The sequence below is a fragment of the Vibrio sp. MMH1-50 genome, from assembly GCF_022347645.1.
GTDB lineage: Bacteria > Pseudomonadota > Gammaproteobacteria > Enterobacterales > Vibrionaceae > Vibrio > Vibrio harveyi.
Genome location: NZ_JAKRGG010000004.1, coordinates 172,190 through 220,296, shown reverse-complemented (window position 1 = coordinate 220,296; position 48,107 = coordinate 172,190). Strand labels below are relative to the sequence as shown.

36 protein-coding genes (1 of these 36 cut by a window edge) are annotated in these 48,107 nt (G+C 45.7%); 17 read left to right on the top strand and 19 right to left on the bottom strand.

Annotated elements, in window-relative coordinates:
* On the bottom strand, positions 1-9,607 hold a 9,607-nt coding region (locus tag MHO32_RS05515; protein ID WP_239210827.1), incomplete at its 3' end, for a tandem-95 repeat protein.
* Between the two features lie 200 nt (positions 9,608-9,807).
* Between MHO32_RS05515 and MHO32_RS05510 the strand changes: the two genes are divergently transcribed.
* The 7 genes from MHO32_RS05510 (at position 9,808) to MHO32_RS05480 (ending at position 19,345) form a co-directional block, all read left to right on the top strand.
* Complete coding sequence (locus MHO32_RS05510) at positions 9,808-10,161, top strand: hypothetical protein (RefSeq protein WP_045479346.1); 354 nt, start codon at positions 9,808-9,810, stop codon at positions 10,159-10,161.
* Positions 10,162-10,173: 12 nt separating this feature from the next.
* Positions 10,174-11,523 carry an HlyD family type I secretion periplasmic adaptor subunit gene (locus tag MHO32_RS05505; RefSeq protein ID WP_199481212.1) on the top strand — a complete coding sequence of 450 codons (1,350 nt, stop codon included), beginning with the start codon at positions 10,174-10,176 and terminating at the stop codon, positions 11,521-11,523.
* 3 nt (positions 11,524-11,526) lie between these two features.
* On the top strand, positions 11,527-13,758 hold the full coding sequence (locus tag MHO32_RS05500; protein ID WP_239210824.1) for an ATP-binding response regulator: 2,232 nt from the start codon (positions 11,527-11,529) through the stop codon (positions 13,756-13,758).
* Positions 13,733-15,157 carry a TolC family protein gene (locus MHO32_RS05495; RefSeq protein ID WP_017821589.1) on the top strand — a complete coding sequence of 475 codons (1,425 nt, stop codon included), beginning with the start codon at positions 13,733-13,735 and terminating at the stop codon, positions 15,155-15,157. The genes MHO32_RS05500 and MHO32_RS05495 overlap by 26 nt, the downstream gene beginning before the upstream one ends.
* Entirely contained in the window at positions 15,147-16,733 is a 1,587-nt protein-coding gene (locus MHO32_RS05490; RefSeq protein ID WP_005442631.1) for an ATP-binding cassette domain-containing protein, read from the top strand. Before MHO32_RS05495 ends, MHO32_RS05490 begins: the two co-directional genes overlap by 11 nt.
* Positions 16,730-18,868, top strand: coding sequence for an ATP-binding cassette domain-containing protein (locus MHO32_RS05485; protein WP_239210822.1), 2,139 nt, complete (start codon positions 16,730-16,732; stop codon positions 18,866-18,868). Before MHO32_RS05490 ends, MHO32_RS05485 begins: the two co-directional genes overlap by 4 nt.
* Before the next feature lie 108 nt (positions 18,869-18,976).
* Entirely contained in the window at positions 18,977-19,345 is a 369-nt protein-coding gene (locus MHO32_RS05480) for a hypothetical protein (RefSeq protein ID WP_005453700.1), read from the top strand.
* 62 nt (positions 19,346-19,407) lie between these two features.
* On the opposite strand, the gene MHO32_RS05475 is transcribed toward MHO32_RS05480, so the two are convergent.
* The 7 genes from MHO32_RS05475 to MHO32_RS05445 form a co-directional block, all read right to left on the bottom strand.
* Positions 19,408-20,298 (bottom strand): sigma-70 family RNA polymerase sigma factor, encoded by an 891-nt coding sequence (locus MHO32_RS05475; protein ID WP_239210820.1) that lies wholly within the window; start codon positions 20,296-20,298, stop codon positions 19,408-19,410.
* A 290-nt stretch (positions 20,299-20,588) separates the two neighbouring features.
* Positions 20,589-21,848, bottom strand: coding sequence for a hypothetical protein (locus MHO32_RS05470; RefSeq protein ID WP_239210818.1), 1,260 nt, complete (start codon positions 21,846-21,848; stop codon positions 20,589-20,591).
* Positions 21,841-22,554 carry an ABC transporter ATP-binding protein gene (locus MHO32_RS05465; protein ID WP_009704729.1) on the bottom strand — a complete coding sequence of 238 codons (714 nt, stop codon included), beginning with the start codon at positions 22,552-22,554 and terminating at the stop codon, positions 21,841-21,843. Before MHO32_RS05465 ends, MHO32_RS05470 begins: the two co-directional genes overlap by 8 nt.
* Positions 22,554-23,789, bottom strand: a complete 1,236-nt coding sequence (locus MHO32_RS05460; RefSeq protein WP_239210816.1) for an ABC transporter permease — start codon at positions 23,787-23,789, stop codon at positions 22,554-22,556. The genes MHO32_RS05465 and MHO32_RS05460 overlap by 1 nt, the downstream gene beginning before the upstream one ends.
* Positions 23,779-25,008, bottom strand: coding sequence for an ABC transporter permease (locus MHO32_RS05455; protein WP_239210814.1), 1,230 nt, complete (start codon positions 25,006-25,008; stop codon positions 23,779-23,781). The genes MHO32_RS05460 and MHO32_RS05455 overlap by 11 nt, the downstream gene beginning before the upstream one ends.
* Positions 25,009-25,074: 66 nt before the next feature.
* A complete protein-coding gene (locus tag MHO32_RS05450; protein WP_239210812.1) occupies positions 25,075-25,821 on the bottom strand; it encodes an outer membrane lipoprotein-sorting protein in 747 nt (248 codons plus the stop codon).
* Positions 25,822-25,938: 117 nt separating this feature from the next.
* Positions 25,939-27,381, bottom strand: coding sequence for a transporter substrate-binding domain-containing diguanylate cyclase (locus MHO32_RS05445; protein ID WP_239210810.1), 1,443 nt, complete (start codon positions 27,379-27,381; stop codon positions 25,939-25,941).
* 363 nt (positions 27,382-27,744) lie between these two features.
* Between MHO32_RS05445 and MHO32_RS05440 the strand changes: the two genes are divergently transcribed.
* Entirely contained in the window at positions 27,745-28,908 is a 1,164-nt protein-coding gene (locus MHO32_RS05440; RefSeq protein WP_005453681.1) for a threonine/serine exporter family protein, read from the top strand.
* Here the strand turns inward: MHO32_RS05440 and MHO32_RS05435 are convergent.
* Positions 28,905-29,171 carry an alternative ribosome-rescue factor A gene (locus MHO32_RS05435; RefSeq protein WP_239210809.1) on the bottom strand — a complete coding sequence of 89 codons (267 nt, stop codon included), beginning with the start codon at positions 29,169-29,171 and terminating at the stop codon, positions 28,905-28,907. The two genes, MHO32_RS05440 and MHO32_RS05435, sit on opposite strands and share 4 nt — an antisense overlap.
* 368 nt (positions 29,172-29,539) lie before the next feature.
* Between MHO32_RS05435 and MHO32_RS05430 the strand changes: the two genes are divergently transcribed.
* The 4 genes from MHO32_RS05430 (at position 29,540) to MHO32_RS05415 (ending at position 31,397) form a co-directional block, all read left to right on the top strand.
* Positions 29,540-29,749, top strand: a complete 210-nt coding sequence (locus MHO32_RS05430; protein ID WP_005433440.1) for a cold-shock protein — start codon at positions 29,540-29,542, stop codon at positions 29,747-29,749.
* A gap of 73 nt (positions 29,750-29,822) precedes the next feature.
* Positions 29,823-30,368 carry a YaeQ family protein gene (locus MHO32_RS05425; RefSeq protein WP_005453677.1) on the top strand — a complete coding sequence of 182 codons (546 nt, stop codon included), beginning with the start codon at positions 29,823-29,825 and terminating at the stop codon, positions 30,366-30,368.
* The gene (locus MHO32_RS05420; RefSeq protein WP_029790218.1) at positions 30,355-30,897 is read left to right on the top strand and encodes a hypothetical protein; all 543 of its coding nucleotides are present in this window, start codon (positions 30,355-30,357) and stop codon (positions 30,895-30,897) included. The genes MHO32_RS05425 and MHO32_RS05420 overlap by 14 nt, the downstream gene beginning before the upstream one ends.
* Positions 30,898-31,037: 140 nt before the next feature.
* Positions 31,038-31,397 carry a glutaredoxin family protein gene (locus MHO32_RS05415; protein WP_009696209.1) on the top strand — a complete coding sequence of 120 codons (360 nt, stop codon included), beginning with the start codon at positions 31,038-31,040 and terminating at the stop codon, positions 31,395-31,397.
* Between the two features lie 83 nt (positions 31,398-31,480).
* Here MHO32_RS05415 and MHO32_RS05410 read toward each other — a convergent pair whose 3' ends face one another.
* Positions 31,481-32,104: an OmpA family protein gene (locus tag MHO32_RS05410; RefSeq protein WP_017188748.1), complete on the bottom strand. Its 624-nt coding sequence runs from the start codon at positions 32,102-32,104 to the stop codon at positions 31,481-31,483.
* Between the two features lie 373 nt (positions 32,105-32,477).
* Between MHO32_RS05410 and MHO32_RS05405 the strand changes: the two genes are divergently transcribed.
* Positions 32,478-33,110 (top strand): thiol:disulfide interchange protein DsbA/DsbL, encoded by a 633-nt coding sequence (locus MHO32_RS05405; protein WP_239210808.1) that lies wholly within the window; start codon positions 32,478-32,480, stop codon positions 33,108-33,110.
* Positions 33,111-33,124: 14 nt separating this feature from the next.
* A complete protein-coding gene (locus MHO32_RS05400) occupies positions 33,125-33,598 on the top strand; it encodes an FKBP-type peptidyl-prolyl cis-trans isomerase (RefSeq protein ID WP_005453668.1) in 474 nt (157 codons plus the stop codon).
* A gap of 67 nt (positions 33,599-33,665) precedes the next feature.
* Here MHO32_RS05400 and MHO32_RS05395 read toward each other — a convergent pair whose 3' ends face one another.
* The 6 genes from MHO32_RS05395 to MHO32_RS05370 all read right to left on the bottom strand — a co-directional run bounded on the left by MHO32_RS05395 (position 33,666) and on the right by MHO32_RS05370 (position 39,883).
* On the bottom strand, positions 33,666-34,556 hold the full coding sequence (locus MHO32_RS05395) for a hypothetical protein (protein ID WP_239210807.1): 891 nt from the start codon (positions 34,554-34,556) through the stop codon (positions 33,666-33,668).
* 38 nt (positions 34,557-34,594) lie between these two features.
* Complete coding sequence (locus MHO32_RS05390; protein WP_239210806.1) at positions 34,595-36,994, bottom strand: fimbria/pilus outer membrane usher protein; 2,400 nt, start codon at positions 36,992-36,994, stop codon at positions 34,595-34,597.
* Between the two features lie 46 nt (positions 36,995-37,040).
* Positions 37,041-37,703 (bottom strand): fimbrial biogenesis chaperone, encoded by a 663-nt coding sequence (locus MHO32_RS05385; protein ID WP_020480898.1) that lies wholly within the window; start codon positions 37,701-37,703, stop codon positions 37,041-37,043.
* Between the two features lie 50 nt (positions 37,704-37,753).
* Entirely contained in the window at positions 37,754-38,266 is a 513-nt protein-coding gene (locus MHO32_RS05380) for a hypothetical protein (protein WP_005453662.1), read from the bottom strand.
* Between the two features lie 170 nt (positions 38,267-38,436).
* Positions 38,437-39,072, bottom strand: a complete 636-nt coding sequence (locus MHO32_RS05375) for a helix-turn-helix transcriptional regulator (protein ID WP_005453657.1) — start codon at positions 39,070-39,072, stop codon at positions 38,437-38,439.
* 208 nt (positions 39,073-39,280) lie between these two features.
* On the bottom strand, positions 39,281-39,883 hold the full coding sequence (locus MHO32_RS05370; RefSeq protein ID WP_005453655.1) for a beta-phosphoglucomutase family hydrolase: 603 nt from the start codon (positions 39,881-39,883) through the stop codon (positions 39,281-39,283).
* 76 nt (positions 39,884-39,959) lie between these two features.
* Between MHO32_RS05370 and arfB the strand changes: the two genes are divergently transcribed.
* Both arfB and MHO32_RS05360 read left to right on the top strand, forming a co-directional pair.
* Positions 39,960-40,373: an alternative ribosome rescue aminoacyl-tRNA hydrolase ArfB gene (gene arfB, locus MHO32_RS05365; protein WP_005453654.1), complete on the top strand. Its 414-nt coding sequence runs from the start codon at positions 39,960-39,962 to the stop codon at positions 40,371-40,373.
* 71 nt (positions 40,374-40,444) lie between these two features.
* The gene (locus MHO32_RS05360) at positions 40,445-42,214 is read left to right on the top strand and encodes a methyl-accepting chemotaxis protein (RefSeq protein WP_239210803.1); all 1,770 of its coding nucleotides are present in this window, start codon (positions 40,445-40,447) and stop codon (positions 42,212-42,214) included.
* A 92-nt stretch (positions 42,215-42,306) separates the two neighbouring features.
* Here the strand turns inward: MHO32_RS05360 and vmeZ are convergent, their stop codons facing one another.
* Both vmeZ and vmeY read right to left on the bottom strand, forming a co-directional pair.
* Entirely contained in the window at positions 42,307-45,459 is a 3,153-nt protein-coding gene (gene vmeZ / locus MHO32_RS05355; RefSeq protein WP_085319262.1) for a multidrug efflux RND transporter permease subunit VmeZ, read from the bottom strand.
* A gap of 8 nt (positions 45,460-45,467) precedes the next feature.
* The gene (gene vmeY / locus MHO32_RS05350; protein ID WP_005453651.1) at positions 45,468-46,595 is read right to left on the bottom strand and encodes a multidrug efflux RND transporter periplasmic adaptor subunit VmeY; all 1,128 of its coding nucleotides are present in this window, start codon (positions 46,593-46,595) and stop codon (positions 45,468-45,470) included.
* A 350-nt stretch (positions 46,596-46,945) separates the two neighbouring features.
* Between vmeY and MHO32_RS05345 the strand changes: the two genes are divergently transcribed.
* Positions 46,946-47,404 (top strand): dCMP deaminase family protein, encoded by a 459-nt coding sequence (locus MHO32_RS05345; protein ID WP_005453645.1) that lies wholly within the window; start codon positions 46,946-46,948, stop codon positions 47,402-47,404.
* A gap of 120 nt (positions 47,405-47,524) precedes the next feature.
* Here MHO32_RS05345 and pepT read toward each other — a convergent pair whose 3' ends face one another.
* Positions 47,525-48,107: the end of a peptidase T gene (gene pepT / locus MHO32_RS05340; RefSeq protein ID WP_005453643.1), read on the bottom strand. 647 nt of this gene lie beyond the right edge of the window; 583 of the gene's 1,230 nt are visible here — the last part of the coding sequence; its start codon lies beyond the right edge, outside the window — the gene reads right to left on this strand; its stop codon occupies positions 47,525-47,527.

The following is a 48,107-nucleotide window of genomic DNA, read 5'->3' as shown; positions in this document are numbered from 1 at the left end:
TTTGGTTTGGTGCAAAGCTGAACGTACCATCACCATTGTCGGTAAAGATACCTTCACTGCCACTGTAGCTCACGCTATCTAGTGCTACCTCACCTTCAACATCAGAAGCGTTCGCCAACAGCTGTTCAGAGCTGATGATGATGACTTCGTCTTCGTTCACTGAGTAGCTAGTCGCGCCTGCAATTGGTGGATCGTTCACCTCAAGTACTGTAATACCTGCGGTAGTTGAATCCGTAGCACCGTCTTCATCGACTACGACAACATCTAGGCTCACTTCGCCATTGAAGTTCTCGTTTGGCGAGAAGGTGTACGTACCGTCACCATTGTCTTGGAACACACCATCTGTTCCGCTGTAGCTAACGCTATCAACCGCGACATCTCCTTCGACGTCTGATGAATTCGCCAGTAACTGCTCGTCACTAATGGTAATCGAATTGTCTTCATGAACGGTGTAAGACGTGCTGCCTGCCACCGGTGGATCGTTCTCAGGCGTGACTGTCACATCGATATTCGCCGTCACGGTATCCGTGCCATCAGAAACATCGAAGGTAAAGTTCACCTCTCCATTGAAGTTTTCGTTTGGAGCGAAGCTGTATGTGCCATCACCATTGTCAGTTAGGACACCGTCCGCGCCTGTGTAAGTGACGCCCTCAACAGATAGGTCATCCCCTTCAATGTCGGTAGCGCCTGTTAGCAGATCCGCATCAGTAAAGGTCAGCACACCATCTTCACCAACGGTGAACGCTTGATCTTGTGGTTCAGGCGCATCATTAACTGGTGACACCAATAACTCAAGGTTGGTAGAGACAACATCATCTCCGTCAGACACATCGAACGTAAAGGTGATATCACCATTAAAGTCCGCATCTGGCGTTAAGGTGTAAGTACCGTCACCATTGTCTATGATGGTGATGTTTTCATCATCCGTTGCCAGATTCAGTGCTGTCAGTTGGTCACCATCCAAGTCACGCGCATTAGCGAGTAAATCTTCTTGCGTAATTAGGATTGAACCATCTTCTTCAACCATCGCTGAAACAGGCAATGCTTCAGGCGCATGTTCAATGTGGGCACCTGTTGCATTGACGTAGATGGTTTGGGACACGGTTTCAGAATCGTCATTCGATAATTCTGTTGCGGTGGCTGTCACGTGAATCTCAAGCTGCTCAGAGAAGTCTTCAGGCAGTTGAATTTCAATTTCTTTATCAATCGCCGTGGTTGGTATTGCAACTGAACCATCGGGACCAACGGTCACTTCACCACTGTAGATTTGACTGTTTACTTCACCGACATCAATAGTGAAGTTAAAGTCGGTGTAATCGGCATCGCCGCCACCGTAGAGATCTTCAAAGCCGTAAACCAGTTCACCGTCTTCGTTCACGGTAGTTCGGGTATGTTCAATACCATCTTGGTTGAGCTCTGAGCTTGAACCACCATGGAAGACTGCATCACCGAATTGGCTTTGAATCACGGTTTCAGAACCATCAGCGCCAACAAACACGAGTTGTGGGTCAACTGTATCCATGTTCGCGGGAGAGCCATCTGCTGCACGGAACTCGTACTGACCATCTTGCATAGATGCAAAGTCATTGAAGTTGTGACCGTTAGGAATCAAGAATAGGTTGAAACTTTCCCCTTCCGAGATTTGGAAGCTGAACTGATCTTGTCCCGGAATGAGATCACCGCCTCCGCCAACTTGAGAGGCATTTTCGTACACCACTTCAACGCCCGTGATGTTGCCATCTTCATCGACTTTGTAGTAACCCGCTGTGTTTTGGTAACCCGCGGTTTCACCTTCAAACGTAACCGTAATTTCAGTATCGCTGTAACTGGTGATACCGTTATCTTGGTCGTTCAGTACACCTTCGTTGTCGTAAGTAACAACGGAGCCTTCTGGAACACCATCCACAGTCACCGTCAGCGTTTCTGACAAGTCTTGGTCAACCAAAGCGGCAGCAATATTCAACTCGACAACACCACCCGGATCAACGATGATCGCTTGGTCATCCACGATGGCACCATCACCATCTCGAATGACCAAATCAGGCGCATCTGCCACGGCTTCAATATGAACATTAATGTCTTGCTCAACTTCATCAGTGCCGTCAGAAACCGTAAAGCTGAATTGCAAGTCACCACTGAAGTGCTCTTCTGGTACGAAGCTAAACGTACCGTCACCGTTGTCTGTTACAGTACCTTCATCACCCGAGTAGTTGATGCTAGTAACAGATAAGTCATCGCCTTCAACATCAACTGCGCCACTCAGTAAGTCCGCCTCTGTAAACAAGATACTGCCATCTTCTTCGATGCTATACATGGCTGGTGCGACAATTGGGATATCGTTGACGGGATTAACCGTCAGTGTCATATCAGTTGAAGTGCTTAGCTCGCCGTCGTTCACTTCATAGGTAAACGCAATTTCACCATTAAAGTTCTCAGATGGCGTCACAGTGTAGGTACCGTCACCGTTGTCTACAATCGTTGCGTTAGGATCATTGGTTTCTAGTGCCGTTGCGTATAGGTCATCACCATCTTGGTCGCTGGCATTTTCAAGCAGCATTTCTTGTGTCACGAGGATAGAGCCATCCTCGTCCACGTCTGCCACGATTGGCACTGCTTCTGGTGCGTCGTTGACGAACTCAACTTTCAAGTCGATGTTTGCCGCCACCACATCGGTGCCATCACTCACATCAAACGTGAGGTCAACATTGCCAAAGAAGCCCTGCTCTGGCGTTAACGTGTAAGTGCCATCGCCATTGTCTGTTACTTGAACCGTATCGCTTAAGCTCGTCACGTTCACAACAGATAAGTCATCGCCTTCGATGTCCGTCGCTTGAGCCAGCAGCTCTGCTTCAGTAATCGTGATAGCTTCGCCGTCTTCTGTGGTGAAGGACAAATCAGGCACATCTGGCAGGTCGTTCACTGGGTTAACGGTGAGGTTCAGATCCGCAGCAACAGTTTCAATCGCGTCAGTTACGTCATAAGTAAATTCGATTTCACCAAAGAAGTTTTCGCTCGGTGTAATCGTGAAACTACCATCAGCGTTCTCAACGATGGTTGCATTAGGATCGTTGGTCGACAGGTTCACCGCTTCAAGATTGTCACCATCCACGTCCGTCGCGTTCGTTAACAAGTCTTCTTGAGTGATGGTAATTGAGCCATCTTCATCAACGACCGCATCAACTGGACCGCTGACTTCCGGTGCTTCATTGACGATCTCGACATCAATTGAGGCGGTACTTGGTGCACTTGCTTGACCATCGCTGATGTCGAAGGTCAGGTTCACTTCACCGTAGAAGTTCGAAGTTGGCTCGAAGGTAAAGGTGTTGTCGCCGTTGTCTGTCAACGTACCTTGTGACTGGTCAACAAGCAGTAGATTCTCGATATGCAGAATGTCGCCATCCACATCGGTCGCACCTGATAACAGGTCTTTTGCTTCGATGATGATGGTGCCATTTTCTAGCATTTGAGTATGCAGTGGTGCACCAGGAACTGGCACATCGTTGACCGGAATAACGGTCAGATCTAGATGGGTATCGACTTCATCGGTGCCATCGAAGACTTTGTAATCGATGTCGACTTCACCATTGAAGTTTTCATTCGGCATAAAGGTGTAAGTGCCGTCGCCATTGTCGACAAGCTCACCGTTATCACCGCTGTAAGAAATATCAGAGATAGACAGCGCATCGCCTTCCACATCACTTGCATTGGCAAGCAGATCGTCCGCGCTAAACGTAATGCCCACATCCTCATCTGTCGACAACACAATCGGACCAGAAACGATTGGCGCATCGTTTACTGCTTCGAAGTTGATGTTGACGATGTTGTCGTCAGTGAGTTCACCATCTGTAACTTGGTAGCCAAGCTCAATCTCACCGTAGAAGTTCTCATCTGGTGTGACTGTCCATGTACCATCGCCGTTGTCGGTTAACGTAGCGTGCTCCGCGTTATCCCCCACCAGCTCTAGGTTTTGAATATCAAGAACATCGCTATCGATATCACTCGCTTGTGCGAGAAGCTGCTCTTCAGTGATAACAACAGAGGCAAACTGCGTAGAACCTTCGGTATCGATAGTCACATTTGGCAGATCAGCCGTCAGTTCAATTTCACTGTCACCTTCACGGATATTAAGCTCTACCGTTTCAGTGATTTCCGTGCCGTCCACGCCAATAGATGTGAACACCGCTTCATCATGACAAGTTTGCGATACCGTCATGTTTTGAACCACGTAAGTACCGTTACCTTGAATCGTTCCTAACTCAAAGTAAGACACAGGCTCGTTCACCGTTAGGGTGTAATCCGTCTCATAGCTACCACGATCTTCTTTGTGGTAAGTCATTGAGTCGATCAAGTCACCATCGGAATTGAATGCGCGAATTTCGACTTCTGTAAAGTGGCGAGACTCCTCCATAAACCAGCCACCTAGACCGTCTAGGTGGAAGCTGATTTCATTGATGTCTTGACCTTCAACGGTCACAGTAAGTTTTTCATCACCACTCAAGCCTTGGCGGTCAGTATCGCCAATACCATGCCCAATGTGTGTGTTACCATTCCACGCACCAAGCGGATCATCATTACTCTGCACCGTTACGGTCAAATCACCATCAGTGAACTGGCGAGTATATGGGTCAATTTCATCACCCCAATCATCAACACTCGCATTGTCATCAAACGTACCGATTTGAGTGGTATGCGTACCGTTCGCCAACGCATCATCATTTGGAATGAAGCGCACTTCCGTATCCGCAGGAACCTCCTGCCCGACTTCTAGCTGTACCCATTCGTCATTTAGATTCGCTTCAATGATGCCGTTTTCAGGGGCTTGGTCGAGACGCAACGCAGGCTCTTCACGCAGAGAAACACCCACGGTTTGATCTTCTTCCGCTTGAATAAAGATTTCGTCGCCTGCTTCTGGCGCATCGTTGACAGGGTTAACGGTCAGATCCAGCGTGGTCAGAACATCATTTTCGCCATCGCTGATGTTGTAAGTGAAGTCCAACTCACCGTTAAAGTTTTCGGTGTGCGTAATGGTGAAAGAACCATCGTCGTTGGCTACGATCGTCGCATCTGGGTCATTGGTTTGTAGATTGCTGGCAACAAGGTCATCACCTTCAATGTCTGTCGCATTCGCAAGCAATTGTTCTTGCGTGATGGTGATGGCGTTATCTTCATCCACTTCAGCTTGAATGCCTGACGTTTCAGGTGCGTCATTCACCGCGATAACATCGATGCCTGCGGTTGTTGTATCCGTTGCACCATCTTGGTCAATAACTGTAACGTCGAGCGAAATGTTACCGTCAAAGTTCTCATTTGGCGTGAAGGTATATGTGCCGTCGCCATTGTCCACGAAGCTACCGTCGTTACCAGAGTAGCTAACATTCGCCAAGGCTACGTCACCTTCCACATCAGAAGAGTTGGCTAACAACTGCTCGTCACTAATGGTGATTTGACCGTCTTCTTGAACCGTGTAAGACGTAGAACCTGCCACCGGTGGATCGTTCACTGGTGTCACGCTGACATCAATGAATGCTGGTGTTGAGCCTGTGCCGTCAGACACATCGAATGTGAACTGAACATCACCGTTGAAGTTCTCATTCGGCGCAAAGCTGTAAGTGCCATCACCATTATCGGTAAGCACGCCGTCCGCACCTGTGTAGAGAACGTTTTCGATAGACAGATCATCGCCGTCAATATCCGATGCGCCTTCCAATAGGTCTGCATCCGTGAACAGCAAGGTGCCATCTTCTTCTACCGTGAACTGTTGATCTTGCGCTTGTGGCAAGTCATTCACAGGATTAACCGTAATATCCAGACCAACTTGTACCGAGCCGCCATCGTTATCAATGATATCGAAGGTCAGATCTAGGTCGCCGTTGTAGTTTTCATCCGGTGTGATGGTGTAACTGCCATCATCGTTGTATTGAATTGTCGCGTAGTCATCTGTCGATAGATTGATGGCTTCAAGGTTCTCGCTATCAATATCGCCCGCTTTGGCAAGCAGCTGCTCTTGGCTTAGCGTGATTGAGCTGTCTTCGTTGATGGTGTAAGCCAAATCACCCGATACTGGTGGATCGTTGATTGGCAATACATCGACATTGATGTGCGTATCAACGGTTGCCCCATTCTCATCTTGAATGGTCACATCCAACTGAACTTGACCATTGAAGTTCTCGTTTGGTGCAAAGCTACAAGTACCATCGCCATTGACGGTAAAGATACCATCCGAGCCTTCATAGCTGATGCCAACAAGCTCTACATCGCCCTCGATATCAGATGCGTTGGCAAGAATTTGTGACTCACTGAATGTCAGTACTGAATCTTCATCAACCGTGTAAGACGTTGGACCGGCAACTGGAGGGTCATTCACTTCAATGACCGTAATGCCTGCGGTCGTTTCGTCAATCGCACCTTGCTCATCCGCCACAATCACATCAAGGCTGATATCACCGCTGAAGTTCTCATTCGGCATGAAGGTGTAAGTGCCGTCACCGTTGTCTTGGAATACGCCATCGGTGCCTGAATAGGTCACGCTATCGATGGACACTGCGCCTTCCACATCCGAAGAGTTAGCCAGAAGCTGCTCGTCGGAAATCGTAATCGCATTATCTTCATCAACCGTGTAAGACGTAGAACCCGCAACCGGAGGATCGTTCACTGGAGTGACGCTCACGTCCACATTTGCAGGTACGGTCTCAGTGCCGTCAGAAACACCAAAGCTAAAGCTGACATCACCGTTGAAGTTTTCGTTTGGTGCAAAGGTGTAAGTACCATCACCGTGGTCAGTCAGCACACCATCGCTGCCTGTGTAGCTAATGCCGTCAACCGTTAAGTTATCGCCATCGATATCGGTCGCGCCAGCAAGCAAGTCTGCATCGGTAAACTGAAGCGTGCCGTCTTCTTCAACACTAAACTGCTGGTCTTGAGGAACAGGAAGATCGTTAACCGGATTAACCGTTAGATCCGCCGTTGCTTGGATAGTGTCTGTGCCGTCCGTAATGTTGAATTGGATATCAATGTCACCATTAAAGTCTGCATCTGGTGTAATCGTGAAGCTGCCATCGTCGTTCGCTGTAACGGTTGCGTTTCCATCGACAGTCAAATCGCTAGCAGTCAGGTCATCGCCCTCAATATCAGACGCTTGAGAAAGAAGCTGATCTTGGCTGAGTGTAATCGCACCGTCTTCATCAACACTGTAAGCCAAATCACCCGATACTGGCGCATCATTGATTGGCAATACATTCACATTGATGACGGTATCAACTTCTGCTCCATCTTCATCTCGAATGGTCACATCAAGTTGAACTTGTCCGTTAAAGTTCTCGTTTGGCGCGAAGCTGCACGTGCCATCATCGTTAACGGTGAAAATGCCATCCGGACCATCGTAGCTAATGCCTACTAGCTCAACATCCCCTTCCACATCAGAGGCATTCAGCAGCACTTGCGACTCACTGAAGGTCAGAACTGAATCTTCATCAATGGTGTAAGAAGTTGGTCCTGCGACTGGTGGATCGTTCACTTCCAGTACTGTAATGCCAGCAGTGGTGACATCCGTTGCGCCTTCTTCATCAGCGACGACAACATCAAGCGTCACTTCACCATTAAAGTTTTCATTTGGAGAGAAGGTGTACGTACCGTCACCATTGACTTGCAACACACCATCGCTGCCAGAGTAACTCACGCTATCTATCGAGACATCCCCTTCTAAGTCTGAAGAATTTGCCAACAGTTGCGCGTCAGAAATGGTAATAGAGTTGTCTTCGTGAACCGTGTAAGACGTTGAACCAGCCACCGGAGGATCATTCACCGGCGTGACACTCACATCTACATTCGCTGAAACCGTATCCGTGCCATCAGATACGTCGAAGCTGAAGTTCACATCACCGTTGAAGTTCTCATTTGGCGCAAAGCTATATGTGCCATCACCATTGTCAGTTAGAACGCCGTCGGTGCCTTCATAGCTGATTCCCGTTACAGAAAGGTCATCGCCTTCAATGTCGGTCGCACCAGCAAGCAGATCCGCATCAGTAAATTGCAGCGTGCCGTCCTCTTCCACACTGAATTGTTGGTCTTGAGGAACAGGCAGATCGTTGATTGGGTTAACGGTTAGGTCAGCGGTTGCTTGAACGGTATTCGTGCCATCTGAGATATCGAAGCTGATGTCGATATCACCATTAAAATCTGCGTCCGGCGTAATGGTGAAGCTACCATCGTCATTTTGAGTCACCGTCGCGTTGCCATCTACCGAAAGGTTAGACGCCGTCAGTGCATCGCCTTCCACATCGGAAGCTTGCGACAACAACTGTTCTTGGCTCAAACGAATCGAGCCATCTTCGTCCACCAAGTAAGCAAGATTGCCTGATACTGGCGCATCATCGACAGGCGTAACGCTTACATCAATGTTGGCAGAAACCGTATCTGTGCCGTCGGACACATCAAAGCTGAAGTTCACATCACCATTGAAATTTTCATTTGGCGCAAAAGTGTAAGTCCCATTGCCGTTGTCGGTCAGGATGCCGTCGCCACCATCGTAACTCACACCTTCAACTGTTAGGTTATCGCCTTCAATATCCGTTGCGCCAGTAAGCAGGTCTGCATCGGTGAAGATGAGAGTCCCGTCCTCTTCCACCTCAAAGGTTTTATCTTCAGGCACTGGTGCGTCATTGATTGGACGAACGGTTAAATCGATAGAACTTGAAACGGTTTCTTGACCATCACTGATATCAAACGTTAAGTCGAGTTCACCATTGAAATCAGCGTCCGGAACCACGGTGAACGTGCCGTCACCATTGTCTTGAACCGATGCATTCGCACCTACTTGGACGTTAGACGCAACAAGGTCGTCGCCATCAACATCACTCGCGTATTCAAGTAATTGTTCTTGCGTGAAGGTAATGGTGCCGTCTTCATCCATGATGTAAGCCAGATCTTGTTCTACCTCTGGCGCATCGTTTTCACCTTCGACTTTAATTTGGAACGTTTCGCTCGTGGTTTCTGAGTCGAAATCGTCTTCTACTTGCGTCGTGGTCTCTTCGCTAGAGTCTTGAACGTCCACCGCAAAGGTTTCTTCTGTGGTTTCGGAATCAAGGTTATCACCACCTTGTGAACCTTCAGAATCGGATGAAGAGGCACTTGGCGCAGCCGAAGTTTGTACAGCTTGTCCTTGTGCTTCATTGCCTTCTGCGTCCGAACCACCTTCAGAGCCAGAGGCATCACCGCCACCAACAGCTTGTGCACCCGCACCTGAAGCCGCACCGCCGCTGCCAGACGCTTCTTCACCTGAGCCACCGTCTGATGCCACGCTGTCTACCACGTTCGATTGAGCGGCATCCGAACCACCGCTACTCTCTGGCGTGTCTTCTTGTACCGCACCACCGGACGCCGAGGCTTCTTCTTCCGATCCGGCACCACTTGGGTTGTCTTCCATCGCCTGATTGGCTTCGTCTGCTGCATCGGTATTTTCAGCACCCGTCGCTACGGTCGAAGCAATCGTATTCTGTTGATTTTGCTGATTCTGCTGCTGGGAGGGCGTACCCGCGTCATTGGTTTCCGTTTGTTCTACCGCGTCATTTAGGTCTTTGTTTTGGTTATTTTGGTTGTTGTCACCTGCCATTACAGCCTCCGTTGCCATTAGCTAACTGATCGTGTTTAGAGGCAGTAAAGGACACCATTCTGGAAAACCAACTTTTTTATCCAACTTTTTTCATACTCACGTTGTTTAACCAGAAAGAGGTAAAAAAAATTTGAAAACGCAATTTAAAGATCCTTAGTTATTGTCATTAAAGCAATTAGGGCGGTGGAACAATGATAAACATGACGAATCTGTTGCGCTCAGTCGACAACAGCCACAAAGGGCTGCAATTGCTATTGGGAGATTTTTATAAGGATTTCAGCAGCGCGGCGATCAACATCGAAATGCTGCATAAACAAAACCGTTTTGAAGAGCTGAGCGGCTACTCAAAAAAGCTGAAGACTATTCTCGTATTGCTTTGTGATGATGATTTACCACCCAAGATGGCAAAGCTGGAGCATTTGAGTAAGCACCACTTCCCCGCTCCTGAGGACTTGCTTGAGGACATTAAAACTGAGCTCAACAACGTGAACAAGCAAATTAGCCAGCTGTTAGATATCGAGAACTCTATCAATGACAGCGCAGATGATGAATAACCGAGGTGGATCATGAGTAACAAGCAGATCGAGCACCACCTCAGAAAAGCACTCGTTTCCAATAACGAGTCTTCGAAGGTGACCGCAGACGATACGATCGTGCTAGCCAGTGCGATGACCAGCGTACACAAAACATTGCTGGTTATCTTTTTGCTTTCAATGGTGGCGATCGCCGTGGCGTCTCAAGCTCGTATCGATATTGTGGTGTCGGTGCGCGGCGAGCTATTGCTGGAATCTGACGTAGAAAAAGTGCAACACCTTGAAGGCGGTATTCTCGAAGAAATGTTAGTGCGCAAAGGCGAAGTGGTTTACGAAGGTCAACCCATTGCGCGCATCCGCTCTTTGGATAGAAACACTCAACTCGATACGGTAAACACAGAAATCATTCAGCTCGAGTTAGACAAACTCCGTTATGAAAGCCTGCGCGATATGGTAGAGCCCGATTTCTCTGCCTACATCAAAAGATATCCAGAATTGGTTCAGGTAAATATGAATACCTGGCAGCAAGAGTTTTCCAAAAACCGCTCTAATGAAGAGTTGATCACCCACGACATCAATCATAAGAACTCGTTGATTGATTCTATGCTTAAGCGCCGCAAAAGTTCCGAGAACCAGCTTTCGTTGATTCGCAAGCAACTCAATATCAAGAACACCCTCTATAAAGAAGAAATGGCATCTTATGTCGATGTTCTGAATATGCAGGTTCAAGAATCAAACATGGTGCGTGAGATTGAAAATCTCGATGAGTCGGTCATGAATGAGCGCTTCCAACTCGACAAACTAGAAAAACAGTACCGTGACTTGGTGGAAAATCGCAACTCCGAATACCAAGCGCAAATCATTCAAGCGAAGAAAGATCTCAAGCTGAAACGCATTCTTCGTCCTCAACACTCAGACAAAGTGGATCGTCTTGTGGTCTACGCCCCTATTGATGGTGTGGTGGATAAAGTGCACTTCAACTTCCGCTCTGCCGTGATACCGCCGGGGGAAAGTATCGCGGACATTGCGCCGATTAATAACTCCCTTCATGGCGAAGCGAAGATTCCACGTAAAGACATGGGCTTTGTTGAAATCGGACAGGCAGTCAAAGTGAAGATGGACACCTACAACTTTGCCAAGTACGGATTTTTGGAAGGTCGAATCGCGTCGATCAGCCGTTCGTCTTATGAAGAAGAGGACGCAGAATTCTACCTCGCTGAAATCCAAATCAGCCAAAACTATCTAGAGCGCGGAGGCACACAATACAAGCTGTCCCCTTATATGGAGTTTACCGCCGACGTGAAAACAGGGTCACGTCGGGTTATCGAATACGCTGCGAAGCCGGTTATGTCGGCTATCGAAGACGCGTTCGATGAGAGGTAATGGATGAGTAACAAACCTTCCTACAATATTTCCGTTCCTGTTATGCGCCTAAGCATTGCTTTCAGCTTGGTGCTGGCTGCCCTCGCCTTTTATTTGTATGTCTCTTGGGAAAAAGTGGATTCAGTGGAACAAGTGCAAAACGCGCCTCTGTTAGTTCAAGCTCAACAACTCAACCAAACCATCGAACTTGATATCCAAACGCTTCAGCGCTGTTTAACTGCGCGTTATTGCAGTACAACAGAGCTCGATTTTGAGGTTCTGAAAAACGAAATTGATCAGTTTAAGTCTCTCGCGTCACTCAACAAAACCGAGTTTAGCTTGGTAGGCGCGACCGAATATACGCAGCTTGAACTGGCGATCAATCGCTTCTCGGACAGTTCAAAAACACGTGACGATGTGTTGGCACTGTATCTCTCGCTCACCAATAACTACCTACAAATGGACGACAACTATCGCACCATGTTTAACAACCACGCGAGCGACCTAATGATGGAGAAAAACGAGTTCTTCATTTGGTTGTTTATGGTCGTTGTTGTGTTGGTTGGTATCGCCGTTCTATCGAATTTAGTGGCAATCCTCAAACTGAGAAAATCCAGTTCGAATGAGCGCGACATTGATCAAGAATTTGACGGGCTTTATCAAGAGCTCAAACAACTGGATTTACAAAGGTTGGAAGAGTTGCTCAATGAAGTGAGCATCAATCCGAAGCAGCGCCAGATCTACTCTCACCTAAAACTGATTTTCAGCAAACTCGAAGAGCAAAAACGCAATAACGATCTCTACAAGCAACTCTATGCTCTGATTGGTTACGAGATTCGTGGCATCACCAACACCATTAACGGCGGTGTGCAATATCTCGTACAAGAGACCGATGAGAGCGGCGTGTTGATGGCGCAAGATATAACCTCGGCTGCCAATACCCTGTCTGAATTGGCAGAGAACTACAACCGACTCATTTCACAAGGGACCGAGAGCAAATCGAAAGAGTTTTCACTGCTAAATGTACTGTCTGAATTGATGATTCACATCAGTTCAAAAGTGCAGCGAAATGAAGGTGAGTTAGACTGCTTTATCTCGGATAACTTACCAAATCGTGTTGAAGGGCAATCCACCAGCTTATTCTGGGTGTTGTTCCTGCAGCTATCGAATGCCATCCAACTCAAAGCCGACAAAAAACTGTTTGTCACCATTGAATCGGGCGCAGCGTCAGACATTGAAAACACTCGCTTGACCATCAATCTAAACTTCTTAACCACACTGGATGTGCCGTTTGCCAAGCTCAATACTCTACACTGGAGCGACCATAAACAGCACACTGCAACCAAAGACGATTTGGCAAAAAGCGTACTGAAAGATTACGGCTATTACGAGAGCCATTGGTATCAATCGGGCAATCAGGAACGTTTTCAAATTCAGCTCGATTTGAAAGCCAAAAGCTTCCACACCGAGAAAACTCGCTTCGACAATAAGCGCCTATTACTGTGTGCCAACTCTCAGCTGCGCATTGATGTGATGAACAAAATGTTAGTCAACTTGGGATTAGAGATCACACCAATTCGCACGCCGAACGAGCTCTTCTCTGCGGCAAAAACCTTTGGCGAATACGACGCCATCATGCTGACTGACACGTTCGAGCCAAACAAACTGCCCTCACTGAGCAAAACAGTGAAATCGCAACTGCGCAATTACCCAAATACTAAATTGCTGCTTTCAGTTACTAGCACTCAGCAAGCACAAGAGAGCCATACCTTTGTCGACAAGATTCTGAACTCTCCTGCGATTCCGTATGAGTTCATCCCTAACCTATTGGCAATCATGGAAGCGGAAGCCTCTGAGGATCAGATGGAGAACAGCTCATTCCTGATTGTTGAGGATGACCGTGTTCAACAAATTCTACTCAAACGTATTTTGAGCAAGCAAGAATACGAAGCCGATACCGTTGGCGATGGCGCAGACGCCGTTCAGCACTTCATGAATCAGCGCTCGGACATCATTTTTATGGACTGCATCATGCCGGGCATGGGCGGTATTGAAGCAACCAAACGCATTCGACAATACGAACAAGAGAGCGGACAAAACCCCTGCACCATCATAGGTGCGACAGCATTGACCAGCAGTAATGAACACCAAGCTTGTATCGAAGCTGGAATGGATTACGTGATCAGCAAACCTTATAAAAACGACGAAATCATCAAGGTGATCAACAAATATGTGGCGGTACAGAAACTTAACTAGCTGCGTATTGGCAGCACTAACATTGAGCAATGCTCCTTCGGCAATGGCGACCACCTTGCTTGAGGCGGTCAAACTCGGCTTGGAAAACAATTTATCTCTACGCGCTAGTGACAAAGGCGTGGAGGAAAACGAATACAACATCGACATTAGCCGTTCTAAGTTTCTACCCTCTTTAAACGGTGCCGCTGATACTACATGGAATGAAAACGAGACCATATTAACGGGAACACCGGATACACGTTCTAGCTACAACTCAAACAGCTACAGCGTGTCTTTATCTCAATCAGTGTTTAACCTTGGCGACATATTCAAATACGGCACCGCAAAGCTTGATTTCAACATTGAAGAAATCAAACACGAGAACAAAATCCAGAGCACCATTTCTGAAATCGCGACGCAATATTTCGAGTACCTGAAAAACAACGCGCAAATCAAAGCCACCAAAGTCGAGCTTAAATCTTCTGAAACGCGTGAACGCCAAATGCGTCGCAACGTGGAGCTTGGCAACACTGCGGCGAGCGAGTTGTATGAGGTGATTGCTCAGAAAGAAGGCATTGCCAATCGCTTAAGAACCTTAGAGAAAGACCGACGTGTGATTTTGAACGGTTTAGAGATTCAAGTTCAATACCCGGTCACCCCATCGCAGGACATCTACGAAAGCGTGCCCTTGGCAGAAATCAGCGAGTCCGAACAACGTGCGATTCTTGAACAAGCTTTGAAGCTCAATAACGATTTATTGGTTGCGAAGAAGACCGTAGAACGCAGCCGAAGAGGCTTGAAAGAAAGCGGTTCAAACTTTGTGCCGACCGTCTCGCTCTCTGCCAGTTACCGTTACGACGATGCGAACAACTATGACCGAACCGACCCCACCGCAACAGGGGACAGTAACTCCACCAGCGTCGGCTTGAACTTGAATGTGCCGATTTTCTCCGGTGGTTCGGATTACTACGGTTATCAAAAATCGTCGACTGCTATCGAGCGAACGGAGCTACTGTACCAAGATTCGTTGTTCACGACGCGCAATAGCGTTAACACCTCGGTACTCAACATTAATGACTTCTCCCGCGCCATCAGCAGTTACGAGAACATCATCCGTGCCAACTACGCTTCCTACAAAGGCATTCAACGCGCTTACCAGCTTGGTACGCGAACTATTACCGACTTACTGGCAGCGGAAAGTAAACTGTTTAGCGCGCTACGTGATTACGAGAGCGCGCGTTATGACTACATCATTGAATCGATCAATCTAGAGCAAATCAAAGGCATGCTGTCGGTGCAATCCATCGAAAGCATCATGCAATTGATGAGCGATATCGAAGGCAGAAGCAATCAAGACTTAGTTCCAAAACACCTTCTCTCCAAACCATCGATTAAGAAAGGAGGTCGCAATGCAAACTGAGCATTTTTCCCAAAGGATTAACTTTGCTGACAAATGTTACCTGACTTTCTCAACGGTCATCTCAACACTGTTTGGTTTAGTGCTGCCCTTTTCGATTCTGATTATCTTTGACCGTGTTTTACCTAACCAAGCTAAAGACACGCTGTTTCTTCTGTTTGCCATTATCTTGATCACCATCTTCCTCGATTATCACTTAAAGAATCAGGAAGAGAAGATTTCGTCGGTGATCATGAAGCAGTTCGAAACCAACTTAACCAACAAGGTGTTTCAATCCATCTGTTTGGCTGAGATATCGAAGTTTCGTCGCCTAGAACCCGGTGAATACCTAGAGCGTATTGCCACCATTCCAGAGATTAAATCCTTCTTTGGCGGAGAATCTGTACGGGCATTGATCAACCTTGCCGTCAGCATACTGACCATTCTGATTATCGGTCTGATCAACATTTGGGCAGGGGTGACCATCTTGCTCGCCTCCATCGTTTTGGCGGTGTTCGCACTGAGCCTGTCTAAGCAGAAAATCAACAGCCTAGAAAACAAATCTGACATCGAAGGCTTAACCACTTCGAAAATCATCGAGATCATCTCTAGCCCTCTCGATATCAAAGCGCGCAATATGGAATATCGCGTTGAGAGCTTGATGACACAAATGGTGGAAGAGCGTGAAGTCGAGAACATCAAATACGAGCAGATCGAATCGAACTTCAGCCTTATCTTGTCGCTCATACAACAGCTCTCCATTGCTTGTGTGGTGGTAGTTTTGGCAACGGCAGTTATCAACATGCAATCGAGTCAAGGCATCATGGCAGCCATCATAATGCTTACCAACCGTTACTTCGCGCCATACCAGCAAGTGATGCGCACGGTGAGCCGCTGGGAGTTGAACAAGCTTCATATTCAACGAATCGCCGAGCTGCTTGAGCTTGCTGCATCTGTAGAACAACAAAATGACACGACAGAAGTCGAGCGCATCTCGGTGAAGTATTCGGAAAAGCAACGCATCGAGTTTGAACGCGGTCAGGCTTACTTGCTAACAGGGAAAAGCGGCGCAGGCAAAACCCACCTCGCCAATTGCATTACGCGGCAAAACACCGACAGCAAGCTCGATATCCAAATCAACGAGACACCGCTCGATGATGTCAACTACAACGTCTGGCGTAATAGCGTGCTCATGGTCGACAAAACCAGCTCGTTCGTCGAAGGCACCATCATAGACAACCTGACTTGTTTCCGCCCGAGCTTAAATAACACGGCATTTGCGCTTTGCGAAACCATGAACATCAAAGCACAAATCGATGCCCTTCCTGCTGGTTTTTACACCGAACTTAAAGGACATTTACGCAATCCATTCTCGCGCCAAGTTGCTTATGCCTTGCTGCTAGTGCGTGCCTTGCTTGCAAACAAACGAGTGTTGATCTTCGACGACATCGACTGTGTTTATGACGACGACTTTGCTCGATTGGTTTTGACCAGTACTGCGTATCGCGCCAACGACAAAATCCTCATCATCGTCAGCAACAAGATGGACAAACTCAATCATCGCCTCAAACGCGTCAAACTTACCGGAGGTGACCAATGAGTATTTTGGTTGATTTTAATAATGTCCCTCAGCGCTTGTTGGACTTTGAGGCTCGCAGTTATGACGAGCGATACAATCAGTCACCTTTGATTCGTGGTTTAGCTTACACCCTCATTGCGCTTGAATGGGAAGGCACACCTTCTATCCTCAGCGACGCTTTTATCCCTAAACCAAAAGACAGCGACAGTTTTATCGCCACCATTGAACGCCTTGGTTACCGTTGTGACGTCACTAAATTAAAAACGTTGGAGCACATCGAGGGGCACCCTCATCCTTGCTTTATCGAGATAGAAAACCTCACTGCGATTTTCTTGGGCACTAAAGACGGCAAACTGATCCTGTTTGATTACACCAATAACAACACCATTGAATACCCGCTCTGCAAGAAGCCGTGCTTGTTGGTTTCGATCAGCGAATACTCGCGCTTGTTCCGAGAGCCGCCACCTGAATCTCAAGACCGCAGTAACTGGATTAAATACGCGTTCTATCGCTACAACAATGAACTCAAAAGCCTGATTATTCTTAGCTTTGTCATCAGTATCCTGGGCGCGCTCCAACCCTTCTTTATCATGAGTGTGTACAACTTCGCATTGACGTCTAGTTCCCAAGCCACGCTCTATTGGCTCACGTTGTTTGCCGTGATTGTTGGATTTTCGGAATACTTTTTTAAGAAAATGCGAGTCAACATCATTGCCACGTCAGGTAAGGATTTGGCGGTGCACATTTCTCAAGCGGTTATATCTAAGCTTTTATGGCTCCCTTATGCGATGACATCCACCGCTGGCGTGTCTTCTCAGTTGGCGCGTTTAAAAGACATCGACACATTTCGCCGATTGGTAACGGCAGAGTCGACCTTGAGCTACTTCGACATGCCGTTTGTTATCGTGTTCATTGTCGCGATTGCCATCATGTCAGGAACCGCAGCATTGGTCGTCATGGCGGGTTTGATTCTGATGTTGGTGTTCTGTGTTTATTCTCGTTACATCTATTCACAAGCCACGTCTAAGAGCTCACGCGCTAACGCCATGGTTTCTTACCAATGGAATGAGATTCTTCGCGGCATCAAAACCATCCAAGGCTTACCACTGTTGCGCGTTATTCAATCTCGCTTCAGTGCTTCACACATGCAAAGCACCAACGATGCAGAAAACGTTGCGGTGACCAACAGTAAGGTTCAAGCCGCAGGTGGCAGTTTGATTCAGGTGATCGGTACCGCAAGTATCGTGACTGCGGTTATCGGCGTAATGGATGGCACATCTGATGCCGGTGCCATGCTTGCAACCGTAATTCTAGTCTGGAAGGCGTTAGGTCCGATAATGGGTATCTACAACTCCATTTCCAAATTCCAATCAATTAAGGCGTCCTCTGCGCAAATCAACAACCTTATGGCGATGAATGATGACAAGCTAACGTTGGAGAAAAGCCCCCCTATTCGCCTCTTCCAAGGCAGCATTGTCGGCAGCGGTGTAAGCCATCGCTACACTGGCGCAGCAACGGGCTTAACCAATCTCGGATTTAAAATTGCCCCAGGGGCGAAGGTGGTGATTTGTGGACCGACTGGTTGCGGTAAAACCACGCTAATTTCCATCCTTGCGGGTTTAGAAGATAGATACCAAGGCGCAGTGTCGGTAGACGGCTACAACATCAAACAGTTCAACAGCTATCGTTACCGAACCTCGATTAACTACATCCCGTTTAATTTGCATATTTTTGAAGGCTCTCTGGAGACTAACTTCATCTTGCATAATGGACTCATCCCTGCAGAAAAGATGCAAGAGATGGTGAGCTTTTTCGAACTCGACGCATGGTTGCCAGAAGGATTGGACACTCAGCTAAGCGTAGATAAATGCAAGAATTTACCTAACGGTATTCAACAGAAATTGCGCCTCGCGCTGGGGCTTGGAAGCTGTGAGCAATCGCTGATCATCATTGATGAACCATTTAATGGCGCTGAACAAGAAAATGCTCAGTACTTCAACCGCTTATTCACCGATAAATTGCTGAACAAAACCGTGGTGTTCTCTACCAATGATCCGGGCTTGATCGCCACTTCGAACATGAGTTTGGTATTAGAGCCAGACGGCAACTTGAAGTATTTTGGCTTAACAGACAAATACTTAAACAGCTTAAGTTAATACTGTGGCGCTTATTCACAATTAACTCTTTAATCAGGCAGATACAATTGACAAAGATATAAACCAGAGAGATGATTCGACCGAGATTTAGAGGTATTTAGGATTCAGATGTATACATTTGTTGCTGATAAATTGGATGTGGTTTATTTATCAGCGATACCGGAAAACCACGCATTGCAGGACTTTGACGTGCCTGAAGAAGAACTCGAAATCCGCGAGATTGTCGAGGTGTGGTACGAGTGTGCATTTTTGCCTGATTTCAATCTCGAGCAAATCGACATCGCAAACAAAGCGGAGCTAGTGGCAACACAAACTCAAGTGGTGAACAACTACACGAGCACCCTCGCTTTCTTACTCAAAAGCAGAGTGTATCGAGCTGCCCTTAACCGCATGTTGAGCATCTGGACACTCGAACCCTCCGCAAAAGCACAACTTGAGTTACTGCTTTTTGCCGAAGAACAAGCAAAGACCAACTGAGCAACACGCAGATAGAAAAAAGCCAGCAATGACGCTGGCTTTTTAGAAGCTATTTTTCGGTATCAAACCCATCCATCAAACTGAAGACGTTTTTGTATTCGCTCTACCGCCTCTTTCTGCATTTGTCTCACGCGTTCGTTAGAGACATTCAGTAAGTCCCCGACTTCAGCTAATGTTTTCACGTTATGTTCAAACAAGCCAAAGCGATGAATTAACACTTGCTGCTGCTTCACAGGCAATGTGTTGACGACGTGCTCTAGTGCTTGAGTAAAGCAGTGGTCTTCGCAATCTTGCTGTGGGTCTGTTGTGTATTCACTTTCGCACTGTTCGAGCACAAATGGCGCATGATTAAGGTCGACAGTCGTTGAAACATCGATAAAGCCGCTCAACGCGACTAACTCATCAACACGTTCTACCTTTACGCCTGAGCAATGGGACAACTCTGAAATGGAGATGTCTTTGCTCATGGTTTTGCTCGCATCGTGCTTTTTCGACGCAAGACTATTTATCTCTTTACATACGTGGGCAGGTAAACGCACCGTGCGACCGTTATTCATTAATGCCGCTTCAATGTTTTCGCGAATCCACCACACTGCGTAAGTTGAAAAGCGATAACCCGGCTCAGGATCATACTTGTCGATGGCTTTGATCAAGCCGATGTTGCCCTCTTCAATTAGGTCAAGCAACGTGAAATTGTTACCAGTACGTTTTAAGTAGCTTTTTGCAATTTTCACCACCAAACGTAAGTTAGACTCAATCATGACCTCGCGCGCTTCTTTATCACCCGCACGATTAAGCTTGGCGTAATGCAGTTCATCTTCTCGAGAGAGTAAATCAATCCCCACGATGTCTTTTAGGTAATGTGCATAAGGATCTTTACCTGCAGAAAGCGTTTCTTTCATTGGCATCTCATCCGTGACACCTCGGGACCTAGCAAAACACTCGTTGTTCATTTCCCCGTCCTTATCAGCCAACTTTACTGGTGTAGCTCTTTGGCTACTTTTCTCCGTGGCTCAATCAATATGCCACCCAACGAATAACATTCGTTTTACGTTGAGTGTAGACAAGGCTTTTTAGCTTTACCAAGAAATTGCATTTAATTTCATATTAACCCTGCACTCAACTGTCAAAGCGTGAGCGGGTTGGGATTTATGGAACAACATTCAGTATCGTATTTACATCAGAGTTGATAGAAGAGTTTCACTTACTAACAGTTAAATAAATTCACTTTTAAAACATATGCTTAAAAACTGTATTTAATATTAGCAAACAACAACGTCGCAGGTGCTTCGCCAAACAAACTGCCACTGCTACCGTTAAAGCTTTGGATTACCGTGAGCAACTGCCAGTCATTAGCAAGGGAATAGTTACTCGATATCCCAAGGAAATAGGAATGATCATCGTAGTAACTGGTTGAGAGCGTGACGCGATTTAAAGGCGTTAAGTCAACGCTCACATCGGCGTACCATGTATTTCGTGTAAAGCTCAACGTTTTTGCATCGAGAGGAAGATTCAAATACGCCAATGCGCTTGATGCATCTTGCGGTTCAGAGATAAATAACCACGCTGTACGCCCCATCCAGCTGCGTTTGCCGCCAAAGCTGTAATCCGATTCAATACTGGCAACGGTGGTCTTTTTGGTCGGTTCACCCTCAAACTCTGGATCAATCGGATCAAACCACGTGAGCTCTCCACGAAAACCCGCATCAAACACATCCGTCGCAAAACCAGCGCCGAGTACGTAATCCATCCGAGCTCGCCCTGCAATAAACTGATAATCCCATCCCGATTGATTGGCGAAATAACGTAGTGAGGCACTGTCTTGTCCTGATTGAGGATCTGGTGAAAACACCAAATCTACCCCATCGGCAAAGCCCAGCTTTCTACTCAGCATGACCGCATCCGTGCCTGCCCGCTCTTCATAATCAAAATCGTAGATCGAATACGCGTTGTAGATGTCGTTTGGATTCCAAATGGTATTCATTGACCAATTAATACGAAAGCGCCCTAGTTGAGCTCCCCAGTCATCTTGCTGCCAAGTGAGATATAGACGATCAAGCTGACTGTTAATGACCACATCATCTTCATGCCAGTTTTTGCTTAAATCCATGTAACCAGAATCCAACGCAACCAAATCGGCATAGCCAGGAAAGTCGGTAGAGTCGCCCCAAAGTGCTCGATTTCGTAGCCCAACATTCACACGCCAGCTAGAGGAAAAACGGTATTCAAAGTTAAGTCGATTGTGTATCAGGTTATCGAACGTATTATCAGTGCCATCAGGAATACTGTAGGTTGCCATGTATTTGATATAGCCATCCAAATCCCATGACTTTTGCGGCTCTAACCCGGGGACAGCAGACAAGGCATAACCAGCCTGAAGACTAAGCAATGAAAGACTTAACGCCTTAATAAACACTGTATTTACTTTTGTTCTAAACAAGCCGGTATAGAAATGGAGAGCTTTGGTGCAAGTCGCAGACAAATAAGAAACAGCTCTATGCATGCGACCTCTCTGCGCGATTATCAATATTACTGAAATCACGCGCTAAACGACCATCTTCAAATACGATAATTCGGTGTGCACGTTTTATCACTCGCGGATCGTGGGTCGAGAAGATAAACGTCGTTCCCTCTTGTTCGCTAAGTTGCTCCATAATGTCGAGCAGCTCCGCGGTGCTTTTGGCGTCTAGATTGGCAGTAGGTTCGTCCGCCATGACAAAACGAGGCTTTGGCGCTAAAGCACGAGCAACCGCAACACGCTGCTGCTGCCCGCCGGACATCTTACCTGGCACCTTATTCATCTGTTCCGCCAACCCTACTTGTTCAAGCAAGGACGTCGCACGTTCACGGCACTCTCGCTCTGTTTTACCTTGCAGCTGCATGACGAATTCCACATTCTCAAGCGCGGTTAACACAGGTAACAAACTGTAATCTTGGAAGATGAAGCCTATATTATCGCGACGATAGGCAATCAGCTCTTTTTCTGACATCGATGAAATCATGCAACCATCGATTTCCACTTTGCCAGAGCTTGGGGCATCAATACCGCCAATCATGTTCAGCAACGTCGTTTTACCCGAACCAGATGGTCCCATGATCGCAACGAACTCACCTTGCTTGATCTCCAGATCGACCGACTGCACTGCATGCACGGGATAATCGCCATCGGCGTTGTAAATTTTAGTTAGGTTTTCTAGTTTGATGGTCATTAGCTTTTCTCCGCCATGGCATCCACTGGTCGATGCTTTAAGATTTGTCGTGCGGGATACAGTGCTGCAATAAAGCTAGCAACAAAAATCGCGACAATGATCATTTGGTATTCCGCTAGCGATACCCGTGGATAGAGCAAGGTATCTACGCCATAAGCCCCCAGCCCTTCCGCCATACTAGCCAGCGATAATCCAGTAGTACTCAGCACCTTGAGCATAATTGCACTCCCGAGTAACCCAAGCGCACAACCGCTTAATCCGAGGAACAAGGTTTCGAAAACGATCAACAAGCGTATCTTGTGTTTTTGCATCCCGACAGCCATTAACACACCGAACTCTCGTGTGCGTTCAAACACAGACATCAACATGATATTGATGATGCCAAGGGTCATCGCCAACACAAACACCACCAGCATCACTTGGTTGGAAACATCCATTGTGCTCATCATGGTCGAGAGCAAAGGTTGGATCTCTTGCCAAGGTCTCACACTGAGCAAGTCTTTACTTTCCGGCGGTAAAATAGAGTTAGTGAACGCCAGTATCTGCTTGAGCTCAGTATCGTTATTAGAAGTAAGGAGTATTGCGATTTCGTGTGTGCCACTCAGCCCCGCTACCTTTTCAAGATCTGCTTTTCGAACATAGACATTCCCGTCATCAAACCCTGTCGATGGTGTTTTGAATATGCCTCGAACACGAAACGTCGCCCCTGCAACCTCTCCATTGACATCAGACAGAGTGAGTACCACTTTGGAGCCAACGCGTAGCTTTAATCGCTCAGCTATCTTGCTCGATACCAAAATCGGATTTCTGCCTTCTTCGCTCAGCCATTCTCCGTCGACAATGTGATGTGAGAGAGGCGTGATGTTTTGCTCTTGATCGATATTCACGCCATTGATGCGAATACCACGTGTACTGCGCGCCGACGCTATCATGCCATCTGCTAGAAATCGCTCAGAAATGGCTTTCACTTCTCGGTTACTCGCCAACACTTTGCTTATCTTTTCCGCATCGGGAATCACATCTTTTAGCTCAGGATTGACCAAGTAGGACTTTTGCTGGATCTGCAAATGACTGGTTTGCCAAGAGATGGCGTTCTTAATCATGCTATCGACCAAGCCATTCATGAATCCCATCATGGTAACCACTCCCATCAAGCCAAATACCATAGCTCCGAGCATGATTGAGGTTCTCAACTTGTTGCGCCACAAGTTACGCCAAGCCAACTTAACCAGCATGAGCACCTCCTTTTAACCCTGCTGCAATAGGCATTCGAAACATGCGAACCATTGGATAAAGCAAACACAACAAAAGAATCAACAGCACGACTACGATTTGATTGAGTAGTAAATGTGGGTCGAGCGAAACGGGCACAATAGGTTCAAAACCACTTTCGCGCATGAGCTTGGCAGCATCGCCGGTAATTTCGATTGGATTAAAGTAGAAATACCCCAACACAGGAGCACTCACGATAAGCCCAATAATGATGCCAATAACGGACATAAACAGAGACTCTATCGTGAGCAGAAGGACGAGCTTGGAGCGCAGCATTCCGGTTGCCAGCATGACGGCGAACTCGCGCTGGCGTTCCAATGTCGTCATCAAGATTGTCGCGAACAAGCCAAAACCAACAATACCGTAGAGAATGTAAATCAAGAAAATACCGCCCGCTTTATCCAAGGCGATTTGTTGTGCCATCTCTGGCGACAGCTCCTTCCAATCTTTCACGGCGACATTTTTGCCATACTCGGCTTTAAGCTGTTCAACGGTATTAGGTAAGGCTCTTAAACTCTCCGTATTTAAAACCCATGCGGTGACTTGGTCATCCAATGAATACAGGTTTTGCGCAGTATCGAGCGGCATGTACACCAACTGAGAATCAAGCTGCTGCAAAGGAAAATGAAGAATGCCCGAGATTTGATACAAACCTGCCGCGGTCTGTCCTCGATAACCGACACCATATAGCACCAGTTCATCGCCAACCTTGAGTTGCAAATAATTCGCTAAACCACCACCAACTAGCACTGCTTTTTGCCCTGATTGGATGTAGCTTCCCTCAATCAATTTGTCGCTGATATTGGAGTACTGATCTTCAGCTTCAGGCTCAACGCCTAGTACCATCACGCCCTTTGAGCGTTCATATTTTGCGGCTAAAGCAAAAGACTCTACCCGAGGTAATACCACATCAATATTGGGATTGTTTTTCGCCGCCGAAATGAAGGTATTGGTTTGCGGCAAGACATCATCAATGCTGGAAGAGTCACCAAACTCGGGGTTTTGCAGTTGAATCAACCCAGTATAAAACTTGGCGGCATTTTTGATATTGGACGTATAACTCCCTTCTTGAAACGCTCGCGTAATCAGCGAAAGAAACAGCACCAATGCCAACGCAGACGCCGTCAGTAATGTCCTGCGCTTTTGTCGCCAGAGATTTCGCCAAGCCAGTTTCACAAGCATTGATTCGCTTCCTTCCGTTGATGTTTGATTATCCGTTCCTTCTTTTAGCCGTTCATTTACCCAAACTTAGTCGCGCAGCGATTTCATCTGTTGCTGAGAGAAAAAACTGTCATCGATATCGAAATCAAACTGTGCTTGGTGAGTAATGAGTACGGTTTTGTTCTTAGGCTTATCAAGCGGCTGCATTTCCATTCTGGTCGCCAATTTTCTCCCGCCGAGCTCTTTCACGTCATAAGTCGTCATCACGTTCACTCGCTCATCAAACTCATCGTAGAATTCCACTTTGCGCTGTAGGTAGGTCGATTTGGAAATCCACAACGTTACTTTGCTCCAAACCACAGGAGCATCGGACTTTGCAACTGCGTCTATCACCCAAACCTTGTCGCCATCAAAGACATCCTCGCCTTTCAATTCATGTTGATAATCGACCACGATAGAGGATTGGTTGATTAAGTCATCATTGGTGAAGTCAGAGCCCATCCATGATTGGCTCAACATAGATGGCGCAATTTTGATAACGCGTTCAATACTCGGCACCCAATTCCACATTTCTCTTTGTCGTTTTAGAGAAGCGCTACCCTTATCTTTGGCAGGCGCCGTAACCAACACCAAAGACAAATCCGTCCCTTTGGTCCAACTCTTCATTGTCATCGAACGAGTCCAATCAGGGCGAATGATCTCCATTGTAGATTCGGTATAACTGGAATCACCGCGCATTGCTTGATCTGACTTTTGCATGATATCAAAAGCACTTTCAGCCACAGCAGTAAATGAAATGGACCAACACAATAGAGATAACAAAGCAGTACGCATAACCATCCTCGACACTGAAATCCAACACTATTCGCGTCAGAAATGACAATAAAAACAGGGAGTTCAAATCAGTATAGCAAGGAGAGGATGAAGGTCAGCGAGAGCTCGCTCAAAGTTTTACTGAGCTTTACGAAGTAATGGTTCCACTTTGTTTCTGTTGATGATTTGGAACACCGCGCGATTCTTGCCGCTGGCTTTTCCACGATACATAAGTTGATCAGCATCTTGCAGGCTTGGTTGTTCATCAAATTTTGGATAATACGCGCACCCTAAACTGATACTCACGCTAATCGTTTGTCCATCTAAGGTCACTGGTGCGCAATTTACTTGGGTGCAAATTGTACGAGCAAGAACTTCTGCTTCCTCTGCAGAGAGCGAAGCCGTTACTAAGGCAAACTCTTCACCACCAATGCGCGCTAAAGTCATTCTTTCATCGATGACAGATCTTGCTGTATTCGCGACAGCAACAATAGCTTGATCCCCAACCAAATGTCCAAATTGATCATTGATGGATTTAAAGTCATCAATATCAAACACCATCACGGTCAGGTTTCTTTTTACTGTACTTAACGTCGCTAACCTTTCTATCAAGTGACGTCGATTATAAAGCTTAGTGAGAGGGTCAGTCAGGGTGAGCTCAAAAAGCTGTTGATTCGCCATAGTGAGTTGCCGAGTACGCAAAGCAACCGTACGCTTAAGTGAAAAAATATGGAACATGGCAGCAATAATCAGCGCAAAAACAGCAAGTGGAGCAAGATACGCTGGATAGACGGTTTTAACATGAATCCAACGACTGAGGATCCGGTCCTTATTTGCCTCCATGACTATCTCAAAATTCCTCGATACCTCTTCAATCGACTTTGCACTGCTGTCACCCGTCGCGATTCTTAAATCTTTGCTGTAAAGATGCAATGCAGGTAAGAAAGTCACCGAGTCAGGTGTTGTTGCCATGTAGAAATTGGATACCTGGGTATCAGCGACAAACAGAAAAATTTGCTTATTCGTAACCGCTTTTAGCAACGCATCATTATTCGAAAACAACCGTATTGCCGCGTTCGGGTAGCGTTTACGAACGAAAGTCTCTTCGTATCCTCCTTTCACCAAACCAACTTCCATTGCCGACTCACCTTTCAGCACCGATTCCACGTCAATTCCTAACAGGTCACTGTTGACATAAAGTTGAGTATCGATAGGCATAATCACTGTGCCAAAGTTCAGATACTGGCTGCGCTCTGCAGAAAATATCAATCCAGCATGGATATCTGCTCGTCCCTCTTTTACTGCTAGTAAAGATTCTTCCCAGTCAAGCAAAAGAAATTTCACATGAACATCATTTCGAACGGAGTACTCGCGCCAGAAATCAATCAAGATGCCTTGCGGCTCGCCGTCTGGCGTAAGGTATGAGAAGGGTTTCCATGCTTTTGAATTAGCAACAACTAAGGTACCTTGCTTAGTTTCGTGCCCGTAGACTGCGCTGGAATGGAACGCAACAATAAGCAGCAGAAACATGCCAAATATTGTGTTTTTCCAATCATTAGTACTATAACGCATGAAGGTCATACCTACTTCTCACTAACCTACCCTACAGGGCTATCTAAGACTTAAATAGAACTAAAGGTATAGCAGAGGTTCTTTCTTTAGGTAGCAACTCTTATTGATATGAATCTAAATTAGTACCTTTACACTGAAAAATGGCACTTTTACATTAGATTATTTTATAGAATCATCACGAATTGTTATGAATTTAATATGAATAAAAGTTCGAAACTCCGGGTTTCTCTGGGTTGAGCCTTTTAGCGACATGAGTAACACCTGACACAGTCCACAAAATCACACAAAAAAGTTAATGATTATTCGCTCGACAAGAATCACTTTGTTAACTTACGCGCAATTTTTTTGTGACTCGAAATTTTCGCTTTCGCCATGCCTTCTCAATATAGAATTAACAAAATCGTCGAAATTGGCGATACGCTGCATCGTAGTGGCTGTGCGCCATACAAAGTAGAGAAATACACTCAGCACTACGCGCAAAAACATGGCGTGGATGTGATGATTCAAGCCACGCCAACCGCGATCAATTATCAATTTCCAGATGATAACAATGCAGTGGTACTCAAGCGCTTGAAACCAGCTTCAATCAACTTAAGTTTGCTAGCTAACACCATCATTCGAATCAACCAACCGAGTAGCGAACCCGTCCCAGAGCCTGCTGGATATCCTTCATGGGTTATTGCATTGGCGAATATGGGCATTCCACCCGCGTACTTGATGCTGGTCGGCAGTACTTTAGAAGCGGTCGGCTTTGCTTTTATTCTTGGTTTTATGGTCTGGGGATGCCAGCAAGTTTGCCGAGCGAGGCGTGCAATTGCAGTTGAGTTCATTGCAGCTTTGTTCACAGGTATTATTGTTGCGTACCTGTCCAGCACTGGACTGCCGATCCCTGTTTGGGCGCTATGTATCGCAACGATTGTCTTATTTGTACCCGGACTCTCCATCGCTAACTCCCTTGAATGTCTCGCATTTAATGATTTGGTATCAGGGACCAGTTTATTGGGGCAATGCGCTCTTACGTTGATCAAGTTGTTTGTTGGCATCACCATGGGGCTCAATATCGGTGAAGCCATTTGGGGACAAGCGCAATCCATCGCCTACACCAATGAAATCCCGATTTGGATGCACATTAGCGGGCTATTCTTAATCTCCGCCAGCCTTGGAGTGATCTTTAACGCTCGCCCTATCGACATTCTGCTTGGCTTACCCGTTGCAATGCTGGGCATGTGGGGACCTTTTTATCTTGGTTTCGAAAGTGGCTGGGTTGTGGGGACTTGGGTAACTACAGTTCTAATTACATTGTACGGAACTTGGATTGCGAAAAAGATGGAACTGACTGGCTCTATCTACATTGTTCAAGGCATCATCATTTTGGTTCCGGGTAGCCGCGTCTTAGTAAGCGCAAGCCAATCCGTGTTTGAACAATCTATTTTACCCATTCCAAGTATTGGTCTGTCTGCGCTGTTTATGTTCTCTGCTATCGTTGCGGGGCAAATCACGGCTTACTCAATTTACTCTCCAAAAATAGAACGCTAAAACCCCCTCTCGCCATCACCTTCAGATAAGAAAAAAGCCCTATTCAAAATCCACTTTAGTGAGAACTTTGAATAGGGCTCTTTGCCTCTATGTTTTGCTTTCCGATTGAAGCTGCCTTTGCCTTTTTTGGCTTTCACAACCCGCGTTCTAAACCGTTGACTAGTGACGACAGCTTTAAGTGCGTTGTCTTTGATTTCCCCTCTGCCAAACTCGGTATCTTGATTCAATTCATTTGGCTGAAGATTAGATTTGTTCTTTACCATACTTCCTCCTTAATGGTCGAACCAGATTGGACAATAATTAGGGAAAATAGTCAAATTTGTATAATAAAATTCATTTTATTCTCCAAAAACTTCACAACAACGTCATTTATTTGAAAATTCATCAAAAATACACCGTATAAAAAGTGACTAGATACAAATATTTGCCCTTGATGGGTCGATATATGTTGACTATACCCGTAATTAACCTAGACTCGAACACGGCTAGAAAGAAAGTTCTTTGTTTTCACATTTCGTTGGATTACTCGTAACTCCCCCGTCCTGTGGTACGCAATAGCAATTTATTTTTCCACGCTATAAGCGCCGATTAGGCGAAGATTTACATAAAATTAGATATTTAGGAAATAGACATGTCTAACAAAGCTACTGGTACAGTTAAGTGGTTCAACGAAACTAAAGGCTTCGGTTTCATCCAACAAGAAAACGGTCCTGACGTTTTCGCTCACTTCTCTGCAATCCAAGGTGACGGCTTCCGTACGCTTGTTGAAGGTCAGAAAGTAGAATTCGAAATCACTCAAGGTCAAAAAGGTCCACAAGCTGAGAAAATCACTCTAGTTTAATCCTTTAAGATTTTGATATGGTAGCCAGCTTTTAGCTGGCTATTTTTTTGCCCTTCATTTATCGATACTTCCTATGGCTCTAAAACCAACAATTTACAAGTTTCGTATCGCAATCTCTGATATGAACAACGATTACTACGATTCAAAAAATCTTACTATCGCCCTTCACCCTTCTGAAAAGCCACAGCGCATGTTGGCTCGTATTTTCGCCTACTGCTTGAATGCACAAGATGATCTTGAGTTCACTAAGGGTCTATCTACAACAGAAGAACCAGATTTGTGGCGTGTAGAGGACGACCAATCTATCACTCACTGGATTGAGATTGGCGAACCAGAACCAGATCGCATCAAGAAAGCGACCCGTTTGGCTAAGAAAGTAAAAGTCTATACCTACAACACCAAAGCCTCCGTTTGGTGGGATAAGATGGCGGGCAAATTTGGCATGCTTCCAGTGGATGTGGCAAGCCTTGACTACGATGCTATCGACTTGATTTCACAACACCTTGACCGTGGCACTAGCCTATCTGTTATGATTACCGGCACCTCTATTTTCGTTGATATTAACGAACAACACGTCGAAGTGACGGTGAAGGAATTGCAAAGTAATGACGCCTCTTAATGAACTGATCCAAGAAATGGGGTTCAAAAACATTCCCTTCGTTAATGAGCATAAGGCTGCAAGGCGACGTTGGACAAAAGAACAAGCCCCATTGTTCATTAGAGTATGTGAAAACAAGCCTGACACAGCCCCTGCGCTGCATATGCTTGGGCTTTTGACTAAATCTCACATCGAAGCCAGCGCCCTGTATGAACAACATGCCACCTCCACTCACCACATGCAGCAAGTGTTGAACGACACGCTTGGTGAAGAGCACGCGGAAAAATTCACCAATCAGTCGGCCGAAGACTTAGTACTGGTGACGCATTTATGGCTATACACCCAAGGCTATCTAAATATGGATTTTAGCCTTGCTCATGACCATGCAGAACAAACGCAAAATATCCTGCAACATGAGTTAGTGATTAAGCGCATGGATTTGGATGCTTTTCGTACCGATTTAATGCAGAGTTTCTATCTTGGTAAAGAAGCTAACCCAGTAAAAGCAAGCGGGCTATTTGGTTGGGTAAAACGTCTGTTTTCCTCATAAAATACATGGTTTTGTCAAAACCAAACACCTGATAGACTACGCCCTTTCATGCAACGGCTTTCTACGCTCAACGACTTCGTTACGTAAGTTCGTTGCATGACATACAAGGACACTCATCCACTGAACATCAAGGGATCATTATGAAGTTTATCCGTTGGATTTTGGGAAAAATCATTCTACTTCTCAATGCAGTATTCTCTCCCCGTGGCGTTAAACGTTCGGCAGAAGCACAGAAAAGCGTTGATGATAAAGCCAAAAACTACGCACTGTACCAATTTGAAGCTTGTCCTTTCTGCGTAAAAGTTCGACGTGCTTTGAAACGTCAATCCGTGAATATTGAATTACGTGATGCGAAAAACGACCCAGTACATCGCGAAGCACTTGAACAAGGTGGCGGTCGTGTAAAAGTACCTTGTCTGCGTATTGAAAAAGATGGCGAGACGCAATGGCTTTACGAGTCTTCAGACATCGTCGCTTACATTGAAAAAGAATTTGCCTAGTTCCCCCTAAGAACATTGGCGGATGCAAAAGAGGCACCATACGGTGCCTCTTTTCTTTTATCTCAATTCAATGATATGGGCGCTTACTGATCGACAATCAGCATCAGTTCCACTCGACGATTACATGCCTTACCGCTTGCTGTGGTATTACTGCACTGCGGCACATATTCGCCAAAGCCACGAGAGAACACTCTTTGACGAGGCAAGCTGGTTGCAAGTAGTTGCTTTTCTACCTCACGAGCACGCTTTTCCGATAACGAATCATTAAAACTCTCTGCGCCTGTACTGTCTGTATGACCGTCTATCACCACATCAACATCAGTACGCCCGGCAAGATAATGTCCAAGATTGCGGATCCAGTCTTGAGATTGCGATGATAATCTCGCAGAGCCCGTTTGGAAATGTACTTGTTCTTTCAAACGCACCATAAGGTGGTCGCCACTGATGGTTTCATGGGCGATATGATGTCTATTTAAAAACATCTCCAGTGACGTCACGCCCTGTGACTTTTTTCCAGCTGTACTCGGAGTCTGAGCAACATAACGTGGAGTTGACACGTAAGATTTCGCGTAACCCCACTCTGGATGTCTTAGCTCTGAGTTAGTTCTCGGGGCAGTATCGAGAATATTACCGCCCGGAACCATATCTGAATTAATACTCGTGCACCCGGCTAATAGACCGCATGCCACTAAAAACCAATGCTTCATACCGTTACCAACGTAGAATGAATTCCTGTTCACTGTGTCGGCTTAAATCGCCCAAACTTTAGTGCCTATTACCATATTTTCTTCAATACACAAGCACAGTTCATGCCAACGATTTAAGTTGGGCATTCATTTTTATCAAACATTATTTGGTAGATAAGAGAGCAAAGAAAATCTCGTTAACTAAACTGTCGCTTAATGGCGTTTCACTTCACGAACTTTCAATGGCTGAGCGCACTAAACACAACGTCATTGCCATGTTTTGTCTAAACTTTCTTCGATTGTCTCACTTTAGTGTAACAAGCCGTATTAATGGTTTTCGTCGATACCGTTAACCGATAAACTAGCACCAATTTTACTATTTAGAGCCTTACCCATGTTCAAAACCATTTCTAAAGGCGCCGCACTTTTTGCCGCAGTTTTTGTCCTAACAGCTTGTGACAACGGCAATAGTCAGCCACAACAAGGCAAGCAATACGAAGTTCTGCCAGTTTCTCTTGCTGAATACAACTTAGCACCAGTAACTGAAGCGTTTTCTCTCACCTGTGGTCATTGTCGTACGATGGAGCAGTTCGTTCCTCAAATTGAATCGTTGACAGAACAGAAAGTTGAGAAGATGCACGTTACCTTTAACGAAAGTGCGCAAATCAGCGCGATCATTTTCTATACAGCGGCAATGCAAGTTAACGGCACTCCGGACAAAGCGTTTATGGAAGAACTGTTTGCTGCCGTTCAAATGGGTGCAGATGCAACTGCCGATGAACGCCAAGCTGCGGTAGAGAAAGCTTTTGAGTCTCGTAACCTAGTAAGCCCTTACCAGCTAGACGACGCACAACAAGCGAAACTGTTTGAATATATTACTAAAGCAGAAGAGATCACGACTCGTGGTCAAATCAACTCAGTTCCTGCCTTCATCGTAAATGGTAAATACCAAGTAATCACTGGTGGTCACGAGACCGTTGAAGCAATGGCTGACACTATCAACTACCTGCTAAAACAACCAAAATAAGACAAGGAGCTACTGTGTCTAAATTTCTGTTTCCTCTTATTATTTTCGTCCTAGCGGCATTCTTTATCTACCGTACTTGGACAAACCACAAAGCGGCAGACGAAAACTTTGCAAAAGGGCAAGAGTTCCTGCTAGAAAACAGCAAGAAAGAAGGTGTGATTACCACAGAGAGTGGTCTGCAATACCTTGTTCTTGAGAAAGGAACGGGCGACGTTCATCCAACTGCAACTAGCAAAGTGAAAGTTCACTACCATGGCACGCTTATCGATGGTACGGTTTTCGATAGTTCAGTAGAACGTGGTGAGCCGATCACATTCGGTCTAAATCAGGTGATTAAAGGCTGGCAAGAAGGTCTGCAATACATGGTTGTGGGCGAGAAAATCCGCCTGTTCGTGCCAAGCACACTTGGTTACGGTAAAAACGGTACTGGCCCTATCCCACCAGCAAGTGTACTGATCTTTGATGTGGAACTATTGGACATCCAATAATCCTCAGCAAGAACAAAAAAACGCCGCATCAATTGCGGCGTTTTTTATTCGTCTCAACTTACGTTAGTCAGTAGGCAATCAAACTAATGGTCATCTCATCTTCATATAACCCTGCAGCAGCACCTGGCACTGCCTTATTTTCAAAAGCCATATTGAAGCGAGTTTGGTTCCCACGGTGAGTATTTAAAAACACCGGACTATCCAACCCAAGAGTCTGACCTTGCAAAAATGTGGTGTACGGAACTTTATGACTCGGTTTCCTAGTATTGACAAGGTGCCCATGATTCAACGAGTCGAGCTCAAGTTTTACGGAAGCGTTGCTCACCACGACAATGTCCAAATCCCTTCGGTTTTGCTTGGTTAAATTCCCCATATCCACTGTCACTCTTGCCCCAGAAACAGACACATTGGAACTTGAATTTGCCTCTATGCGTGCTCGTACGAATGGCTTTATCGTGTAGTCGAGCCCTGCATTTCTCACACCAACTTCAACTTGCTTGCCAAGTAACGAAAATTCAAAATCTGCCCGATAATTGCCCGGTTGCATGGTTTTTCCTTCGGGCACTTGCACCCAAAAATCGACCTGCTTACTACCACGACTTGGTAGTAAAAAGTCTCCTTGAGGGGTTCTATTTAGGCTTTTTCTTTGCGTGTTAAGGACGGTCGAATTGATCTTACCTTGAGGGCCAGAAACAACCTGCTGCCAACCATTTGAAGGCTTGATGACAATGCCGCTCATACAGTTAACTAGTTGGCTATCTAACTCTATTTTGCCTTGAAACCACAAGGTATCAGGTTGCGTCACATGAGGTTTATAAGGTGTATCATTGATGCTTACCCTAAATGTCCCCCCACACTGCGCTTCGCTGGCATCATTCGCCAACAACGGTGAAGCAAAAGCAGTAAGAAATAGCACGGTTGCGAATGTTAAGACATCACTGCGATTAACTGTTTTCATCCTATTCTCCTTTTCCTTTACCAGTACAATGCGCTAAATTATTTGTCATTGTTCGGCATTACTGTGATTTCACCTAAATCGATTAAGCTCGTATCAGACTCAGGAATCGAGATAACGACAGGGCTAATCTGTAGTCCATAAAGCTCAACTGTATATATGCCAGGACGTAGACCTTGAATGAAGAATCGTCCTTGCTTGTTGGTAAAAAACTCAATTTGTTCATCATCAACCAACACACGCCCTTGTCGGTACTCGATAGGTTCACCGCTAAGACGCTTCAAATAACCACTCGCCGTGTATGACGCATCGGAACCTATCGTCAACAAATATCCGGTTGCCGCCGCCGGCATTAGCTCAAGTTTGCCATCTCCCCAGTCATAACCAACAGGAGAATCCATCACGTTATAATCCATCGCATAGCGAACATAAGGTTGGGAGATCGAGACAAGACCATTAAGATGCTTTGTCGCCATTGCGGTTGGTCTTCCTTGGGAGTCTACATCTAGGTTCGCAGTCGCTTCACCCAACGTCGGGTGCATTTCTACTACAACAAAAGGGCCACTGGTCGCACGTCCCCACCCCCAATCACCGTCAACCATTCCAACTGCAGTCGCTAGGCGCAGTGAAGCTTGGTATTGCTCGGTATCTTCTTTTCTCACTACATCACGACTTACTTCAGATTCTGCTCTAAAACGATTTGCGGTGTAACTCAATTGAGCTCGTTGGGTATCACGAAATTCGTCCTGCTCAGCTTCGATTCTTACACCATAGTCACCAACGTAGTTCAAACCTTCATTACTAAAATACGCTCGGCTCCGTTCATTCTCACTGTTGTAAGAGAGGCCTATACGATTTCCATGCTCATCCGAATACCAATTGTATTCAAAGGTAAACAAGAAACGCGTATCCGGTTCGTTATAACGCTCGGATTCTTCGTATTCGCTGCCAACCCCTACCGTAAAACCACCATGTCGCCAATTTAGCAAGACCGAACCACGTAACTCATCGTCATCAGGAGGGAGCTGAGTCAGGCGTCCTGTTAATGTCAGATCAAATTTACTGTTTATCTGCCAAAAGTAATTTGCGAGATATTGTGTATATGAGTTACCTTCTTGGGATTCTTTCCAAGGTTTGTTTTGAAAATCATCCGATTTTTCAATCGCAAAACGTAGGTTGGGAGATTGGCTTTCCCCACTTCCAAAAATGCTGTTTTCATAATCAAGGGAAGCTATCCAACCGTCTTCTCCCGAACTTGCAGAGCTTAGCGAATAACGAGCAGTAACATTCCCTACACCGCTTTTGAAAGTAGTCAGAGCCCCAAATATCGAACCATCTTGAGCATATAAGCCGTTTGCACCTGCGGTTAACCAGTCAGTGACACCATATTCTAAGTAACCTGTCGCTACCCATTCCTCTTCGTATTCTACTTGACGGTTGTCATAGATGATTGGCTGCCCAACGGAAAACGAGTAATCAATCAGACCTTTTTTCAACAGCTTAGCGTTGTAAAATTGAGTAAAGCGCAATACGTCTTGCTTACCAGAAACATAGTTGACGACAACCGTAATATCGTTAGCACCGTTATCTAAAATCAGATTCTTGAGGTTGTAACGTCCCGGCTCCAATCGCCCACTAGAAATTCGTTCACCGTTGACATAAACTTCCACTTCAGCGGATTCGAGCAGAACAAGTTGTTGGCTACTCTCTGGGCTTGTCTCACGATCCGGTTGTAAGTCAGCGTATCGACTCTCAATAGAAAAACCACCCAAGGACATGCCATAAATATGTCCGGATTCACCGCTGATAACATCCCCTGTGGAAGCACGCATCGGTAAGTTTGGATCATCATAGAAAGCAATCCACTCTCCTCGGGAAAACTTTGTGGTTTCGTTATCCGCTTCAAGATAATTGGCTAAAAGAAAATTCACACCACTGGCACCACCGATATTGCCTTGTGACAACCAATCCAGCGACGAATCCCAAGTCTCAACATCCTCTTGCCAATAATTGTTATAGGCGAAGCTAAAACTGTTTAACCAGTTTATCGAGCCACTTTCAGAGGGAATAAAATCGGGATAGCCAGACGACAAAGTAATGTCTTGTTCGCTAAGAATTTGTGCCGAGAGCCGAACGTCAATAAACAAGGATTCAGTATTAAGTGTCACCTCGATACCTCGCTCAGCGAGTGTTTCGATATCAACGAATGTTGACGGCTCTGAACCAAAAAACTGCGACCACCATTCCGGACTCACGCGCGTTCCGAGCAAATCTTGGAGGGCATCGACAGACACTCGCTCAAGAGCCATGCCGTTTATTTCAACAGGGAGTTCGCCAAGCTGATTTTGTTCATACACAAGGGGCAAGGAGAGGCTGTAAGAGCTTCCCCATACAGCCCCAGAAATAAGGACAGCGATCGATACGACGAATGCGCGCCACATTGTAACCTTCCGTGTATGTCAGCGACGTTATGAAAACTGGGTGTCGTTAGTTCACAAGAAGTGACTCGACGTTCACCTGAACTTTCTGGTTTGGCACGAGATATTGCATCGGTAGAACCGGCTCTAGTTGCTCCCAATCCCAACGTTTCGTTTGACCTTGCCAATCAACCGAGTAAGTGTGTTTGTTTAACTCAATAACACTTGAACCTGTATTGCTAATTTTCAGATTTGGCTTGTTGTCATTGGATACAGTGATTTCGCTGGAATATTGGTCTTGCGCATCTTGTGGAGAGACAAACACAAGCGCTCCGATTCGGAACAACATTTGTATGGCATCTTTCTCAACTTCATCCGCTTTGAGTGGCAATTGGCTCACGATCAAACGATAGGATTCTGCTACACCCTTGGGTGCGCCAATGTATTGCACCTTAATGGTCTGAGATTTCCCCGGCTGAATAAGTACTTGCGGTGGAAAGATCATCAAGTCATCGGTTTCAAGAAGCGACTCTTCGTTGTTGAATTCAACTAATCGCTTAACGCCAGTCACCTCAATAGGCAAAGGTGCAAGAGAGGTATTGGTTACCTTGAAAAATACCGTTGTCTCTTTCCCTGAATCGGAAAGAAATTGCACCATTGGGAAAAGCTCAAAAGCCAACACTTGTGCTGGCATGTAAATCAAGATGAGAAATAATATTCGAAGTGTTTTCATACAACATAATGGCTGAGGGATGGACGGGACCTCCCTCAGCGCATTCCTTCCTACATGTGGAATAGAGTCACATACATCGCGCCGCTGTATTCACCCCAACGCGCACCAGCTTGAGGTTTAGAGGTAATTGAAAGTTTGTGCTCATCAGTCATCGTTTTATCTAGGTTGTTACTAATTTCAACCACTTGATGGATACGAGCAACGGTAGTGTCAATCCCTTTGTCTTTTAGCTTAGTTTCACCATTGAAGCTGTACTCCATTGGAATTTCATCTTCATTGCTGTTGGTAAAACCAAATGGGTCAACTTGGACGATACCTTTCGTGCCGTATGAGTTGCACCACGTTTTAAAGCCAAATTCTTTTGTATCAGATGACTTAGTTAAGTCGAAATTGATGACATCCAAGTTGCCGTAAGTCATCATTTCACAACGCTTAGGCACTTCACCTTTGAATTTAACGTAAAAGTCTGCGCGACCTTCGTCAGACCCAACGACCCATGGATTCGCAACTGCACCAGCCGATACAAGCAACGCCATTGCTGCAAAACCTGCTAAACGTTTCATGATTGTTCTCCTTTACATTTTTTCCTGCGGTATAGACCAAAAGTTGAATTAAGTAGACGAGTTAAATGTACGCCTTATTAACTTTTTTCCTATCGGTCATCTGACCAAAAGAACCACATAAAAGGATGAGTAAAGGACAACCAAATAATTAATTTGAACTAGATCAAAAATCACTCAACCATTAAAGATCCTAACTGAGAACGGCTTTGCTTTCCTGTTTTAGATAATATATGGGAGACATGTGTTTTTACCGTGCTTAAACTTACACTCAGTTGACCGGCTATTTCTTTATTTGAATAACCTTGAACTAAATACATAAATACTTTCTGTTCTTTAGTAGAAAGTTCGTATTTAGCACCTAGAACTTCCGCAGATGAAGAACTATGAACTTGTCCCCTCACAATATTCTTTAATGAAGAAGACATGGCTTCTCGACTAAACCATAACTGACCAGAAGCCACCATTCGGACGGATTTGTGAAGCAGTTCTAAGGTAAAGTCATTCTCTAGTAACCCACCCCAACCCAGAGATATAAGCCCTTGAACTCCCTCTAAGTCTTGCTTACTCGCATTGGCAAGCAACCAAGCGCCGCCACGCGAAAGTGGTGAGATTAAGTGCAATGATGGATTACCTAAAGTAAGGCGATCATAAATAACAATATCAGTATTTTTTAAATTCCATATATTATTGACAGTTTTCTCAGTGTAAAAAGTGTAGTTTTTAAAAGAATGAGATAAACCAGCAATAACTAACCCTGACCAATCTGAGTCAGAAGAAATTACATAAACATTTTGAGAGCGTGTCATGATCCTTTCCTGTAAAAATAATTTAGTAAAAGGAATAAATAACTATAGCGAGTGTAGATAATTAATACTTTATAATTAGATTGATAATTTGATTAATTTCACAATAAATATTCACATTCTCATTATGAGAATTATATAAATTCACTGAGGTTATACAAAAAGACCACGATAATATCGTGGTCTTTTAAATGACAATTAACTTATTAAGTTAAGATTTTGGATAAAATACTAGCTCATTACCCTCGACCATCACACAATCCATTCCTGCGGCATGAGCGGCTTTTTTTCCTAACTCAGTATCTTCAAACACCACACACTCTTGTGCAGACAAACCAAGCTGTTCGGCTGCCATAAGAAACGTATCTGGGAAAGGTTTGTGATTTTCTACATCCGTTGCCGTAACGACAGCATTTAACTTCTTCAGAATGCCCGCTTTTGCTAACAGACGCAGTGCGCTATCACGTTGACTGCCTGTTCCAACAGCAATCTTCTTATTACCAAGATGTTGGTCCAAAACCGTATTCGTGCATGAAATAATTTCACCGTGTTGTTCCATTTCTGCAAACGTGTCCATTTTGAAACGAGAAACAACTTTTGGGTCGAGAGATAAACCGTGTTGACGATTCACTTCGCCAACAATTTTGAAGCTTGGCATGCCCCCTAAACTATGCAACCACTCTTGGTTAAAAGGGAACTCGAAACGGTCTGCTGTCGCTTGCCATGCAGCTAAGTGCGCTGGCATCGTATCAATCAAGGTGCCGTCCATATCGAAAATTAACCCTTTATAGGGGCTTAAATCTATTGTGTTCATGTCAATTCTTCTATTTGTACATCTCTGATGGTAATTTATCAGCCATCGTCACATTCCTTATTGGCATTTAGTAATCATGCTCAAAATTTCGAACTCCGTCACAATTCAAGATTGGGAAGTCCAATTATTGCCTATCCGGGCTCAAGGAAATGGTGGGCAGAACGTTAATAAGGTATCGTCCGCAATACATCTGCGCTTTGATGTACGTCATTCCACACTGCCGGAATTCTATAAAGAGCGACTCCTCGCCCTTTCGGATAGTAGGATTTCAAAAGAGGGGGTGATCATCATTAAAGCTCAGCAGTTTCGGACGCAAGAGCAGAACAAAGAAGACGCACTAAATCGATTACAAGCGTTGATACAATCTGCCAGCCGACAGGAAAAGAAGCGTATTAAAACGAAACCAACTCGCGCTTCACAACGTCGCAGACTTGATAGCAAAACCAAGCAAGCGACAAAAAAACAGCAACGCCAGAAAGTGCTGTACTAACAAACGTCAGAGCTAGCCATTGGAAGCCTCTTTGGGTTTCTTAACTTAGTCAATTCTTCAGGACAAACTATATGACTATTAGGCACAAGCTCTACTCCCTAGGAGTAATTGCCATTCTTGGCATTGTGACCCTATTGGGTACCTCGTCACACTTCGCTAACCAAAGCCAAGAGCTCAACCATGCAATCAAATTGGTTGGCGATCTCGAAATTCGTCTCCTTAACCTGCGCCGTAATGAAAAAGACTTCTTGTTACGCAGCAACATCAAATACCTCGATAAATTCAATGCTAACGTCGACAAATTTTTGGGTATCGAACAAGAATTGGCTGGCATTCTCAACCTTTATGAACTTCCTTCTAGTCATCAATTCAAGCAAGATTTACTGGCTTACCAAAAAGGATTTCAAAAATTAGTTGCTGCTTACGAACGCTATGGTCTCGATGCAAATAGTGGTCTATTAGCGAGCTTTGAACAGGCTTTATCTGAAGCCGAGCAAAATGCAAACCACCAACAAGTAATGGCACTGACTAAGTTCGCGCAACGAGTTAAAGCCGGACAAATGGACGAAGGTCTGTTGCAAGGTTTGTATGTTCCTTCATTAATCGAAAATGCGCGCCAACTTGCGACGCAGAGACAGACGATTGGAGTCGCGTACAACAAAGGTCTACTGGGTGACACTCGTGCCCTATCACACACAGTTGAAGAACAATTTAAGACCTTCTCATCTGCGTTGAGTAATGCAGCGACCGAACATGATAGTCAAAACACCATGGTGAAACAAGTTATCACTGCGGTAGTATTTATTATTATCTTAGCTCTGATTTCGCAAATCTCACGCTCAATCAATGCACGCGTTAGTAGCCTGCTTGCGACCATAAAGAACATCAGTGAAAGTAATAACATGGGTTTACGTTCAGAGTTGGCAGGTAAAGATGAACTGGCGGACATCAGCCACCACTTAAACGATCTGTTGGATAAGCTTGAGCACCTGATTCATGGCACACAAGAGAAGTCAGCACAGCTATCAGCAAGTACTGACAACATGCATCGCGAACTAGAAGGTGTGATGGAACAGTTCCACACTCAGGCAGACCATACCTCATCAATGGCAACAGCAGTTCAGCAAATGGTCGCCACGATTGGTGAAATCTCTGAAAGTACTTCTGTGGCAGTAGAAGGCGTTCACCAAGCTGCAAACAATGCGGAGCAAGGTCGTACCGTTGTTGAAACCACAGTAACAAATGTCGGTCAATTAACTGGTATTCTCTCGAACAGCCAGCAATCAATTGGCTCTTTAAACGAACATGTAGCGAAAATTGGCGGTGCAGTAAACATCATCCAAGATATTGCAGAGCAAACTAACCTACTCGCGCTAAACGCAGCAATTGAAGCAGCACGTGCCGGCGAGCAAGGTCGTGGCTTTGCCGTCGTGGCGGATGAAGTACGCGCACTCGCAAGTCGTACTCATCAATCGACAGAAGAGATCACTCGCGTGGTATCAGACATTCAGTCACAAATGTCGATGGTCGTATCTGATATCGACCAATGTAACGATCAGGGTCAGCAAACCCTACAAGCATCGGAGAAGCTGGATTCAAGCCTTCAGCAAATCATTGCAGACATGCATGCAATTCAAGGCAACTCTGAACGCATCGCATCAGCAATTGAAGAGCAAGGCATCGTGATGAATCAGGTGAGCGACTCGATTACTGAATTGAACGTGATTTCAGAAAACAACATGCAATCCGCACAAGAGTGTCTGCATGAAGTCGACTCTGTCTCTGCTCAAGCCCATGACATGGACGAAGCGGTTGCGGAATTTAAAACTCGCAGCGCGTAGCCCAAGTTCACTTACTCGGTTTAAATGAGTACCAACAAAAAGCCCGAAGCACTCTCATGCTTCGGGCTTTTCTATTTAAAGTTACTTAGTGCTTATTCATCATCTAAAGGAACCAGTTTGGTATTACCACCGTGGATCTTCTCACGTTTTCTCTGTACCAGAGCGTAGAAGCCCGGAATCAGGAAAGTACCTGCTAGGAGCACACACAGCAGACCACCAATTAGGGAAATACCCAATGAGTTCTGACTCACATGACCCGCACCAGCGGCGAAGATCAATGGGAAAATACCCAAGATGAACGACCAAGACGTCATGTTAACAGCACGGAAACGAAGCTTACCCCCTTGTACTGCAGCACTGTCGATATCCACATCTTTTTCTTCACGCTCTTGCTTGGCGAATTCCACAATTAGGATTGCGTTCTTTGCCGCGAGCGCTATGAGCAGGACGAGACCTATCTGAGCGTACAAGTTAAGTGGCGTTCCGGTTAAGTTCAATGCGAGGAAGGAACCCAACGTTGCCACTGGCACCACTAGGATGATCGCTAAAGGAATACTCCAACTCTCGTACTGCGCCACCATGAACAAGTAGATAAAGATCAATGCCAATGCGAACGCGTAAATCGCTTGGTTACCTGCCAAGACTTCTTGATACGCCATACCCGTCCACTCGTAAGTGTAACCTTGTGGCAGAACTTCAGCCGCGACACGTTCCATTGCTGCAATCGCGTCACCACTTGAATAACCCGGAGCGGGTTGACCTTGAATGATGGCACTGCGGTACATGTTATAACGCCATGCAACATCCGGCTCAAACACCTGTTCGTAGCTCACTAATGTACTCAGTGGTACCATATCGCCACTTGAAGAACGCACGTGGAAACGCTCAAGATCTTCCATACTGCTGCGGTGTTCGCTGTCTGCTTGCATGGTCACACGGAAGTTCTTACCAAACATGGTGAAGTCGTTCACGTATAGCGAACCAAGGTTACCTTGCAATGTTTGGAAGATTGACGACAGTGGAATACCTAATTGTTGCGCTTTCTCACGGTCAATATCGACATAGTAATGCGGTACATTTGCACGGAAGGTACTGAAGGTATATGCGATTTCTGGAGCTTGGTTAGCCGCCTGAATCATTTCACCCATTACCATCGACAAATCAGTACGGCTACGACCTAACGTGTCCTCAAGTACAAATTCAAAGCCTGAGGCTGCGCCCATACCCGGAACGGCAGGAGGTCCCATGGCAAATACCACCGCTTGAGGAAGTTCCATTGCAGCACGACCGTTGATACGGTTTGCAATGGCGTTAGCAGCGTGTTCACCGTCAAGGGAGTTACGCGTGTCCCAATCATGCAGTTTGATGAACAGAGACGCACCATTTGATGCTGCGGCACCCGTCATGAATGAGTAACCATTCGCAACCGTCACGCCATCAACACCCGGCTCTTGCTCAACCATCTTCATCAATTCATTAGTCACTTCTTCGGTACGAGAAAGTGACGCAGAATCTGGAAGCTGCACGTTCACCAACAAGATACCTTTATCTTCTTGAGGTACAAACGCCGTCGACGTTGTTTTCGCAAAGAACGTTACTGCAGCAACCGCGACGAAGAAGAAAGCAATCAGCAACATAGACTTCTTAACCAAGAAGCCAGCGATCTGACCGTAGCGCGCTGTTACACGCTCTAGACCACGGTTGAACGCTTGGAACCAGTTTGCCGTGTTGCCACCACCCTGCTTCAACACCAATGAACATAGCGCAGGTGACAGTGTTAGTGCGTTAATAGACGAGATCACAACCGAGATACAGATCGTCAATGCGAACTGACGGTACATGATGCCGGTAATCCCCGGAAGCATGGCTACTGGTAGGAATACCGCCAATAGAACCAAGGTCGAGGTAATGATTGGACCCGTTACTTCTTTCATCGCCAGCAAAGTCGCTTTACGCGGTGAAATGGTTGGGTCTTTCGCCATGGTGGTATCGACGTTTTCGATAACTAGAATCGCGTCATCTACCACGATACCGATGGCGAGGATCAAACCGAATAGGGTTACCGTGTTGATGGTAAAACCCGTCGCCTGCATGATAGCGAATGTGCCGATAAGGGATACTGGAATCGCAACAACAGGAATTAAGGTTGCGCGCGCACTACCAAGGAACAGGTAAGTAACTGCAATTACCAACAAGATCGCTTCAATCAGCGTTTTCACTACACCCTTGATCGACTCAGCAACGAACACGGTTGTGTCATAACTGGTTTCGTAAGCCATGCCTTCTGGGAAGTTAGTACTTAAGCGCTCAAGCAAGTCCATGACCGCTTGCCCACTTTCCAATGCGTTTGCGTCTGATTGTAGTGACAACGCGACGATAGAAGCATCTTGACCACGGAACTTACCGTTACCATCATAGAACTTCTTACCAAGCTCAACGCGAGCGACGTCTTTTAGGTATACCGTAGAACCATCTGGGTTTGCACGAAGTACTACATCCTCAAACTCGCTCACGCTCTCAAGACGACCTTTGGTCACCAAGTTAAACTGAACTTCTTGAGGGTTGTTGTATGGCGCAGCACCAATACGACCGGCCGCTACCTGTACGTTCTGCTCTGCCAACGCCGAGTACACATCAGTTGTTGTGAGGTTCAGGTTAGCCATTTTTTCTGGATCTAACCAAACACGCATCGCGTATTCACCACCACCGATAACGTTAACTTCACTGATGCCCTTAACACGCGCCAGTTGGTCTTTTACGTTCAGGTTGATGTAGTTGATAAGGAACTTGTCATCGTACTTACCGTCAGGTGAGTAGAAGTTCAAAACCATCAACAAGTCAGGAGAACGCTTTTTCACCGTTACGCCTACCATGCGTACTTCTTGAGGCAGTTTTGACTCAATCTGCGATACACGGTTTTGCACGTTAACCTGCGCCATGTCTGGATCAGTACCCACATCGAAGGTGACGTTTAGGCTGTAAGAACCATCGTTAGCACTCTTTGAAGACATGTAAATCATGTTTTCAACGCCGTTCACGGAGGTTTCTATTGGGTCGGCTATCGCCTGCTCCACAACCTCAGCACTTGCACCCGTATAAAATGCTGTCACGCTCACCGATGGTGGACTGATTTTAGGATATTCAGCAACAGGCAAGATCGCTAATGAGATGGCACCAGCCAACGTCAAGATGATCGAAATAACCAGTGCGAATTTCGGTCTTTGAATAAAGAAACGACTTAACATGACGCCTCCTACTGTTTCTGTTCAGCAGGTGATTGAATACGCACTTCTACACCGTTGCGTACACGTTGTAGACCTTGTGTAATCACAGTGTCATCCTTGTTCAAACCTTCTTTGATGATGATACCCTGCTCTACTTGCGCACCAAGTTCAACGTTACGGCGCTCCGCAACATTGCCTTCTGCCATCACCATGGCAAAGTCACCTTCTAGGTCCGTTTGCACTGCACGACGAGGAATCACGATGACGTCTTTTGCATTCTTATCGCGAAGGTTCACTTTAATGTGCTGGCCAGGAAGTAGCTTTTGCTCAGGGTTTGGTACCACTGCGCGCATCGCGATCGTACCGGTTTGCGTATTAATCCGATTACCTAAAAAGTCCAATTGACCTAGATGTTCGAAGTACTCTCCGTTTTCCAGTTCAAGCTGAACCTCAACGCCACTCGACTCTGCACTACCGTCGCCTTTAATACCGTCCATACCAAGGTTTAAACGTTCACGTTCACTCACGCTGAATGAGGTATGCACTGGGTCTAGGCTAACTAATGTCGTCAAAATGCCAGAAGATGGGGAAAGCAGATCACCAGTACTTACTTTACTGTCACTGATGCGACCGCTAAATGGAGCACGAATTTGAGTGTAAGAAAGGTTTACTTCCGCAAGCTTAAGCTGAGCGTTTGCTGCTTCAAGCTCTGCTCGCGCGCCAAGTAACGTCGCCGTCAACGCATCGAACTCTGATTGGGAAATACTGCCACGTGGCAACAAGTTTTTACCACGTTGGTGGTCGAGCTCTGCTTTCTTAAGCGCCGCTTTTGCCTGAGCTAGCGCTGCTTTTGCACTCGCCACTTGCGCTTCAAAAGAAGAAGGCTCGATGGAGTACAACAACTGCCCTTTCTCTACCATCTGACCTTCGTCAAAATGGCGAGCTTCAAGATAGCCGGAGACTTGTGCCGTAATATTCGTATCTTCTACTGCTTCAATGCGACCGATGTAAGACTTACTCGGTTGGTAGTCGATAATTGTGACATCTTGAGTCACAACAAGAGGAGCTTGCGCCCCCTTCTGGGCATTATTTGCTTCTCCGCATCCCGCGAGGATAGCTGTTGCCGCCATTAGTGCGACGAGTGGTTTCTTTTGCATGTATATACCGTCTTTATAGAACAGGATTCGTTTGACAATACCCTAACCTTACAGGGTGCTTTGTCCGAAAACTTCAAGAGAAACCGGGGAAAGTGTATCAAAGTGTAAGCCGATGAAACGACTCGCAAACATCGTAATCAACAGGCTAAATTTGTTGCGATCATGTACACGAATCACGCTGAAAATTGATGTGAAGTAAGCAATGAGAATATGGCGTCATCATCACTTGGAAATCAAAGTCTACATAGGAAAATAGAATCTTCATGATCGCTAGACATGTTTTGACTATTTTTTTAAACAGAATGCGTTATCATGCAGATAATTCAAAGCTTTCGACCGAGAGGATAAGTATGATTTCTAAATGGGAGAAACGTTTTTACCAAATGGCTGAGCTGGTGGCATCTTGGAGTAAAGATCCATCGACACAGGTAGGTGCGGTTATCACAAAACAAAACCGCATTGTTTCTGTTGGCTTCAACGGCTACCCACATGGTGTTTCTGACAGTGTGGATACGGATGAACGTGAACTGAAATACTTAAAAACACTGCACGCAGAAGAGAACGCGATTTTGTTTTCAAAGCGCGACTTAGATGGATGTGATATCTGGGTAACGCACTTCCCTTGCCCAAACTGTGCGGCAAAGATCATTCAGACAGGTATCGCTCGCGTGAGTTGCCCGGAACAGTCTGAAGATTTCTTGTCTCGTTGGGGTGATAAGATTCAAGTAAGCCAAGATATGTTCGACCAAGCCGGAGTCGAAGTGAACTGGCTACCAATTAGTGAAATCGAAGAAAAAAGCGTTCGTTAAACCACCTCTTGGATGGCTAATAAACGTACAGAATTCATTTCACTCGAGCAAAATTAAAAAGCCCAGACACGTGTCTGGGCTTTTGTTTACTTGAAGGATGAGATTACTCAGCAAATGATATTAACCGTGCTTCTTCGCCGTTAGCTCAGCAATCTTAACGATCACTTGAACCGATTTCTCCATCATCTCAACTGAAATAAACTCGTGGATACCGTGGAAGTTATAACCGCCAGTGAAGATGTTTGGACACGGTAAACCCATAAATGACAAACGAGCGCCATCTGTTCCGCCACGAATTGGTTTGATCAGAGGTTCCACATCACAATCTTCCATCGCTTGTTTCGCCAAATCGATAATGTGCGGATATGGTTCAACCATTTCACGCATGTTGTAGTAGCTGTCGGTGAGCTTCAACTCAACTGAGCCATGCTTCAAACCAGCGTTCATATCATCGACAAGTTTCTGCATGAAGGCTTTACGGCTTTCCAGACCTTCACGATCGAAGTCACGGATGATGTAACCTAGCTCACTGCGAGCCACACCAAGTTCACCTGATTTAAGATGGAAGAAGCCTTCGTAGCCTTCTGTGGTTTCTGGCGTCTGATCTTCTGGCATTTGCACTTGGAATTTTGCCGCCAAGTTCATCGCATTAACCAATTTGCCTTTTGCTGTACCAGGGTGAACACTAACGCCATGGAAAATG

What these genes read in the sequence shown, in the direction of transcription:
- MHO32_RS05510 (WP_045479346.1), top strand. Translation starts at nt 9,808, where the DNA reads ATGACGAATCTGTTGCGCTCAGTCGACAACAGCCACAAAGGGCTGCAA.
- MHO32_RS05505 (WP_199481212.1), top strand. Translation starts at nt 10,174, where the DNA reads ATGAGTAACAAGCAGATCGAGCACCACCTCAGAAAAGCACTCGTTTCC.
- MHO32_RS05500 (WP_239210824.1), top strand. Translation starts at nt 11,527, where the DNA reads ATGAGTAACAAACCTTCCTACAATATTTCCGTTCCTGTTATGCGCCTA.
- MHO32_RS05495 (WP_017821589.1), top strand. Translation starts at nt 13,733, where the DNA reads ATGTGGCGGTACAGAAACTTAACTAGCTGCGTATTGGCAGCACTAACA.
- MHO32_RS05490 (WP_005442631.1), top strand. Translation starts at nt 15,147, where the DNA reads ATGCAAACTGAGCATTTTTCCCAAAGGATTAACTTTGCTGACAAATGT.
- MHO32_RS05485 (WP_239210822.1), top strand. Translation starts at nt 16,730, where the DNA reads ATGAGTATTTTGGTTGATTTTAATAATGTCCCTCAGCGCTTGTTGGAC.
- MHO32_RS05480 (WP_005453700.1), top strand. Translation starts at nt 18,977, where the DNA reads ATGTATACATTTGTTGCTGATAAATTGGATGTGGTTTATTTATCAGCG.
- MHO32_RS05475 (WP_239210820.1), bottom strand. Translation starts at nt 20,298, where the DNA reads ATGAACAACGAGTGTTTTGCTAGGTCCCGAGGTGTCACGGATGAGATG.
- MHO32_RS05470 (WP_239210818.1), bottom strand. Translation starts at nt 21,848, where the DNA reads ATGCATAGAGCTGTTTCTTATTTGTCTGCGACTTGCACCAAAGCTCTC.
- MHO32_RS05465 (WP_009704729.1), bottom strand. Translation starts at nt 22,554, where the DNA reads ATGACCATCAAACTAGAAAACCTAACTAAAATTTACAACGCCGATGGC.
- MHO32_RS05460 (WP_239210816.1), bottom strand. Translation starts at nt 23,789, where the DNA reads ATGCTGGTTAAGTTGGCTTGGCGTAACTTGTGGCGCAACAAGTTGAGA.
- MHO32_RS05455 (WP_239210814.1), bottom strand. Translation starts at nt 25,008, where the DNA reads ATGCTTGTGAAACTGGCTTGGCGAAATCTCTGGCGACAAAAGCGCAGG.
- MHO32_RS05450 (WP_239210812.1), bottom strand. Translation starts at nt 25,821, where the DNA reads ATGCGTACTGCTTTGTTATCTCTATTGTGTTGGTCCATTTCATTTACT.
- MHO32_RS05445 (WP_239210810.1), bottom strand. Translation starts at nt 27,381, where the DNA reads ATGACCTTCATGCGTTATAGTACTAATGATTGGAAAAACACAATATTT.
- MHO32_RS05440 (WP_005453681.1), top strand. Translation starts at nt 27,745, where the DNA reads ATGCCTTCTCAATATAGAATTAACAAAATCGTCGAAATTGGCGATACG.
- MHO32_RS05435 (WP_239210809.1), bottom strand. Translation starts at nt 29,171, where the DNA reads ATGGTAAAGAACAAATCTAATCTTCAGCCAAATGAATTGAATCAAGAT.
- MHO32_RS05430 (WP_005433440.1), top strand. Translation starts at nt 29,540, where the DNA reads ATGTCTAACAAAGCTACTGGTACAGTTAAGTGGTTCAACGAAACTAAA.
- MHO32_RS05425 (WP_005453677.1), top strand. Translation starts at nt 29,823, where the DNA reads ATGGCTCTAAAACCAACAATTTACAAGTTTCGTATCGCAATCTCTGAT.
- MHO32_RS05420 (WP_029790218.1), top strand. Translation starts at nt 30,355, where the DNA reads ATGACGCCTCTTAATGAACTGATCCAAGAAATGGGGTTCAAAAACATT.
- MHO32_RS05415 (WP_009696209.1), top strand. Translation starts at nt 31,038, where the DNA reads ATGAAGTTTATCCGTTGGATTTTGGGAAAAATCATTCTACTTCTCAAT.
- MHO32_RS05410 (WP_017188748.1), bottom strand. Translation starts at nt 32,104, where the DNA reads ATGAAGCATTGGTTTTTAGTGGCATGCGGTCTATTAGCCGGGTGCACG.
- MHO32_RS05405 (WP_239210808.1), top strand. Translation starts at nt 32,478, where the DNA reads ATGTTCAAAACCATTTCTAAAGGCGCCGCACTTTTTGCCGCAGTTTTT.
- MHO32_RS05395 (WP_239210807.1), bottom strand. Translation starts at nt 34,556, where the DNA reads ATGAAAACAGTTAATCGCAGTGATGTCTTAACATTCGCAACCGTGCTA.
- MHO32_RS05390 (WP_239210806.1), bottom strand. Translation starts at nt 36,994, where the DNA reads ATGTGGCGCGCATTCGTCGTATCGATCGCTGTCCTTATTTCTGGGGCT.
- MHO32_RS05385 (WP_020480898.1), bottom strand. Translation starts at nt 37,703, where the DNA reads ATGAAAACACTTCGAATATTATTTCTCATCTTGATTTACATGCCAGCA.
- MHO32_RS05380 (WP_005453662.1), bottom strand. Translation starts at nt 38,266, where the DNA reads ATGAAACGTTTAGCAGGTTTTGCAGCAATGGCGTTGCTTGTATCGGCT.
- MHO32_RS05375 (WP_005453657.1), bottom strand. Translation starts at nt 39,072, where the DNA reads ATGACACGCTCTCAAAATGTTTATGTAATTTCTTCTGACTCAGATTGG.
- MHO32_RS05370 (WP_005453655.1), bottom strand. Translation starts at nt 39,883, where the DNA reads ATGAACACAATAGATTTAAGCCCCTATAAAGGGTTAATTTTCGATATG.
- arfB (WP_005453654.1), top strand. Translation starts at nt 39,960, where the DNA reads ATGCTCAAAATTTCGAACTCCGTCACAATTCAAGATTGGGAAGTCCAA.
- MHO32_RS05360 (WP_239210803.1), top strand. Translation starts at nt 40,445, where the DNA reads ATGACTATTAGGCACAAGCTCTACTCCCTAGGAGTAATTGCCATTCTT.
- vmeZ (WP_085319262.1), bottom strand. Translation starts at nt 45,459, where the DNA reads ATGTTAAGTCGTTTCTTTATTCAAAGACCGAAATTCGCACTGGTTATT.
- vmeY (WP_005453651.1), bottom strand. Translation starts at nt 46,595, where the DNA reads ATGCAAAAGAAACCACTCGTCGCACTAATGGCGGCAACAGCTATCCTC.
- MHO32_RS05345 (WP_005453645.1), top strand. Translation starts at nt 46,946, where the DNA reads ATGATTTCTAAATGGGAGAAACGTTTTTACCAAATGGCTGAGCTGGTG.